At 74.7% G+C, this 57,520-nt stretch carries 50 protein-coding genes and 4 tRNA genes (2 of these 54 only partly in view); 36 read left to right on the forward strand and 18 right to left on the reverse strand.

Going from position 1 to position 57,520, the window contains the following annotated elements; all coding sequences use genetic code 11:
* The 11 genes from ABIE39_RS04810 to ABIE39_RS04860 form a co-directional block, all read left to right on the forward strand.
* A protein-coding gene (locus tag ABIE39_RS04810) for an RDD family protein (RefSeq protein ID WP_354050666.1) crosses the window boundary here: on the forward strand, nt 1–572 show its final stretch. The gene continues 1,045 nt to the left of window position 1, outside the view; the window shows 572 of its 1,617 coding nt (coding positions 1,046–1,617); its start codon lies beyond the left edge, outside the window; it ends in the stop codon at nt 570–572.
* Nucleotides 569–1,426, forward strand: coding sequence for a protein phosphatase 2C domain-containing protein (locus ABIE39_RS04815; protein ID WP_175007813.1), 858 nt, complete (start codon nt 569–571; stop codon nt 1,424–1,426). Before ABIE39_RS04810 ends, ABIE39_RS04815 begins: the two co-directional genes overlap by 4 nt.
* Nucleotides 1,423–3,141, forward strand: coding sequence for an FHA domain-containing protein (locus tag ABIE39_RS04820; protein WP_209827092.1), 1,719 nt, complete (start codon nt 1,423–1,425; stop codon nt 3,139–3,141). Before ABIE39_RS04815 ends, ABIE39_RS04820 begins: the two co-directional genes overlap by 4 nt.
* Nucleotides 3,138–4,931 carry a protein kinase domain-containing protein gene (locus ABIE39_RS04825; protein WP_354050668.1) on the forward strand — a complete coding sequence of 598 codons (1,794 nt, stop codon included), beginning with the start codon at nt 3,138–3,140 and terminating at the stop codon, nt 4,929–4,931. The genes ABIE39_RS04820 and ABIE39_RS04825 overlap by 4 nt, the downstream gene beginning before the upstream one ends.
* Nucleotides 4,928–5,629: a hypothetical protein gene (locus tag ABIE39_RS04830; protein WP_043654136.1), complete on the forward strand. Its 702-nt coding sequence runs from the start codon at nt 4,928–4,930 to the stop codon at nt 5,627–5,629. Before ABIE39_RS04825 ends, ABIE39_RS04830 begins: the two co-directional genes overlap by 4 nt.
* Nucleotides 5,630–5,732: 103 nt before the next feature.
* The gene (locus ABIE39_RS04835) at nt 5,733–10,217 is read left to right on the forward strand and encodes a type VII secretion EssC family protein (RefSeq protein ID WP_209827096.1); all 4,485 of its coding nucleotides are present in this window, start codon (nt 5,733–5,735) and stop codon (nt 10,215–10,217) included.
* Nucleotides 10,218–10,352: 135 nt separating this feature from the next.
* Nucleotides 10,353–10,625 (forward strand): WXG100 family type VII secretion target, encoded by a 273-nt coding sequence (locus ABIE39_RS04840; RefSeq protein ID WP_021482523.1) that lies wholly within the window; start codon nt 10,353–10,355, stop codon nt 10,623–10,625.
* Between the two features lie 130 nt (nt 10,626–10,755).
* On the forward strand, nt 10,756–11,229 hold the full coding sequence (locus tag ABIE39_RS04845; protein WP_354050671.1) for an LpqN/LpqT family lipoprotein: 474 nt from the start codon (nt 10,756–10,758) through the stop codon (nt 11,227–11,229).
* A 217-nt stretch (nt 11,230–11,446) separates the two neighbouring features.
* A complete protein-coding gene (locus ABIE39_RS04850; protein ID WP_209827101.1) occupies nt 11,447–12,856 on the forward strand; it encodes an FAD-dependent oxidoreductase in 1,410 nt (469 codons plus the stop codon).
* 230 nt (nt 12,857–13,086) lie between these two features.
* Entirely contained in the window at nt 13,087–13,971 is an 885-nt protein-coding gene (htpX, locus tag ABIE39_RS04855) for a zinc metalloprotease HtpX (protein WP_074808849.1), read from the forward strand.
* Between the two features lie 287 nt (nt 13,972–14,258).
* Nucleotides 14,259–16,016, forward strand: coding sequence for an L-aspartate oxidase (locus tag ABIE39_RS04860; protein ID WP_354050674.1), 1,758 nt, complete (start codon nt 14,259–14,261; stop codon nt 16,014–16,016).
* Here the strand turns inward: ABIE39_RS04860 and ABIE39_RS04865 are convergent.
* Genes ABIE39_RS04865 through rarD form a run of 3 tightly spaced genes read right to left on the reverse strand, consistent with a single transcriptional unit; the run spans nt 15,969 to nt 18,526 of the window.
* Nucleotides 15,969–16,925, reverse strand: coding sequence for an HAD hydrolase family protein (locus tag ABIE39_RS04865; RefSeq protein WP_175008176.1), 957 nt, complete (start codon nt 16,923–16,925; stop codon nt 15,969–15,971). The genes ABIE39_RS04860 and ABIE39_RS04865 overlap by 48 nt on opposite strands.
* Before the next feature lie 12 nt (nt 16,926–16,937).
* Nucleotides 16,938–17,432 (reverse strand): YajQ family cyclic di-GMP-binding protein, encoded by a 495-nt coding sequence (locus ABIE39_RS04870; protein ID WP_144680650.1) that lies wholly within the window; start codon nt 17,430–17,432, stop codon nt 16,938–16,940.
* Nucleotides 17,433–17,488: 56 nt separating this feature from the next.
* Entirely contained in the window at nt 17,489–18,526 is a 1,038-nt protein-coding gene (gene rarD, locus ABIE39_RS04875; RefSeq protein WP_209827107.1) for an EamA family transporter RarD, read from the reverse strand.
* Nucleotides 18,527–18,654: 128 nt separating this feature from the next.
* On the opposite strand from rarD, the gene ABIE39_RS04880 reads away from it, so the two are divergent.
* The 7 genes from ABIE39_RS04880 to ABIE39_RS04910 all read left to right on the forward strand — a co-directional run bounded on the left by ABIE39_RS04880 (nt 18,655) and on the right by ABIE39_RS04910 (nt 22,077).
* Nucleotides 18,655–18,736: transfer RNA gene (locus ABIE39_RS04880), tRNA-Tyr, on the forward strand.
* 165 nt (nt 18,737–18,901) lie between these two features.
* Nucleotides 18,902–18,974 (forward strand) — tRNA-Thr (locus ABIE39_RS04885).
* Nucleotides 18,975–19,035: 61 nt separating this feature from the next.
* Nucleotides 19,036–19,112 (forward strand) — tRNA-Met (locus ABIE39_RS04890).
* An 86-nt stretch (nt 19,113–19,198) separates the two neighbouring features.
* On the forward strand, nt 19,199–19,369 hold the full coding sequence (gene rpmG / locus ABIE39_RS04895; RefSeq protein ID WP_021482899.1) for a 50S ribosomal protein L33: 171 nt from the start codon (nt 19,199–19,201) through the stop codon (nt 19,367–19,369).
* Nucleotides 19,370–19,397: 28 nt separating this feature from the next.
* Nucleotides 19,398–19,859 (forward strand): FAS1-like dehydratase domain-containing protein, encoded by a 462-nt coding sequence (locus tag ABIE39_RS04900; RefSeq protein ID WP_209827109.1) that lies wholly within the window; start codon nt 19,398–19,400, stop codon nt 19,857–19,859.
* A complete protein-coding gene (locus ABIE39_RS04905) occupies nt 19,856–20,290 on the forward strand; it encodes a MaoC family dehydratase (RefSeq protein ID WP_354050677.1) in 435 nt (144 codons plus the stop codon). The genes ABIE39_RS04900 and ABIE39_RS04905 overlap by 4 nt, the downstream gene beginning before the upstream one ends.
* Nucleotides 20,291–20,547: 257 nt before the next feature.
* Complete coding sequence (locus tag ABIE39_RS04910) at nt 20,548–22,077, forward strand: YyaL domain-containing protein (RefSeq protein WP_354050679.1); 1,530 nt, start codon at nt 20,548–20,550, stop codon at nt 22,075–22,077.
* Nucleotides 22,078–22,086: 9 nt separating this feature from the next.
* Here ABIE39_RS04910 and ABIE39_RS04915 read toward each other — a convergent pair whose 3' ends face one another.
* Nucleotides 22,087–23,229 carry a LacI family DNA-binding transcriptional regulator gene (locus tag ABIE39_RS04915; protein WP_168944725.1) on the reverse strand — a complete coding sequence of 381 codons (1,143 nt, stop codon included), beginning with the start codon at nt 23,227–23,229 and terminating at the stop codon, nt 22,087–22,089.
* A 72-nt stretch (nt 23,230–23,301) separates the two neighbouring features.
* Here ABIE39_RS04915 and ABIE39_RS04920 point away from each other — a divergent pair, with 72 nt between their 5' ends.
* The 3 genes from ABIE39_RS04920 to ABIE39_RS04930 all read left to right on the forward strand — a co-directional run bounded on the left by ABIE39_RS04920 (nt 23,302) and on the right by ABIE39_RS04930 (nt 27,579).
* Nucleotides 23,302–24,903: an MFS transporter gene (locus ABIE39_RS04920; protein ID WP_354050681.1), complete on the forward strand. Its 1,602-nt coding sequence runs from the start codon at nt 23,302–23,304 to the stop codon at nt 24,901–24,903.
* Entirely contained in the window at nt 24,900–26,213 is a 1,314-nt protein-coding gene (locus tag ABIE39_RS04925) for an MFS transporter (protein ID WP_354050683.1), read from the forward strand. Before ABIE39_RS04920 ends, ABIE39_RS04925 begins: the two co-directional genes overlap by 4 nt.
* A gap of 148 nt (nt 26,214–26,361) precedes the next feature.
* Nucleotides 26,362–27,579, forward strand: coding sequence for a UDP-N-acetylmuramate dehydrogenase (locus ABIE39_RS04930; RefSeq protein ID WP_502914835.1), 1,218 nt, complete (start codon nt 26,362–26,364; stop codon nt 27,577–27,579).
* An 18-nt stretch (nt 27,580–27,597) separates the two neighbouring features.
* Here the strand turns inward: ABIE39_RS04930 and ABIE39_RS04935 are convergent, their stop codons facing one another.
* The 3 genes from ABIE39_RS04935 to ABIE39_RS04945 form a co-directional block, all read right to left on the reverse strand.
* Nucleotides 27,598–28,602 (reverse strand): L,D-transpeptidase family protein, encoded by a 1,005-nt coding sequence (locus ABIE39_RS04935; protein ID WP_255436994.1) that lies wholly within the window; start codon nt 28,600–28,602, stop codon nt 27,598–27,600.
* Between the two features lie 145 nt (nt 28,603–28,747).
* Complete coding sequence (locus ABIE39_RS04940) at nt 28,748–29,143, reverse strand: GntR family transcriptional regulator (protein ID WP_074809358.1); 396 nt, start codon at nt 29,141–29,143, stop codon at nt 28,748–28,750.
* A complete protein-coding gene (locus ABIE39_RS04945) occupies nt 29,136–30,089 on the reverse strand; it encodes a hypothetical protein (RefSeq protein WP_209827113.1) in 954 nt (317 codons plus the stop codon). Before ABIE39_RS04945 ends, ABIE39_RS04940 begins: the two co-directional genes overlap by 8 nt.
* A 148-nt stretch (nt 30,090–30,237) precedes the next feature.
* Here ABIE39_RS04945 and ABIE39_RS04950 point away from each other — a divergent pair, with 148 nt between their 5' ends.
* Nucleotides 30,238–31,566 (forward strand): aminoglycoside phosphotransferase family protein, encoded by a 1,329-nt coding sequence (locus ABIE39_RS04950; protein ID WP_354050686.1) that lies wholly within the window; start codon nt 30,238–30,240, stop codon nt 31,564–31,566.
* 64 nt (nt 31,567–31,630) lie between these two features.
* On the forward strand, nt 31,631–32,023 hold the full coding sequence (locus ABIE39_RS04955; protein WP_209827115.1) for a hypothetical protein: 393 nt from the start codon (nt 31,631–31,633) through the stop codon (nt 32,021–32,023).
* Nucleotides 32,024–32,096: 73 nt separating this feature from the next.
* Here the strand turns inward: ABIE39_RS04955 and ABIE39_RS04960 are convergent, their stop codons facing one another.
* The 3 genes from ABIE39_RS04960 to ABIE39_RS04970 are packed head-to-tail and all read right to left on the reverse strand — an operon-like array spanning nt 32,097 to nt 34,761.
* On the reverse strand, nt 32,097–32,771 hold the full coding sequence (locus tag ABIE39_RS04960; protein ID WP_175007829.1) for a winged helix-turn-helix domain-containing protein: 675 nt from the start codon (nt 32,769–32,771) through the stop codon (nt 32,097–32,099).
* The gene (locus tag ABIE39_RS04965; protein WP_354050689.1) at nt 32,768–34,447 is read right to left on the reverse strand and encodes a sensor histidine kinase; all 1,680 of its coding nucleotides are present in this window, start codon (nt 34,445–34,447) and stop codon (nt 32,768–32,770) included. Before ABIE39_RS04965 ends, ABIE39_RS04960 begins: the two co-directional genes overlap by 4 nt.
* Nucleotides 34,444–34,761 carry a hypothetical protein gene (locus ABIE39_RS04970; RefSeq protein ID WP_354050690.1) on the reverse strand — a complete coding sequence of 106 codons (318 nt, stop codon included), beginning with the start codon at nt 34,759–34,761 and terminating at the stop codon, nt 34,444–34,446. Before ABIE39_RS04970 ends, ABIE39_RS04965 begins: the two co-directional genes overlap by 4 nt.
* A 121-nt stretch (nt 34,762–34,882) precedes the next feature.
* Here ABIE39_RS04970 and ABIE39_RS04975 point away from each other — a divergent pair, with 121 nt between their 5' ends.
* Nucleotides 34,883–35,653 carry a methyltransferase domain-containing protein gene (locus ABIE39_RS04975; protein WP_175007831.1) on the forward strand — a complete coding sequence of 257 codons (771 nt, stop codon included), beginning with the start codon at nt 34,883–34,885 and terminating at the stop codon, nt 35,651–35,653.
* A 48-nt stretch (nt 35,654–35,701) separates the two neighbouring features.
* On the opposite strand, the gene ABIE39_RS04980 is transcribed toward ABIE39_RS04975, so the two are convergent.
* The 5 genes from ABIE39_RS04980 to ABIE39_RS05000 all read right to left on the reverse strand — a co-directional run bounded on the left by ABIE39_RS04980 (nt 35,702) and on the right by ABIE39_RS05000 (nt 40,668).
* A complete protein-coding gene (locus ABIE39_RS04980; RefSeq protein WP_108049237.1) occupies nt 35,702–36,721 on the reverse strand; it encodes an adenosine deaminase in 1,020 nt (339 codons plus the stop codon).
* Between the two features lie 114 nt (nt 36,722–36,835).
* A complete protein-coding gene (locus tag ABIE39_RS04985) occupies nt 36,836–37,507 on the reverse strand; it encodes a response regulator (RefSeq protein ID WP_209827117.1) in 672 nt (223 codons plus the stop codon).
* Nucleotides 37,504–38,820 (reverse strand): sensor histidine kinase, encoded by a 1,317-nt coding sequence (locus tag ABIE39_RS04990; protein ID WP_354050692.1) that lies wholly within the window; start codon nt 38,818–38,820, stop codon nt 37,504–37,506. The genes ABIE39_RS04985 and ABIE39_RS04990 overlap by 4 nt, the downstream gene beginning before the upstream one ends.
* Nucleotides 38,807–39,664 carry an ABC transporter permease gene (locus tag ABIE39_RS04995; RefSeq protein ID WP_354050694.1) on the reverse strand — a complete coding sequence of 286 codons (858 nt, stop codon included), beginning with the start codon at nt 39,662–39,664 and terminating at the stop codon, nt 38,807–38,809. Before ABIE39_RS04995 ends, ABIE39_RS04990 begins: the two co-directional genes overlap by 14 nt.
* On the reverse strand, nt 39,661–40,668 hold the full coding sequence (locus tag ABIE39_RS05000; RefSeq protein WP_175007835.1) for an ATP-binding cassette domain-containing protein: 1,008 nt from the start codon (nt 40,666–40,668) through the stop codon (nt 39,661–39,663). Before ABIE39_RS05000 ends, ABIE39_RS04995 begins: the two co-directional genes overlap by 4 nt.
* A gap of 205 nt (nt 40,669–40,873) precedes the next feature.
* Here ABIE39_RS05000 and ABIE39_RS05005 point away from each other — a divergent pair.
* The 5 genes from ABIE39_RS05005 (at nt 40,874) to rplA (ending at nt 43,670) form a co-directional block, all read left to right on the forward strand.
* Nucleotides 40,874–40,946: transfer RNA gene (locus ABIE39_RS05005), tRNA-Trp, on the forward strand.
* A 106-nt stretch (nt 40,947–41,052) separates the two neighbouring features.
* A complete protein-coding gene (secE, locus tag ABIE39_RS05010; protein WP_083385244.1) occupies nt 41,053–41,334 on the forward strand; it encodes a preprotein translocase subunit SecE in 282 nt (93 codons plus the stop codon).
* 114 nt (nt 41,335–41,448) lie between these two features.
* Nucleotides 41,449–42,306: a transcription termination/antitermination protein NusG gene (nusG, locus tag ABIE39_RS05015; protein WP_175007836.1), complete on the forward strand. Its 858-nt coding sequence runs from the start codon at nt 41,449–41,451 to the stop codon at nt 42,304–42,306.
* Between the two features lie 96 nt (nt 42,307–42,402).
* Nucleotides 42,403–42,834 (forward strand): 50S ribosomal protein L11, encoded by a 432-nt coding sequence (gene rplK, locus ABIE39_RS05020; protein ID WP_021482529.1) that lies wholly within the window; start codon nt 42,403–42,405, stop codon nt 42,832–42,834.
* Nucleotides 42,835–42,953: 119 nt separating this feature from the next.
* On the forward strand, nt 42,954–43,670 hold the full coding sequence (gene rplA, locus ABIE39_RS05025) for a 50S ribosomal protein L1 (protein ID WP_034653773.1): 717 nt from the start codon (nt 42,954–42,956) through the stop codon (nt 43,668–43,670).
* 116 nt (nt 43,671–43,786) lie between these two features.
* Here rplA and ABIE39_RS05030 read toward each other — a convergent pair whose 3' ends face one another.
* The 3 genes from ABIE39_RS05030 to ABIE39_RS05040 form a co-directional block, all read right to left on the reverse strand.
* On the reverse strand, nt 43,787–45,094 hold the full coding sequence (locus ABIE39_RS05030) for a glycosyl hydrolase family 18 protein (protein ID WP_354050697.1): 1,308 nt from the start codon (nt 45,092–45,094) through the stop codon (nt 43,787–43,789).
* Nucleotides 45,095–45,303: 209 nt separating this feature from the next.
* Nucleotides 45,304–45,858: a hypothetical protein gene (locus ABIE39_RS05035; protein ID WP_354050699.1), complete on the reverse strand. Its 555-nt coding sequence runs from the start codon at nt 45,856–45,858 to the stop codon at nt 45,304–45,306.
* Nucleotides 45,855–46,262: a DUF4383 domain-containing protein gene (locus ABIE39_RS05040; protein WP_175007838.1), complete on the reverse strand. Its 408-nt coding sequence runs from the start codon at nt 46,260–46,262 to the stop codon at nt 45,855–45,857. Before ABIE39_RS05040 ends, ABIE39_RS05035 begins: the two co-directional genes overlap by 4 nt.
* A gap of 332 nt (nt 46,263–46,594) precedes the next feature.
* On the opposite strand from ABIE39_RS05040, the gene ABIE39_RS05045 reads away from it, so the two are divergent.
* The 7 genes from ABIE39_RS05045 to rpoB all read left to right on the forward strand — a co-directional run.
* Nucleotides 46,595–47,230 carry an RNA polymerase sigma factor gene (locus ABIE39_RS05045; protein WP_167405793.1) on the forward strand — a complete coding sequence of 212 codons (636 nt, stop codon included), beginning with the start codon at nt 46,595–46,597 and terminating at the stop codon, nt 47,228–47,230.
* Nucleotides 47,227–47,724 carry a hypothetical protein gene (locus ABIE39_RS05050; RefSeq protein WP_034653625.1) on the forward strand — a complete coding sequence of 166 codons (498 nt, stop codon included), beginning with the start codon at nt 47,227–47,229 and terminating at the stop codon, nt 47,722–47,724. Before ABIE39_RS05045 ends, ABIE39_RS05050 begins: the two co-directional genes overlap by 4 nt.
* A 145-nt stretch (nt 47,725–47,869) precedes the next feature.
* Nucleotides 47,870–49,660, forward strand: coding sequence for a S8/S53 family peptidase (locus ABIE39_RS05055; RefSeq protein ID WP_354050701.1), 1,791 nt, complete (start codon nt 47,870–47,872; stop codon nt 49,658–49,660).
* A gap of 11 nt (nt 49,661–49,671) precedes the next feature.
* Nucleotides 49,672–52,242: a CHAT domain-containing protein gene (locus ABIE39_RS05060; protein ID WP_354050703.1), complete on the forward strand. Its 2,571-nt coding sequence runs from the start codon at nt 49,672–49,674 to the stop codon at nt 52,240–52,242.
* Between the two features lie 267 nt (nt 52,243–52,509).
* Nucleotides 52,510–53,040 (forward strand): 50S ribosomal protein L10, encoded by a 531-nt coding sequence (rplJ, locus tag ABIE39_RS05065; RefSeq protein WP_024840304.1) that lies wholly within the window; start codon nt 52,510–52,512, stop codon nt 53,038–53,040.
* Nucleotides 53,041–53,153: 113 nt separating this feature from the next.
* Nucleotides 53,154–53,546, forward strand: coding sequence for a 50S ribosomal protein L7/L12 (gene rplL, locus ABIE39_RS05070; protein WP_024840305.1), 393 nt, complete (start codon nt 53,154–53,156; stop codon nt 53,544–53,546).
* Between the two features lie 524 nt (nt 53,547–54,070).
* A protein-coding gene (gene rpoB / locus ABIE39_RS05075) for a DNA-directed RNA polymerase subunit beta (protein WP_175007841.1) crosses the window boundary here: on the forward strand, nt 54,071–57,520 show its 5' portion. 63 nt of this gene lie beyond the right edge of the window; the window shows 3,450 of its 3,513 coding nt (coding positions 1–3,450); it begins with the start codon at nt 54,071–54,073; its stop codon lies beyond the right edge, outside the window.

Genomic DNA, 57,520 nt, shown 5'->3' on the forward strand with positions numbered 1-57,520 from the left:
CGCCCGCGCCCGCCGAGGGCGGCCTCATCACGGGCGTCCCCGGCGTCGGGGGCGGTGCCTCCGCCCCGCCGCCCGCACCCGACGCGCCCCCACCTGCCCCCGCACCGACGCCCGCCCCGGCGCCCGCGCCCGCCCCGGCGGCTGCCGCCGCACCGGCGGCCCCCGAGGCGGCCGAGCCCGAGTGGGACAGCACCCGGATGTCCGCGCGCGACGTGCGCGCGATGGACCCCGCGCCGGACGTGGCCGTCGTCCTCGAGCTCGAGTCGGGGGAGCGGCGCACCGTCGACCGTCCGACCCTCGTCGGCCGCAACCCGCAGGCGCCCGACGACGGCCCGTGGACGCTCGTCGCGGTCGACGACCCGACGCGCTCCGTCTCCAAGACGCACGCCGAGCTGCGCGTCGACCCGAGCGGCCTGTGGCTCACCGACCGCGGCTCGACGAACGGCACCGTCGTCTCGGTGCCCGGATCACCGCCCCGTGTCGCCGAGCCCGGGACACGCGTGCGCGTCCCCGTCGGCGCGACCATCCACGTGGGCGACCGTCGCCTCGTCGTCCACCCGGGAGTCTCGTGACCACCGACCAGCCCGCCGAGGTGCACCTGGCCTGGGGCGCGGCGTCGCACCGTGGCGCCCGCCGCCTCCTCAACGAGGACCGCTTCCTCGCCGCGCGCTCCGTGTTCTTCGTCGCCGACGGCATGGGCGGGCACGAGGCGGGCGAGGTCGCGAGCGCGACGGCCGTCGAGGCCCTGCGCCCGCTCGCCGACCTCGAGGTCGTCACGCCCGAGGAGGTGCGGACCCGGATCGCGGTCGCGCAGGAGAACGTGCAGGCGATCGTCACCGAGCCGGGCCGCGGCGCCGGCACGACCGTCACGGGCGTCGTCGTCTCCGAGCAGGACGGCAACCCGTACTGGCTCGTCGTCAACGTCGGCGACTCGCGGACCTACCACCTGGCGGGCGGTCGGCTGGAGCAGGTGAGCGTGGACCACTCGGAGGTGCAGGAGATGGTCGACGCCGGTCTCCTCACCCCGACCGAGGCGCTCACGCACCCGCGGCGGCACGTCGTCACGCGCGCGCTCGGCTCGCGCAACGCCCCGCAGGCCGACTTCTGGTACCTGCCCATCGAGCGGCACGACCGCGTGCTCGTCTGCTCCGACGGCCTCACCGGCGAGCTGTCCGACGAGCGGATCGCGGAGGTCCTCCTCGCCACGCCGGACCCGCAGGCCGCCGCCGAGCGGCTGGTCCACGAGGCCATCGCCGCCGGTGGCCGGGATAACATCACAGTCGTCGTCGTCGACGCGACGGGCGTGTCCGACGACACGAGCGGCGGGAGCACGACACCGCGGGACCAGGCGGGGGCGCCGGGTCCGGTCGTCGACGAGGACACGCTGCCCAGGGATGTTCGTCTGCAGATCGGGGGTCTGACGTGACGCTGCGCTACGTCACCGGAACGGCACGCACCGTGGTGCGCGGGGGCGCGGTCGTCGTGCTGCCCGCACCGGTGGAGCCCTCGCTCGTCGAGCAGGTGTGGGACCAGCTCGGCACCGACGCGGGCGTCGTCGAGGTCCTCCAGGTCCTCACGGGCGCGTTCGGGTCGAGCCTGCGCACGGTGCCCCCGTTCGTCGTCGCGGTCGTCACCGGCCGCCGCGTCCACGTGGCCGCGCGCGGCCGCCTCTCCGTCACGCTCGAGCTCGACGGCGGCGACCGCGTCCAGGTCGAGGGCGAGGGCGTCACCACCTGGTCGGAGCGGGTCCTGGACGACGTCGTCGAGCTGCTCGTCCAGGCCGACGCGGGCGTCGTGCCCGTCGAGCCCGCCCCGCCCGGCGGGCCGCTCCTCGGGGATGCGCTCTCCGTGCCGCTCGAGTCGGGCGTGGTGCTCGCGGCCGCGGTCGCGTGGCCGCTCGTCGAGCGGCCGGAGCAGCCCGCCGCGACCGGCAGCGAGGACCGGGGCAGCGACGACCTCGGTCCCGACGCCGGAGCCGACGGCCGCCCGCTCGCCGCCCCGGAGACGGATGGGGCCGCCCGCCCCGAGCCGCTCGCGGGACCGGGCGCACACCACTCCGCCGCGGAGACCGCGACGCTCGCCGAGGCGCCCGCGGCGCCGTCGGCGACGACGGTCCTCGGCGGGCTCGGGGCGACGCTCCGGCTCCCGGAGGAGACGATCGCGCCGCAGCCCGACGCCGCCGAGCCGGCGCCCGTCGCGGAGCCGGCAGCGCCGGTCTCCGAGGCGCCGCCGGAGGAGGACGACGACTACGCCCACCTGTGGGGCTCCACCATCCTGCGGACCGTCGAGGACGCCGCGGTCCGCGCCGCGGAGGACGAGGAGACGGACGAGGCCGACGAGCCCGCGTCGTCCGCCCCGGTGCCGCCCGCGCCCCCGGCCGTCCCGGCCCCGCCGGCGGACGAGGCACCCGTGCCCGCCCCGCCGCCCGCGCCGGACGGCCTCATCGCCGGCGTCCCGCGCGAGTGGACGGGCGCGACGCCCGCCGCCGCGCACCGGGCGGCGACCGTCACGCCCGACGACGAGCCCGGGCAGGACGCGCCCGTCGCCGGTCTCGACCACGACGGCCACACCGTGCTCTCCTCGGCGATCGCCGACCTGCGCGCGGCGGCCCAGGAGCCGGTGGCCGACGACGCGCCCGCGCCGCCCCCTGTCCCGTCCTTCAGCCCGCCGCCCGCGCCCGGGCAGCAGCAGATCCTCGCGCGCACGTGCCCCGAGGGCCACGCGAACCCGCCGTCGCGCGACACGTGCGCCGTGTGCGACGCCCCGCTCGACGGCGACGCCGAGCTCGCCGTGCGCCCGCCGCTCGGCCGGGTCGTGGTGTCGACGGGCCAGACGCTCGAGCTCGACCGGCCCGTCGTCGTGGGCCGTCGCCCGCGCTCGCCGCGCACCCAGGCCGCGGAGCTGCCGCGCCTCGTCACGGTGCCGAGCCCGCAGCAGGACATCTCGCGCTCGCACCTGGAGATCACGCTCGAGGGCTGGCACGTCCTCGTCAGCGACATGGCGACGACGAACGGGACCACGCTCCTGCGCGGCGGCCAGCCGCCGCGGCGCCTGCACCCGTCCGAGCCGGTCCTCGTCGTCGACGGCGACGTCGCCGACCTGGGCGACGGCGTGACCCTGCGGTTCGAGGGGATCCGGTGAGCAGCAAGCGCGCACCGTCCCCACCACCGGAGATCCGCGGTTTCGAGTACGTCTCGCTCATCGGCTCGGGCGGGTTCTCGGACGTCTTCCTGTACCAGCAGCAGCGCCCGCGCCGCCGCGTCGCGGTGAAGGTCCTGCTGCACGAGTGGTCGAGCCACTCGCAGCGCGCGGCGTTCGACGCCGAGGCCGACCTCATGGCCACGCTCTCGACGCACCCGTCGATCGTCACGATGTACGAGGCGGACATCGCGGACGACGGCCGCCCGTACCTGGCGATGGAGTACTGCTCGCGGCCCAACCTCGGCGCGCGCTACCGCACCGAGCGGCTCCCCGTCGCGGAGGCGCTGCGCACGGCCGTCCAGATCGCCGGTGCCGTCGAGACGGCGCACCGCGCCGGGATCCTGCACCGCGACATCAAGCCCGCGAACATCCTCGTCACCGAGTACGGGCACCCCGCGCTCACGGACTTCGGCATCTCGTCCACGGTCGACGACGCGGCACGCGCCGAGGGCATGTCGATCCCGTGGTCACCGCCGGAGTCGTTCGCGGAGCCCCCGCGCAGCGGCATCGCGACGGACGTCTGGGCGCTCGCCGCGACGACGTACACGCTGCTCGCCGGGCGCACCCCGTTCGAGGTGCCCGGGGGGTCGAACTCGAGCGCGAACCTCATCTCGCGCATCGAGGGCTCGCCGCTGCCCCCGACGGGCCGCACCGACGTCCCCGCCTCGCTCGAGCGCGTGCTCGCGACGGCGATGGCGAAGAGCCCGGCGTCGCGCTACCCGACGGTCCTCGCGTTCGCGCGCGCCCTCCAGCAGGTGCAGAACGAGCTGTCGTACGCGGTGACGCCGATCGACCTGCTCGACGACTCGGGCCACGTCCAGGAGGAGGAGCCGGACGACGACGCCGGGACGCGCCTGCGCCAGGTCGTCTCGATCGACCCGTCCGGGACCGGGACGTCCGCTGGGCCCGTCGCGCCCGGCCGTCCGACGCAGCCGACGACCCCGCTGCACGCCGCCCCGCCCGGCGCGTGGCCGGGGCAGACCGTCGCCCCGGGCACCGCGCCCGGTCAGCCGGCGCCGTACCGCCCGCAGGTGCCGTACGCGCCCGCCGTGTGGGACCAGGGGCCGGCGGCGGGGACGTCCGGCACCGTGCCGACGACCGCCGTCGGGCAGGGTGGTGCGTCCGTCGCGGAGCTCACGGACCCGTCCCGGATGTACCCGGGAGCGCGGCGTCCCGGCGGTTGGGGGACCCCGCCGGTCGAGGACACCGTGCACCGGACCGCCGGGCCGGAGCAGGGGGCCGACGACGCGTCCCCGCAGGAGCAGCGCTCCGGGCGTGGTGCGCTCTGGGCGACGGTCGCGGGCGTCGTCGGCGTCGCGGTCGCCGTCGGGGGGTTCTTCCTCCTGCGCCCCGACGCGACGCCGGACGACACGGAGACCACCGCGGGCGGCGAGAGCTCGACCGCGCCCGACGACGACTTCGTCCCGTCGGACAACCTCGGCGACCTCGTGCCCCCGGTGAACGACCTCGTCGGCACCTACGACCCGGCGCGCGAGGTCGCGACGTTCACGTGGGCCTACGACTCGGACAAGGCGCTCGAGGACGACTCCTTCTGGTGGCGCAAGATCGACCCGATCGAGGAGACGCCGTTCAAGGAGAACTTCGACAAGACGTCGGTCGAGCTCCGGGCCAAGCCCGGCGAGCAGGTGTGCATCGAGGTCATCGTCGACCGGGACGGCAAGGTCTCGGCCGCGCCGCAGAAGACGTGCGTCACGGGGGAGGCGGCATGAGCGAGCTGGCGGTCGAGTTCTGCGGCGAGTGGTTCCGCCCGTCCACCGACGGCGACCCGTTCGACATCGGGCGCGACGGGGACCTCGCGATCGAGGACAACCCGTACCTGCACCGGCGCTTCCTGCGCATCGCGCACGAGGGGGGCATCTGGTGGCTCGCCAACGTGGGGTCGCTCATCTCCGCGACGGTGTGCGACTCGGGCGGCGGCGTCCAGTCGTGGCTCTCGCCGGGCAACCGCCTGCCCATCGTCTTCCCGACGACGTCGATCGTGTTCACCGCGGGGCCGACGACGTACGAGATCACCGCGCAGCTGCGCGGCGCGCCCTACCAGGAGATCCGCTCGGAGGACCCGGAGGCGGGCGGCGCGACGACGATCGGCATGATCACGTTCACGACGAGCCAGAAGCAGCTCATCGTGGCGCTCGCCGAGCCGATGCTGCGGCGCGACGGCACGGGCCTGTCGGAGATCCCGTCGTCCGCCGCGGCGGCGGCTCGCCTCGGCTGGGCGACGACGCGCTTCAACCGCAAGCTCGACAACGTGTGCGACAAGCTCGACCGGATCGGCGTCAAGGGCCTGCGCGGCGGGCCGGGCGCGCTCGCGACGAACCGCCGGGCGCGGCTCGTCGAGTACGCCGTGGCGTCGCGCCTCGTGACGGCGGCCGACCTGCCCCTGCTCGACCTGACCGACGACGGCTGAGCCCGCCCGCTCCTGCGAGCGCGCGCCGCGCGTTCCGGTCGGTCGCGCCCGTCGACCGCTCGCCGTCCGCCGCTGACCACCCGGACCCGAACGAGGAACTCCCGTGCGAATCAAGCTCACGCTGCACCGCCCCGACGCCAGCACGACGAACGTCGCCGTCACGGCCGACGCGACGGCGTCGGTGCGCGACGTCGCCGAGGCGCTGTTCGCGGGCGACCCGACACGCGCGGGCACCGCCGTCCCGGACCGGCTCACGCTGCAGGTCGGGACGTCGCCGTCGGGCAGCGGCCAGGGTCGCGTGCTGTCGCCGACGAGCGACCTCGTCGAGGCGGGGCTGCGCTCGGGGTCGACCGTCTCGATCGTGCGGGTCTCCGAGCAGTTCGACTCGCCGGGCCAGGACCGCGGGGCCGCCGTCGCCGTGCTGCGCGTGCTCGAGGGCCCGGACGCGGGGCGCGAGTTCTCGCTGCCGGTCGGCACGAGCTACCTCGGGCGCGACCGCAACATGGACATCCGCCTGAGCGACCCCCAGGTGTCGAAGCGGCACGCGCGCATCACGGTCGGCGAGACGATCGAGATCACGGACACGAACTCCGCGAACGGCCTGGTCATGGGCGGCCAGCGGATGCTGCGCTCGACGCTCACGTCCGCGGACACGGTGACGATCGGGACGACCGTGGTCTCGGTCGTCGCGCTGCACCGCACGACGAGCCTCGCGCCCACGAGCCCGGTCGTGGAGTTCAACCGGTCCCCGCGCGTCGTGGCCCGCTTCCCCGAGCGCAAGCTCAAGGCGCCCAAGCCGCCGCAGCCGCCCGAGCCGCAGCGGTTCCCCTACCTGGCGATGGTCGCGCCGCTCCTCATGGGCGTGATCCTCTACTCCGTCACGCGCAACGTCCTGTCGATCGTCTTCATCGGGCTCAGCCCGATCCTCATGCTCGGCAACTACCTCGACCAGAAGGTGCAGGCGCGGCGCAAGCTCAAGGCGCAGCGCGAGCAGTTCGAGGCCGCCGTCGTCGCGATGCGCGACACGATCGACCGCACGCACGCGGTCGAGCGCGCGGTGCGGCTCTCCGAGGCGCCGTCGGTCGCCGACACGGTCGACGCGGTCCGTCGTCTCGGCGGCCTGCTGTGGACGCACCGCCCGGAGCACGACGCGTTCCTCTCCGTCCGGATCGGGCTCGGCTCCGCGCCCGCGCGCACGCAGCTCGAGCAGCCGAGCGAGAACAACACGCTGCCGGAGTTCTGGAACGAGCTCGAGAAGCTGCACACGCAGTGCGCCACGATCTCCGGCGTCCCCGTCGTCGCGCCGCTGCGGACCGTCGGCGCGCTCGGCGTCGCGGGGGCGGGCGCCGCGGTCGACGCCGTCGCGCGCGGTGTGCTGGTCCAGCTCGCGGGCCTGCACTCGCCGTCGGAGCTCGTGCTCGCGGCGGTGACGTCGCAGCGCTCGCGCGCGGACTGGGAGTGGCTCGAGTGGCTCCCGCACACCGGGTCGCCTCACAGCCCGCTCGGCGGCGACCACCTCGCCGACAACCCGGGGGCCGCGCAGTCGCTCCTGTCCCAGCTCGAGGACCTCGTCGAGCTGCGCGGCGCCGACCTCGGCACGCACGCCGAGCTGCGCGGGCCCATCGACCCCGAGGAGGGGGAGGACACCCCCAAGCCGGTCCTGCCGACCGTCGTCGTGCTCGTCGAGGACGACGCCCCGGTGGACCGCTCCCGCCTCACGCGCCTCGTCGAGCGCGGCGCGGACGCCGGCGTGCACGTCGTGTGGGTCGCGCCCTCCGTCGAGCAGCTCCCGGCCGCGTGCCGCACGTTCGTGCTCGTGGACAGCGCCGACACCGCCGACACCGCCGGCCCGGGGGGCACCGCCGGCGCGACGAGCGGCGAGGTCCGCGTCGGCCGCCTGACGTTCCCCGTGGCGTGCGAGACGGTCGACCTCGCGACGGCGCACGAGGTCGCGCGCATCCTGGCCCCCGTGGTCGACGTCGGCGCGCCCGTCGACGACGACTCGGACCTCCCGCGCTCGGTCTCCTACCTCGCGCTCGCGGGCACGGCCCTCGCGGAGGACCCGAGCCGGCTCATCGACGCGTGGCGCGAGAACGGGTCGCTCACGCCGCGCGACGGCTCCCCGCCGGTGCGGCGCTCCGTCCCGACCAACCTCCGCGGGCTCGTCGGCCACTCCGGCACCGAGCCGCTCTACCTCGACCTGCGCACGCAGGGCCCGCACGCGCTCGTGGGCGGGACGACGGGCGCGGGCAAGTCCGAGTTCCTCCAGTCGTGGGTGCTCGGCATGGCCGCGGCGCACAGCCCGGACCGCGTGACGTTCCTCTTCGTCGACTACAAGGGCGGCGCCGCGTTCGCGGACTGCGTGAACCTGCCGCACACGGTCGGGCTCGTCACCGACCTCTCGCCCCACCTCGTGCGCCGGGCGCTCACGTCGCTGCGCGCCGAGCTGCGCTACCGCGAGCACCTGCTCAACCGGAAGAAGGCCAAGGACCTCGCGTCCCTCGAGCGCACGGGCGACCCCGACGCGCCGCCGAGCCTGCTCATCGTCGTCGACGAGTTCGCGGCGCTGGTCAACGAGGTCCCCGAGTTCGTGGACGGCGTCGTGGACGTCGCCCAGCGCGGCCGGTCCCTCGGGCTGCACCTCATCCTCGCCACGCAGCGTCCCGCGGGCGTCATCAAGGACAACCTGCGCGCCAACACGAACCTGCGCGTCGCGCTGCGCATGGCCGACGAGGACGACTCGACGGACATCCTCGGCATCCCCATGGCCGCGCACTTCGACCCGTCGATCCCGGGCCGCGGCGCGGTGAAGACCGGTCCTGGTCGCATCACGCCGTTCCAGACCGGCTATGCGGGCGGCTGGACGACGTCGCGCCCCGAGCGTCCCCGCATCGACGTGCAGGAGATGTCGTTCGGCACCGGCGTGCGCTGGGAGCTCCCGGAACCCGAGGTCGAGGAGGTCACCGACCCGGGCCCCAACGACATCGCGCGCGTCGTCGCGACGATCTCCCGGGCCGCGACCGAGGCCGCGGTCCCGATGCCGCGCAAGCCGTGGCTCGCCGAGCTCGCGCCGACGTACGACCTCGCGCGCCTGCCGAACCCGCGCACGGACACGATGCTGCTGCTCGGCGTGGAGGACGACCCGAAGTCGCAGGCCCAGCCGACGGTGTTCTACGAGCCCGACCGCGACGGCAACATGGCGATCTACGGCACGGGCGGGTCGGGCAAGAGCGCGACGCTGCGGACGATCGCGGTCTCGGCCGCCATCACCGCGCGCGGCGGCCCCGTCCAGGTCTACGCGATCGACGCGGGCGCGAGCGGCCTGCGGATGCTCGAGGACCTGCCGCACGTCGGCGCCGTCATCTCGGGCGACGACGAGGAGCGCGTCCAGCGCCTGCTGCGCACCCTGCGCGACCTCGTCGACGAGCGGTCCGCCCGCTACGCCGCCGTCCGCGCCGGCAGCCTGGACGAGTACCGTCGGCTCGCGAACGCGCCCGACGAGCCGCGCATCCTGCTCCTGGTCGACGGCATCGGTGCGTTCCGCGAGTCGTACGAGTTCCGGCCCGCGCACGCGTTCCCGGTGTGGGGCGCGTTCACGGCCGTCGCGACCGACGGGCGCCAGGTCGGCGTCCACGTCGTCGTCGCGGGCGACCGCGCGGCGTCGGTCCCGACGTCGCTCGGCTCGACGATCCAGAAGCGGCTCGTGCTGCGCCTCGCGAGCGAGGACGACTACCTGACGCTCGGCGTCCCGAAGGACGTGCTGTCGCTGACGTCCCCGCCCGGGCGCGGCGTCCTCGACGAGAACGAGGTCCAGGTCGCGGTGCTCGGCGGCGACCCGAACGTCGCGCTCCAGGCGCGCGAGCTCGGCAAGCTCCGCGACGCGATGACGCGGCTCGGCATCCCGCAGGCGCCGGGTGTGGAGCGGCTGCCGGACGGCTTCGCGCTCGAGTCGCTGCCCGAGGTCACGGGCGGGCGTCCGACGATCGGTCTCGACGACCTCGACATCGCGCCCGTCGGGCTCCCCGCGCGCGGCACGTTCATGCTCTCCGGCCCTCCCGGGGGCGGGCGCACGACGGCGCTCGTCACCATCGCGCAGGCCGTGCGCCGGGCGCGCGCGGGCCGGGTCGTGTACCTCTCGCCGCGCCGCACGAGCATCTCGGCGCTCGACGCGTGGGACACCGTCGCGACGTCGCCCGAGGAGGTCGTGACGCTCCTCGAGACGCTCACGCAGGCGATCGAGAGCGGGTCGCTGCGCCCGGGCACGCTCACCGTGCTCATCGAGTCGGTCACCGAGCTCACCGGCACCCCCGCCGAGCAGCCCCTCGTCGCGTTCGTGCGGGCCGCCACGCGGGCCGAGCAGCTCGTCGTGGGCGAGGCGGAGTCCTCGACGTGGGGCCAGGCGTGGGCGATCGCGCAGCCGTTCAAGGCGGGGCGCACCGGTCTGCTCCTGACGCCCGGCGACCTCGACGGCGACACGCTGCTCGGGACGGGCCTGGGCCGGATCCGCCGCGCGGACTTCCCGCCGGGACGCGGCTTCCTCGTGGTCTCGGGGAGGGCGCGCAAGCTGCACGTCGCGCTCCCGCGGTAGCGACGTGACGACCACGGGCACCTCATGGGGACACCTCCCCATCGACGGCGTTCGTGGGCCGATGGTTGAGTACTGCCATCGACAACGGGACGACGTCCACGCAGGGTGGGGGTCGAGACACAGAAGGAGAACACCATGGCTGGTGGCATGTGGGGCGCGAACGTCGAGGAGCTCCGTGGGCTCGGTCAGACGCTGCAGCAGAAGGCGGACGAGATCCGGACGACGATGCAGAACCTGAACTCCCAGATCCAGAGCGTGCCGTGGGAGGGCCCCGACGCCCAGCAGTTCAAGGGCAGCGACTGGCCGGCCGCGCAGACGCAGCTCAACAACGTCGCGCAGACGCTGACCGACGCGGGCCAGAAGGCCACGCAGAACGCGCAGCAGCAGGAGCAGGCTTCGAACAGCTGATCCGGCTGAGCTCCGCCGAGGGCGCGGGACCCCGAGAGGGTCCCGCGCCCTCGGCGTGTCCGCGACCGGCCCCGGGTGCGAGACTGCTGACGCGCCCCGCGGCGCCCACCCCGACGAGAGGACCTGACGCATGACCGAGCTGCGCTACCCGAGCGACGACTTCCCCGCCCCGGTGGGGGTGCGCGTCGTCGCGCCGGAGCGGTGGGTCCCGCTGCCGCACGTCGGGCTGCCGCTCGCGCTCGGCCGCGAGGTCGACCCGGGGGAGTTCAACCCGAACGTCATCGTCACGGTGTCGCGGATCCGGGCGGAGCAGACGCTCGACGACGCGCACGCCGAGGTGCTCCGCAAGCTCCGGCCGATGCCGCGCCTGCGCGAGCTCGACGGCGGCGAGGTGGACGTCGACGGCCTGCCGGGGCGCTGGCTGGAGGCGTCGTTCAAGGGCGGCGGGGGGACGGTCCTCGTGCAGGCGGTGCGCACGGTCGTGGTCCCGCGCGGCCCCGTGGCCGACCTCGTGCAGACGACGGGGACGTGCACGCTGACGCAGCACCCGTGGGCCGCGGGGGAGATCCGCGCGGTCCAGGGGAGCCTCCGCGTCGACCGCTGACCCCCGGCGTTACATTCGCCCGGACCGCAAGACGGGGTATCCAGCAGGCGAGACCGGTGTCAGGCTGGTCACGGAGGAGAGGGTCCGAGTGAGGCAACCCTCACCCCAGTCGTACAATCGAGAGGTCTCCTGCGGCCGGTACCCACCGGTCGACGCGGAACGGCCCGTCGGCCGCGCGGGAGAGACCCCCGTCCTCGACCGGAAGGCGCCCTGTCCTGTGAGCAGCATCCGTCCACTGCGCGTCGCGATCGTCGGCGCTGGTCCCGCCGGGATCTACGCCGCGGACATCCTGTCCAAGACCGACCTCGACGTGAGCATCGACCTGTTCGAGCGCCTGCCCGCGCCGTTCGGCCTCGTGCGCTACGGCGTCGCGCCGGACCACCCGCGCATCAAGCAGATCATCGTGGCGCTCCACAAGGTGCTGAGCCGCGGCGACATCCGCCTGCTCGCGAACGTGGACTACGGCGTCGACCTCAAGCTGGACGACCTGCGCCAGTACTACGACGCGGTGATCTTCTCGACCGGCTCCATCCGCGACGCGGCGCTCCCGATCGAGGGCATCGACCTCCCGGGTTCGTACGGCGCGGCCGACTTCGTGTCCTGGTACGACGGCCACCCCGACGTCCCGCGCACGTGGCCGCTCGAGGCGCAGCAGGTCGCCGTCCTCGGCGCGGGGAACGTCGCGCTCGACGTCGCGCGCGTCCTGGCGAAGCACGCCGACGACCTGCTCCCGACCGAGGTCCCGCAGAACGTCTACGAGGCGCTCAAGGCCTCGCCGGTCACCGACGTGCACGTCTTCGCCCGCCGCGGTCCGGCGCAGGCCAAGTTCTCGCCGCTCGAGCTGCGCGAGCTCGGCCACGTCCCGGACGTCGACGTGATCGTCTACCCGGAGGACTTCGAGTTCGACGAGGGCTCGATGGCCGCCATCAGCTCCTCGAACCAGACGAAGCAGGTCGTCAAGACCCTCACCGACTGGACGCTCAAGGACCCGAGCCAGAACACGGCGTCGCGCCGCCTGCACCTGCACTTCCTCCACGCGCCGTCGGCCGTCCTCGGCGACGGCAAGGTCGAGGCGCTGCGGACCGAGCGCACGCGTCTCAACGGCGACGGCACGGTCTCCGGCACGGGCGAGTTCCACGAGTGGCCCGTCCAGGCCGTGTACCGCGCGGTCGGCTACTTCGGCTCGCCGCTCCCGGAGATCCCCTTCGACGAGCTCAAGGGCGTCATCCCCAACCGCGAGGGCCGCGTCGTCGACATCGACGGCGAGCACCTCCCCGGCGTCTATGCGACGGGCTGGATCAAGCGCGGACCCGTGGGCCTCATCGGGCACACGAAGTCCGACGCGTCCGAGACCGTCCGGCACCTCGTCGAGGACGTCACGGGCGCGGGCGACGGCGGCGACGCCGCGGCCGACCTCACGGCGGGCCGGGTCGCTCCGCTCGGCGAGCCCGAGGCCGTCCTGGACTTCCTGCGCGAGCGCGGCGTGGACCCGATCGAGTGGTCCGGCTGGGAGCTTCTCGACGCGTACGAGCGCTCGCTCGGCGAGCCGCACGGGCGCGAGCGCATCAAGGTCGTCCCGCGCGAGGACATGATCCGCGTCGCGCGCGGCCAGTCGCAGGCCGGCTGACCGTCCCCCTGCCGCACGCCGACGGCGTCCCACCCGCACCGGGTGGGGCGCCGTCGTCGTCCCGGGGGTGGTGCCGGGCCTTCCTCGCCGCGGGTGCCCGACGCCGTCGGCCGGCCCGGGAACGGGACGGTCGCCTCGGGCGTTCATCCAGGTGGGCGTCGGCAGGGTCGGCGCCCGTCGGGCGCCCGGCACTCCGCGCGGGGCCCCCGGGGCGCGGAAGGGAGCACAGCGTGGGGCGTCAGCACTTCAACGGTCTCAAGACGGCGGGCCTGTTCGGCGTCATGTGGGCCATCGTCCTGGGCCTGTGGGCCCTGTTCGGCGCGCGCGCGAACCTGCTGTGGCTGTTCGTCGGCATCGGCCTCGTCACGACGTTCTACGGCTACTGGAACTCCGACAAGATCGCGATCCGTGCGATGCACGCGCGCCCGGTGAGCGAGCTCGAGCAGCCCGCCATGTACCGGATCGTGCGCGAGCTCTCCACGGAGGCGCGCCAGCCGATGCCGCGCCTGTACGTGTCGCCCACCCAGGCGCCCAACGCGTTCGCGACGGGTCGCAACCCGAAGAACGCGGCCGTGTGCTGCACGGAGGGCATCCTGCGCCTCCTCGACGAGCGTGAGCTGCGCGGCGTCCTCGGCCACGAGCTCATGCACGTGTACAACCGCGACATCCTCACGTCGTCGGTCGCGGGCGCGCTCGCCGGGGTCATCACGTCGCTCGCGCAGTTCCTGCTGATCTTCGGCGGCGACCGGGACCGCGGCGGCAACCCGCTCGCGGCGATCGCCATGGTGGTCCTCGCGCCGATCGCGGCGATGCTCGTGCAGCTCGCGATCTCACGCACGCGGGAGTACGACGCGGACGAGGACGGTGCGAAGCTCACCGGCGACCCCCTCGCGCTCGCGTCGGCGCTGCGCAAGCTCGACGCCGGGACGCAGCGCGCGCCCCTGCCGCAGAACCGCGACCTCGTCGACGTCTCGCACCTGATGATCGCCAACCCCTTCCGCGGTGCGGGCGTCGGCAAGATGTTCGCGACGCACCCGCCGATGGCGGAGCGCATCAAGCGCCTCGAGGCGATGGCCGGCCACGGCCCGGGCTACGGCGGCATCACGTACCACTGAGGCCCCCCGCCGACCCCGGGTGAGAGCGCTGACCCCGGGTCGGGCGCCGGTGCTCCGCGGCGTCGGGTCGACGTGTGACCGAGCAGCGTGACCGGCGTGCGTGACCCAGCGGCGTGACCCAGGAGCGTGACCGGGGAGCGTGACGTACCGGCCGCGTGAGCCACCTCACGACCCGGACCATGGTCGCCGCCGTCGACCTAGCGTGGAGGGCAGGCCTGAGCCCCTCGGGCCCGTCTCCGCGGCCGGAGCGCCGCGAGGACCCGCGGTGCTCCGACGGAGGTCTCCCCATGCAGTCGAGTCATCGGCGTCTCGCCACGAACGTCCTGGTCGTCGGGACGGGGGGCGCGGGGCTGCGCGCCTCGATCGAGCTTGCGGAACGGGGTGTCGACGTCCTCGCGGTGGGCAAGCGCCGCCGTCACGACGCGCACACGAGCCTGGCGGCGGGCGGCATCAACGCCGCTCTGGGGACGATGGACCCCGAGGACTCGTGGCAGCAGCACGCGGCCGACACCCTCACGGAGTCCTACCTCCTCGCCGACCCCGAGGTCGTGCAGGTCGTCACGCGGAACGCGGCGCGAGGGATCGAGGACCTCGTGCGCTGGGGGATGCCGTTCGCGCGCGAGGCGGACGGGCGCATCAGCCAGCGCTTCTTCGGGGCGCACACCTACCGCCGCACGGCGTTCGCCGGCGACTACACGGGCCTGGAGATCCAGCGCACGCTCGTGCGGCGCGCGAACGAGCTGCACGTGCCGGTGCTCGACACGGTCTACGTGACGCGTCTGCTCACGGCGGGCGGGCGCGTCTTCGGCGCCTACGGGTTCGACGTGACGGACGGCACGCGCGTGACCGTCCACGCCGACGCGGTGATCCTCGCGGCGGGCGGCCACACGCGCATCTGGCGCCGGACGTCGTCGCGGCGCGACGAGAACACGGGCGACTCCTGGCGCCTCGCCGTCGACGCGGGAGCGCGCCTGCGCGACGCGGAGCTCGTCCAGTTCCACCCCTCGGGGATCCTCGAGCCCGACGACGCGGCCGGCACCCTCGTCTCCGAGGCCGCACGCGGGGAGGGCGGGATCCTGCGCAACGCGCTCGGCGAACGCTTCATGGAGCGCTACGACCCCGAGCGGCTCGAGCTCTCGACGCGCGACCGCGTCGCGCTCGCGAGCTTCACGGAGATCGCGGAGGGGCGCGGGACGCCGAAGGGCGGCGTGCACCTCGACGTCTCGCACCTGCCCCGCGAGCAGGTGCTCCAGCGGCTGCCGCGCGTCTACCGCATGATGCTCGACCTGCAGATGCTCGACATCACGACGACGCCCATGGAGGTCGCCCCGACGGCGCACTACTCGATGGGTGGGGTCCGGGTCGAGGCCGCCGACCATGCGACCGAGGTCGAGGGCCTCTACGTGATCGGCGAGGCGGCGAGCGGCCTGCACGGTGCCAACCGCCTCGGCGGGAACTCGCTCGTCGAGCTGCTCGTGTACGGGCGGCTCACGGGGGCGGCCGCCGCGGACTTCGCGATCGGGTCCGACGCGCCCCGGCGCGACCGCGACGCGGTCGCGGCCGCTGCCCACGAGGTCGACCTCGCCCTCGGGCTCGGCACCGCCGTCGGCGCCGAGCCGGCGGCGCAGGAGAACGCGCGGCGGCTGCAGCGCGCCGTGCGTGACGTCATGACCGAGCACGCGGGCGTGGTGCGGTCCGCCGACGGGCTCACCGAAGGGCTGCGGCGACTGGACGAGGTGGAGGACCGGGCGCGGGCCGTCGTCGCGCACCCCGACATCGCCGGGTACGACGACCTCGCGCACGTGCTCGACCTGAAAGGGTCCTTGCTCGCCGCGCGTGCGACGCTCGACTCGGCCCTCGCCCGTCGCGAGACGCGCGGGTGCCACAACCGCTCCGACTTTCCCGACACCGACCCGGCGCTGCAGGTGAACCTCGTGTGGTCGCCCCGGGAAGGCGTCACGGCCGAGGAGATCCCGCCCGTGCCCGCCGAGATCGCGTCACTCGTGCGCCACGACGACTCCGTGGTGGGCAAGCTCGTCGAGTAGGACGCGCGCGACGCCGTCGTCGTCGTTCGAGGCCGCGCCGTCGGTCGCCGCCGCGACCACGTCGGGGTGCGCGTTCGCGACGGCGAACGAGCGCCCCGCCCAGCGCAGCATCGGCAGGTCGTTGGGCATGTCGCCGAACGCCCAGACGTCGGCGGCGTCGACGCCGAGGCGTGCGCACCAGCGCGCGAGCGCGGCGTCCTTGGTGACCGTGGGGGCGAGCAGCTCCGCGAGCCCCGCCGCACCGGAGTAGGCGAGGTGGGCGCGGTCCCCGACGGCGTCGCGCACGCGCGCGAAGAACGACTCCTGCGCCGTCGTCTGGCCCTCCGCGACGACGACGGGTTGCGTCGCGGGGGCGTCCTCGACGGGGACGGCGGGGTCGCGCGCGAGGATCTTGCCGACCGGCTGCCGCACCGGGCCGTCGGGCGCGGTGCCGCGGCGGAGCGTGGTCTCGACCGCGGCGACGACGTCGGCGTCGTCGTCCGGGGTGGAGCGGAAGCCCGGGTCGAACGTCGGGCCGTCGACGCGCTCGAACGCGAGCGCGACTCCCGGGACGGTGGCCCGCAGGTCCGCGACGAGCGTCGAGGCCTCGCTGTCCGTGAAGCCGCACACGTCGAGCGGGCTCGCGGTCGCGAGGTCCCAGACGGCGGCCCCGCCGAGGCAGATGACGTGCCCGTGCCCACCCACGACGTCGGCCAGCGCGCCGAGCCAGCGCGGCGGCCGGGCGGTGACGAACACCACCTCGACGCCCGCGCGCTCGGCCGCGAGCAGCGCGGAGCGGGTGCGCGCCGAGACGGTGCCGTCGGAGCGCAGGAGCGTGCCGTCGAGGTCCGTCGCGACGACGCGCGGGAGCCCGCTCGACGACGCGGCGGGACGGCCCGGCGCGACCGGGCGCGGGCCGCCGTCGGGCAGGGTCACGGCGGGCTACCGGTAGTTGACGAACTGCAGCGCGACGTCGAGGTCGGCGCCCTTGAGCAGCGCGATGACGGTCTGGAGGTCGTCGCGCGACTTGCTCGTCACACGCACCTCGTCGCCCGTGATCTGGGTCTTCACGGCCTTGGGGCCCTCGTCGCGGATGATCTTGGTGATCTTCTTCGCGTTCTCGCTCGACAGGCCCTCCTTGAGGGTCGCGACGAGGCGGTACTCCTTGCCCGACGCCTTGGGCTCCTTGTCGCCCGTGTCGAGGGACTTGAGAGAGATGCCGCGCTTGATGAGCTTGGTCTCGAACACGTCGAGGATCGCGAGCACGCGCTCGGCCGAGTTGGCGACCATGACGATGGTCTCGCCGCTCCAGGCGATGGACGCGCCGACGTTGCGGAAGTCGTAGCGCTGCGAGACCTCCTTGGCGGCCTGGTTCAGCGCGTTGTCGACCTCCTGGCGGTCGACCTTGCTGACGATGTCGAACGACGAGTCGGCCATGGGTGGTCCTCTCTCGGGCCGGGAAGGGTGCTGGGTCCCACCGTAGTCGAGCGGGCTCAGGGACGGGCTGCGAGGCGCGTCGCCCGGGCGGTGCGCAGGCCGTCGACCGAGAGGACGACGAGCGCGAGCCAGACGAGCCCGAAGCCCGCCCAGCGCGTCGGCGACATGGGCTCGTGGAACACGAGCAGGCCGAACAGGAACTGCAGCGCCGGGCCCAGGTACTGCAGGAGCCCGACGACGCTGAGCGGCAGCCGCCGGGCGGCCGCGCTGAACAGCAGCAGCGGCAGGGCCGTGACGATCCCCGCGGAGGCGAGCAGCAGCGCGTGGCCCACGCCCTCGGTGCCGAACGTGCCGGCTCCCGTGGCGCCCAGCCACACCAGGTACCCGAGCGCGACGGGTGTGAGCACCGCCGTCTCGACGGCGAGCCCCGGGAGCGCCTCGACGGTGCGGCCCACGCGGTTCTTCACCAGGCCGTAGAGGCCGAACGAGCCCGCGAGGACGAGCGCGATCCACGGCAGTCCGCCGGCGCCGGTGCTGATGACGACGACGGCGGCCCCGCCGACGCCGACCGCGACCCACTGCGCGGGCCGCAGCCGCTCGCGCAGCACGGCGACGGCGAGGAGCACGGTGACGAGCGGGTTGATGAAGTACCCGAGCGCGGCGTCGAGCACGTGCCCGGAGAGGACGCCGTACACGTAGACCGTCCAGTTCGTCACGATGAGGACGGCGGCGACGGCGAGCGTCCCGAGCGTGCGGGGCGACCGGAGGGCGGCGACGAAGCCGCCGAGCTGGCGCGTCGCGGCGAGCAGCACGAGGCAGAAGAGCAGGCTCCACACGACGCGGTGGGCGATGATCTCGAGCGGTGCGGCCGGCTCCAGGAGCGGGAAGTACAGGGGCATCGCGCCCCAGAGGAAGAACGCGCCGGCACCGAGCAGCAGGCCCCAGCGGTCCGTCGGGGCGGGTGCGCCGCGGCCCGTGCTCGACGGCGCGGGTGCCGCGGCGTCGGACGGTGCGGCGGGGACGGACGGGGCGTCGGGGGGTGCGGGCGTCCCGGTGCCGGGGAGGTGGTCCGGCGCGGGGGAGGGGTGGGTCACCGCACCACTGTACGGAGGGGCGCCCACACGCGGATTTCGCACCTGGTCCGGTCGGGCTGTATCGTTGGCTCGCCCGCACGGCAGGGGCTGCACCTGGTGCAGCGTCCTGGCGAGCGACAACTCCACACGGCAGGTTGCCCGAGCGGCCAAAGGGATCTGACTGTAAATCAGACGGCTCAGCCTTCGGGGGTTCGAATCCCTCACCTGCCACCGGAGCGACGGGGCGTCACCCACGGGTGGCGCCCCGTCGTCGTGCCGGTCCGGTGCGTGGGGAGTGCCCGTGAGGGCGTCGTCGGGCACGGTCCGACGGCCCGGAAACGGCGGAACGACGCCGATTTCTCTCGGCGCCGTGTTCCGTGTAGAGTTTTCCGCGCTGCCCCGATAGCTCAGTCGGCAGAGCGTCTCCATGGTAAGGAGAAGGTCAAGGGTTCGATTCCCTTTCGGGGCTCTGTGGTGACGCGGGGTCGTCTTGCTGGAATACTGCAAGGCGACCTCGCGTTCAGTCACGCGGCGGGGTAGCTCAGATGGTTAGAGCGCACGACTCATAATCGTGAGGTCGCGGGTTCGATCCCCGCCTCCGCTACCACTTTCGACAACCTCGCACGGCGGCCGGCGTCGTGCGACCTGCACAGCACATGCGCCCTCCGGAGGCGCGAGAGGTGGCTCACTACCGTGGCAAGCAAGAGCGCTGACGTTCGCCCCAAGATCACGCTGGCCTGCGTGGACTGCAAGGAGCGCAACTACATCACGAAGAAGAACCGTCGCAACGACCCGGACCGCCTGGAGCTCGCGAAGTTCTGCCCGCGCTGCGGCAAGCACACCGCGCACCGCGAGACCCGCTGAGCCTCCGGCTCCGCACCCGCGTCCCGCAGTGAGCGTCAACCTGGCCTACGTCGGCCGCGAGTACCCCGCCAACGCGCCGTACTCGGTGGGGCGCGAGAAGCTGCGCGAGTTCGCGGGCGCCGTCGGCGCCACCCACCCCGTGCACCACGACCTCGTGGCGGCGCGGGGTGCTGGCTATCCGGACCTCGTCGCACCTCCGACCTTCGCGGTCGTCGTCGCCCAGCGGGCGGAGGGGCAGCTCGTCGAGGACCCGGAGGCGGGCATCGACTTCTCGCGCGTCGTCCACGCCGACGAGCGCTTCACGCACCACCGGCCGATCGTCGCGGGCGACGAGCTCGTCACCGTGCTGCACGTGGACTCGATCGTCGAGCGAGCCGGCCTCGCGATGGTCACCACGCGCTGCGAGATCGCCGCGACCCTGGCCGACGGCGGCACCGAGCCGGTCGCGACCGTCACCTCGACGCTCGCCGTCCGCGGGGAGGGCGCATGAGCTCCGACGACACCCGTCCCGTCCTCGCGGACCTGGCCGTCGGCGACGTGGTCGACACGCGCACGGTCGAGGTCGACCGCGCCCGCCTCGTGCGGTACGCCGGGGCGAGCGGCGACTTCAACCCCATCCACTGGAACGACGCGTTCGCGGCCGAGGTCGGCCTGCCGGGCGTCATCGCGCACGGCATGTTCACCATGGGTGCCGCCGTCGCGCTGGTGGAGGACTGGGCCGGGGGCCCGGGTGCGGTCGTCGACTACCAGACCCGGTTCACACGTCCGGTGCCCGTGCCGAACCCCGGTGTCGCGACGCTCGAGGTGACCGCTACCGTCGGCGCCATCGACGCCGAGGCGGGCACCGTCCGCGTCGACCTCACGGTCACGTTCGAGGGCGCGCGCGTGCTCGGCAAGACCCAGGCGGTCGTCCGCCTCTGACCTGCGGTCGCCCCGGGCGACCACGTGCTCCTGACGCCACGAGGGCGCCGCACCCGACCGGGTGCGGCGCCCTCGTCGTCGGCAGCGACTCCCCGAGCGGACCGGGCCGAGGGCCTCGGCACCTTCGGCGCGTGTCGTGGCAGACGACGGGCAGGCGACGGGCTGAGCCTCCACGCCGCCAGCGCGGCACCCCTTCCGTCGTGAGAGCGCTCCCACTAGGGTGGGTCGCGCCACTCACGACGTCGAAGGAGACGCTCATGACCCAGCACGGCGGCCGCTCTGGACGGCCCGACCTCCCCGCGCACGACCCCGGTCCCGCTCGTGGCGTCGACCGACGCACCGTCCTCGCCCTCGGCGGCGCGCTCGCGCTCGCAGGGCTGACGGCCGCCCCGGCCGCGGCGACGAGCACCGGCCCGCTGCCCGCCGCGGGTGCGCTCGAGCGTGGCGGGCGCGGCGGCCCGTCCCGCGACCGGGCGGCGTCGGTCCGGCGCGCGCACGACTTCCTCACGGCGGCGACGGACGCGTACCCGGCCGAGAACCCCGGTCCCCGCCTCGCGCAGTCCTACGCCGACCAGCTCGGGCTGTTCTCGACGGCGTTCGTCTACGACAACGCCCTCGCGATCCTCGCGACGCTCACCGCGGGGCGCCGCTACCTCGACCGCGCCCGGGCGCTCGGCGACGGGCTCGTGTTCGCGCTCGAGCACGACCCCGACCACGACGACGGCCGGCTCCGGCAGGCGTACAACGTCGGGCCCTACACCTTCTACGACGGCACACCGCAGGAGCACGGGCTCGTGCTCCCCGACGGCACGGCGAACGTCGGGTGGCAGTTCGGGTTCCTCGGGACGGCGGTCGGGGACATGGCCTGGCCGGGCATCGCGCTGCTGCACCTGCACGCGGCGACACGTGACCGGCGCTACCTGGACGCCGCCCGGCGGATCGGCGAGTGGATCGTCGCGAACACGTGGTCGCGGGCACCTCTCGGCGGGTTCTCGTTCGGCGTGGACGGCACGAACACCCCGGTCCCCAACGGCTCGACCGAGCACAACGTCGACTGCGTCGCGTTCTTCCGCCAGCTCGGGTCCGTGACGCGCGACCGGCGCTGGAGCCGTGCCGCCGAGCACGCGCGCGCGTTCGTCGACCGCATGTGGGAGCCCGACGGCGGCTACCTCTACACCGGCACGAACGACGGCACGGAGATCAACCGGGACCCGCTCCCGCTGGACCCGCAGACCTGGGGGTGGCTCGCGCTGCGCGAGCGGCGCTACGCCCGCGCGCTGGACTGGGCGGACGACGCGCTGGCCGCGCGCGACGTCGCGGGGGAGGGGGTGTCCCAGCTCCCGGCGGGCACGGTCGTCGAGGGCGTGACGTTCTCGAGCGCGAGCCTCACGTCGACCGCGTCGTACAACGGGCTGCCGGTGCACCAGCAGGGCGTGTGGCTCGAGGGGACGGCGCAGCTCGCGTCGGCGCTCGCGGACCGTGGGGCGCGCGGGCGGGGGAACCGCGACGACCGGCGGCGCGGTCGCCGAGGCTGCGAGCGCGACGACGACCGGGTGCGCGCCGAGGGCCTGCTGCGCGAGGTGCAGGGGGCGCAGGAGGCGGTCGGTGCCGGCCAGACGATGGGGGGCGCTCCGCTGCCCGAGCGTGCGGGCGTGGTCGCGGCGTCGAGCCTCCTCGACTCGGGCTTCGGGTTCGGGTACTTCCAGGTCCAGCACGTCGGGGCGACGTCCTGGTACCTGCTCGCCGCGGCCCGCGCGAACCCGTTGCAGCCGGGCCGCCTGGGCTGACGCGGGGCGTCAGGTGGTGGGGGCGGGGCCCGTCGTCGTCCCCACCACCAGCTCGACGTCGAGCTCGACCGTGGTGGGCGCCTCGCCCGCGAGCTGGCGGATGACGGCCAGCCCCAGCTCCGCGCCCTTGCGGGCGAGCGGCTGGTGCACGCTCGTCAGCACGTCGGGTGCCAGCCAGGGGAGGTCGAGCCCGTCGAAGCCCGCGACCGAGACGTCGTCGGGCACGCGCAGCCCGAGCTCGCGCGCGGCGAGCAGCGCGCCGGCCGCGAGGAGGTCGGAGTGGGCGATGACGGCGGTCGGCCGGGTCGCGGGATCGGCCGGCTCGGTCGTGCCGTCGGCTGCGGGGCGGCCGAGCAGGGCGAGCGTCGCGGAACGGCCGTGCTCGACGAGCGAGGCCTCGGTCTCCCAGCTCGCGACGGGCTCGACGACGTCGCGCACGCCCGCGAGGCGGTTGGCCGTCGGGGTCCGGTCCACCTGGGCCAGCCGCGCGGCGTCGAGCGGTCCGCTGCGGTCCGAGGTGTCGAGGGGGAGCGAGACCTCGGCGATGCGCGTGTGCCCGAGCTCGACCAGGTGCCGCACGGCGTCCGCGGTGCCGACGCGGTCGTGGATGAGGACGAGCGGGGCGCCCTCGACGGGCCGGCCCTCGCCGACGACGACGGGCACGCCGCGCCGCTGGAGCGCGGCGAGCGTCGCGTCGTCCGTGCCGACCCCCCACACGAGCACCGCGACGTCCATGGCGGCGCTCTCGACGAGCGGGTCGACGGCGCGCGCGGGGTCGTCGGACGGGATGCCGGGGATGAGCAGCACGCCGAGGCCGTTCTCGCCCAGGGTCGAGACGAGGCCGTCGAGCACCTGGACGGCGACGGGGTCGCGGAACGCGCGGCGGAGCTGGTCGCCGACGACGACGCCCACGACTCCCGACCGGCCCGAGCGGAGCTGGCGGCCCAGCGGGTTCGGTCCCGTGTACCCGAGCTCCTTCGCCGCGTCGAGGACGCGCGCGCGGGTCTCCGGGGTGATCGGGCCGGCGCCGGAGAACGCGAGCGACGCCGTCGAGACGGAGACCCCCGCGAGCTCGGCGACCTTGGCGAGCGTGGGCCGGTGAGCCGGCGCGGCGGGCGCCGCGGGCTCCCGGTTCCCGGGGGTGTCGCTCATCACGCTCCCTGCCTCCCGCGTGCGCGGGATTCTCGATTGACGCGCGGCCAGCGTACCCGCACACTGGTGACCATGCCTCGAATCGATTCGAAGCGCACTCTCGTCCGTCGGATCGAATCGATTCGAGGAGGTGCTGCGCAGTTCTCGTCCGGCCCCGCGTCCGACGCCCGCGCCCTGGCCAGGGCCCGCTGGGTGCTCCTCGGGGTGTTCGCGCTCAACGGCGTCATGATGTCGAGCTGGCTCGCGCGCCTCCCGTCCGTGCGCGACGCGCTCGGCCTCGGCCCCGCGGACCTCGGCGTCGTGCTCCTCGCGGGCGCCGTCGGTGCGCTCCTCACGGTCACCGCGGCCGGGCCCTTCGTCACGCGGTTCGGCGGCCGGGTCGCGTTCGCCGTCTCGGCGGGCCTGTTCGGCGTCGCGTTCCTCCTGCTGGGGCTCGGCCCCGTGACCGGGTCGGTCGCGCTCCTCGCCGCGGGCATCTTCGTCAACGGCATGGCGTTCTCGCTCGGCAACGTGCCGATGAACGTGGAGAGCGCGGGCATCGAGCGTCGCGTCGGGCGCACGATCCTTCCCCAGTTCCACGCCGCGTTCTCCGTCGGCGCCGTCGTGGGCTCGCTGGTCGGTGCGGCCTGCGCCCACGCCGAGGTGCCTGTCGTCGTGCAGTTCGTCGCGACCGGGGTCGTGGCCACGGTGTGGCGGCTCGCCGCGATCCCCGCCACGGTCCACGACACGCTCCCACTGCGGACCCCCGCGCCCGGCACCGCGGCGCCGGACCCGGTCGACGCGCTCGGCGACGCCGTCGTCGACGTCGAGACGGCGGGCCTGCGCGCGCGCCTCGCCCGGCGCGGTGCCCGGCTCGGCGCCGCGCTGTCGGCGTGGCGCGAGCCCCGCACCCTGCTCATCGGGCTCGTCATCCTCTCGGCCGCGCTCTCCGAGGGCTCCGCCAACGACTGGCTGTCGCTCGCCGTCGTGGACGGGTTCGCGCAGACCGAGGCCGTCGGCGCCGTCGTGTTCGGCACGTTCGTCGCCGCCATGACCGTCATGCGTCTCGCGGGCACGCGTCTCATCGACCGGTTCGGCCGCGTCACCGTGCTCCGCGCGTCGGGCGTCGCGTCGATCGCCGGGCTCGTGCTCTTCGGGTTCGCGCCGACGCTCCAGCTCGCGGGAGTCGGGGTCGTCCTGTGGGGCTTCGGAGCCGCCCTCGCGGTGCCCGTCGGGATCGCCGCGGCGTCCGACGAGCCGCTGCGGGCCGCGAGCCGGGTCTCGGTCGTCTCGGCGTTCTCCTCGATGGCGTCGCTCGCCGCGCCGCCGCTCCTCGGCCTCGCCGCCGAGGCGATGGGCGCGCGCCACGCGCTCGTCCTCATCGTCGCCGCGATGGTCCTCAGCGTCCTGCTGGCCCGCCAGGTCGCGCCCCTGGGCACCGCCGCCGCCCGCGCGGCGCGCCCGGTGCGCGGCACGGACGACGCCGGACCCGTCGCGGTGCAGGATGGTCCGGTGGACGTCCCGACCGGCGGCGCGCACGTCACGTCCGACGAGGGCACGCCCCGTCCTCGGCGGCCCCGCCGACCGTGGCGGAGCGTCAGCGCCGGGACCCCCACCGCCCACCGGGCCGCGCGCGCCGCGTCCCGCCGCCCCCGCAACCGCCCGGCGCACCGCCGCGAGGAGACCTCCGCATGACCACCGCCCGTCCTGACCGCCGTGTCGTCGCCCTCGCGACGTGGGCTGTATTCGCCGTCTTCTTCCTCAACGGCTTCAACTTCGCGACGTGGGCCTCCCGCCTGCCCGCGGTGCGGGACTCGCTCGGCTTCACCGAGGCGCAGATGGGTCTCCTGCTGCTCTTCATGGCCGTCGGGTCGCTGCTCGCGCTGCCCCTGTCCGGTATGGTCGTCCAGCGCCTCGGCGCCTCGAAGGCCGTCACGGTCTTCGCCGTCGCCAACGTCGTCGGGCTCGTCACCGCGGTCACGGGCGTCGCGACGGGGGAGGACGTCGTCGTGCGCGTCGGGCTGTTCCTCGCGGGGATCGGCACGGGCGTGTGGGACGCGGCGATGAACCTCGAGGGCGCCGCCGTCGAGCAGCGGCTCGGCAAGGCGATCATGCCGCGCTTCCACGCCGGGTTCTCGTTCGGCACCATGGCCGGCGCCGGCGTCGGCGCGCTCATGGCCGCTTTCCACGTGCCGGTCCAGGCGCACCTCACCGCCGCCGTCGTGCTGAGCCTCGTCGGCGTCCTGTGGTGCGTGCGGTTCTTCCTCCCGGCGGGCCAGGTGGACCACGCGGTCGCCGACTCCGTCGAGGACGCGACCGGCGCCGACCCCGCCGCCGCGGCCGGGAGCGGGTCGTCGCACGGCAGCGGCAAGGACCCGCGCGGGGCCCTCAGCGCGTGGACCGAGCCGCGCACGCTCCTCATCGGCCTCGTCGTGCTCGCCGCCGCGCTCACCGAGGGCGCGGCGAACGACTGGGTGAGCCTCGCCGTCGTCGACGGCTTCGGCACGTCCGACGCGATGGGCGCCGTCGGCCTCGCCGTCTTCCTCACCGCCATGACCGGGATGCGCCTGCTCGGGACCGGGCTGCTCGACCGCTACGGCCGCGTCGCCGTCCTGCGCCTCGGTGCGGGGCTCGCGCTGCTGGGCCTGCTCGTGTTCACGCTGTCCCCGAACCTCTGGGTCGCGCTCGTCGGCGTCGTGGCGTGGGGCATGGGCGCCGCGCTCGGGTTCCCCGTGGGGATGAGCGCCGCGTCCGACGACCCGGCACGCGCCGCGGTGCGCGTGAGCGTCGTCGCGACCATCGGGTACTCCGCGTTCTTCATGGGCCCGCCGCTCATCGGCTTCCTCGCCGAGCACGTCGGCTACCGCGGCGCGCTCCTCGTGATCGCGGTGCCCGTCGTCGTCGGCCTGCTCGTCGTCGGCGCGACCCGCCCGCTCCCCACGGCCGCGGGCACCGCGGGCCGGCAGGCCACGCAGCGCACCGACCGCGCCGGGCGCGCCGACTGAGGGTCGTCCCGGCCCTCCGGGCGGCGCCCGGTCGACCGCCGTTCTCGCTCGGCGCAGCGGGCGAGCGCGGGAGGCGCGGCCCGGGCCGGGGAACCCGAACTACGCTGGACGCGTGACCTGTGAACCCGCCGCCCCCGTGGACCGTGACCTGCCCGAGATCGTCGGGACCGCTCCGGGGCTGCGCCCCGAGGCCGTCGGGACGCCGTCGCTCGCCGAGCTGACGACGCTGCGCGTGGGCGGCCCGGCGGACCGCTACCTCGAGGCGCACAGCGAGGCCGAGCTGCTGGAGATCGTGCGGGCCGCCGACGAGGCGGGGGAGCCGCTCCTCGTCGTCGGAGGGGGCTCGAACCTGCTCGTGGGCGACGAGGGGTTCGGCGGTGTCGTCGTGCGCGACCTGCGGCGCGGGATCACCGTCGACGCGGAGGACTCGTGCGGTGGCGCGAGCTTCCACGCCCCGGCGGGCCAGGACTGGGACGAGCTCGTGGCACGCGCGGTCGCGGAGGAGTGGGTCGGGGTCGAGGCGCTGTCGGGCATCCCCGGCACCGTGGGCGCGGCGCCGGTCCAGAACATCGGCGCGTACGGGCAGGACGTCGCGGGCGTGATCTCGACGGTCCGGGTCTGGGACCGCGCGCGCTCGCGCGTGCGCACGCTCGCCCTGGGCGAGCTCGCGTTCGGCTACCGGACGTCGCTGCTCAAGCGCAGCATGCACGTGGACGCCGGCGCCGGGTCGGACGACGACGGCCCCTGGTACCCGTCACCGCGCTACGTCGTGCTGGACGTCGGCTTCCAGGCGCGCCTGGGGTCGCTGTCGGCGCCGGTCGCGTACCCGGAGCTCGCCCGCACGCTCGACGTCCAGGTCGGGGACCGCGCACCGAGCGCTGACGTGCGCGCCGCGGTGCTCGCCCTGCGTGCGCGCAAGGGCATGCTGCTCGACGGCGTCGGCCCCGACGGCGACCCCGCGGCGGGGCCCGACCACGACCGCTGGAGCGCGGGGTCGTTCTTCACCAACCCCGTCGTCCCGGCCGAGCAGGCGGACCTGCTCCCGGCCGAGGCCCCGCGGTACCCGGTCCGCACGGCGACCCCGACCCGGACCACCGGCCCGAGCCTGGGCGAGATCGACCCGACGCTCGTGAAGACGTCGGCCGCGTGGCTCATCGAGCACGCGGGCTTCACCAAGGGGTTCGGCGTGCACGGCCCGTCGAGCCTCGCGCGGCTGTCCACGAAGCACACCCTCGCGCTGACGAACCGCGGCGGGGCGAGCGCGGAGGACGTCGTCGAGCTCGCGCGCGCGGTGCGTGACGGCGTCGTCGAGGCGTTCGGCGTCGAGCTCGTGCCGGAGCCGGTGCTCGTGGGCGTCGCGCTCTGACTCAGCGAGGGGCCGGGCTCAGTAGACGAGGACCGTCGTGCCGGGGTCGGCGCGCCAGGTGTCCCAGAGCCAGTTCATCGCCGAGTTCGCGACGCGGACGCACCCGTGCGACGCGGGCCACGGCGGGATCGACCCCGACCCGTGCACCGCGATCCCCCCGGTGAAGAACTTGGGGCGCCACATGTCGCCGAGCTCGAGGCTCGACGAGTGGTTCCCGTCGACCTGCCGGCCCACCTGGAACGTGCCGCGTGGCGTGCTGGCGCGGTAGGTGCGCCCCTTCGCCTCGTACGACTCCCCGTTCCCGGACGACGCGTTGACCACCGTGACGACGCGACCGTCCTCGACGGCGAGCAGGAGCTGGCGGTCGAGGTCGATCTCGACGACCTTGCCCGACCCGCTGCGCGGCTGCGGCGTGACGCCCTCGTCGAGCGCGGCCTGGGTCGCGGGCCCGACGACGCCGTCGCGCGAGAGGCCCGCCGCCTTCTGCAGGGCCCACACGGCCTGCTGGGTGCCGCCGCCGAAGTCGCCGTCGGGTGCGCCGATGAAGTAGCCGAGGTCGGCCAGGCGCTGCTGGAGCGCGACGACACGCTCGCCGGTCGCCCCGCGCGCCAGCTCGACCGGCTCCGGCGGTGCCTCGGGCGTCGGCTCCGGCGCGGGCTCGGCGGCGGGCGGCGGCGTGCTGGGCTCGGGCGTCTCGGTGGGCGTCGGCTCGGGCTCGGGCGTCTCGGTGGGGGTGGGCTCCGGCGTCGTGGTCGGCGCGGACGGGCTCGGGCTCGTCGGCTCCGGCGACGCCGGGCTCTCCGAGGCCGACGGCGTCCGGCCGGGCTCCATGTCGGGCAGGCCCGCCTGGCAGCCCGCGAGGGCCAGCGCGGCGGCGAGCGCGGGCACGACGGCGCGCGCGACCACCCGCCGGACGGGGCCGCGACGGCGTGCTGCCGCCGCCGGCCGCGTCCCGGGCGCGGTCGCCACCGGGGTCGCCGCCGCGGTCGCCACCGCGGTCGAGCGGACGGTTCGCTGCTCCACCTGGTCCCCCTTCGTCTGGCGCGGCGTCGCCGCGGAGTCCATCATGCGCCGTGCACCGCGCCCCGACGGGCGACGGTACCGGTTCGCGGTGGATCGTGACCCGGTCGTGACGCACGGACCGCGGCGCCGGTCGGCCGGGGCCAGGTCAGTGCGGTGCGGCCCGGTCCGTCCCGGGCTCGCCGAGCAGCGCCCCGCGCAGGACGTCGACGATCGCGTCGTCGGACAGCCCGGCCTCGCGGCCGGCGCGCACGAGCTCGTGCGCGGCGTGGCGCGCGGCGACGTCCGTGGGGGAGACGCCGTCGGCCACGACGGTCCCGGCGCGGCGACGCGTCGTGACGACCCCCGCCGCCTCGAGCTCCCGGTACGCGCGGGCCACCGTCCCGGGGGCGAGCCCGAGGTCGGTCGCGAGCGCGCGGATCGTCGGGAGGCGGTCGCCGACGCGCAGGCGCCCGGCGGCGACGTGCGCGACGACCTGGCTCCGGATCTGCTCGTAGGGGGCCAGGCCGGTGCGCAGGTCGATCTCGACGCGGAGCTCACCCATCGCCACGCCCGTGCCCCGCGGACGCCGGGGCGGCGGCCTCCGCGTCGGGGTCGGGGGCGGGCCGCACGCCGACGGCGATCGCCACGAGGGCGATCGCGACGGCGACGGCCACGAGCACGGCCGCCCCGGGGTAGCCCGCCCGGGCTGCGGCGTTCGCGCCGTAGGCGAGCGTTCCGGCCGCGGTGAGCCCGAGCGCGAGCTGGGTGCCGCGCAGGACGCGGTGCGCGGACGCGCGGCGCAACGCGACGTCCCACCCCGGCTCGACGCGCGGGACAGCGGGGCGGCGCGCGACCAGCCGGAGCACCCCCTCCGCGCCGGCCACGAGCAGCACCGCGCCGGCCGCGAGCCAGACCCCGTAGAACCACCCGGGGTAGGGGCTCGTCGTCGAGGTGACGTCGCCGAGCACGCGCGTCACGGACCGCCCGTCCGCCCCGGCGGTGAGGCCGCCGACCGCGGTGAGCACGAGCACGAGGGCACCGAGGGCCCAGGTGAGGCGGCGCAGGCCGCGCGGCGCGACGTCGGCCACGGTGCGGGGCCGCAGCGTGGCCGCCCGGACCGCCGTGCGCTGGCGCGGCCACGTGCGCTCGCCCACGGCGTGCGCCCCGAGGAACGCCAGGCCGACGAGCGCGGGGGAGAGCCCCACGAGCACGCCCTCCGCGAGTCCGCCGACGGCGGTCGTCACGGCCTGCACGAGGACGACCCCGACGAGCGCGGCGGCGGTCGCCGCGGCGACGCTCACGGTCGTCGCGTGCCGTCGCGCGGCGCGACGCACCGGGTCCCCGTCGGCGAGCCCGTGCAGCGCGGGCGCCGGCTCGCGCGTCAGTGCGCGCACGACGAGCACCACGAGAGCTCCGACGCCCGCGAGCGCGGCGAGGGCGACGACGCTCCAGACCAGGTCGTACCCGGCAGGGAGGAACAGCGCGACCCCGCCCGGCTCCTCCGTCACGTTTTGTGTCAACACAACGGTACATTCGCACGCCGGCCGCGCCCGGGTCAAGGGTGTGCCGCTCCGGGCCCGTCCTTCGGCGTTCGGGATGAGAGGACTCTCATCGGGCTCTCACCCCGGGCACACGCGCGCACGATGCCCTGGGCCCATGACGATCGCCCTCGCCGCCCCCGACCAGCGCGCCTGGCTCGACCTGCTCACCGGGCCCGAGGCGGAAGGGCTGCTCGCCGCGGCGCTCGGGGCCGACGGCGCCGGGCTCGGCACGTGGCGCGTCCACCAGGTGCACGCGCGCCCCGGTGCGGAGGTCACCGTCGGGTACGACGTCGTCGCCCGCCGCAGGCTCCCGGCCCGGCCCGGCGGGGCGGTGGCGTCCGTCGACGCGACCGCGTACCTGCTCGCGACGACCGCGCCCCTCCCGCCCGACGCCGTCGGGCCGGGCGTCGCGCGCCTGGACGACGGGCCGCGCGTCGTGCACGTGTGGCGGCACCCGGCCGACCCGTTGCTGCCCGCGCTCGCGGCGGCGTGCGACGCGCCCGGGCTCACGCGCCGCCTGGACGACGCCGGCGTGCTCGCCCCGGGCGAGGTCGTCGAGTCCGTCGCGATGGTCGCCTACCGGCCGCTGCGCCGCGCGGTCCTCCGCGCCCGGACGCCCGTGCGGACGCTCTACGTCAAGGTCGTCCGGCCCGGCCGGGCACGCGCGCTCGCGCGCCGCCACGACCTCTTCGAGGACGGGGCCGTGCGTGCCCCGCGGTGCCTCGCCCGGGACGACGACGGACTCGTGGTCCTCGAGGAGGCGCGCGGCCCGTCGCTCGCGCAGCACCTCGCGGCGTCGGGTCCGGCCGCGCAGCCGGGGGCGATCGACCCGCGCGAGCTGCTCCGCGCGCTCGACGCGCTGCCCGCGCGTGCGACGACGCTGCGCCGCCGGCCCGCGTGGGCGGAGCGCGTGGAGCACTACGCGACGTCGGCGCTCGCGGTCCACGGCCTCGACGCCGAGCGTGTGCGGCGCGTCGCGCGCGCCGTCGGCGACGCGGTCGCGACGCGGGACCCGGGCCCCGTGGTCGCGACGCACGGCGACTTCTACGAGGCGAACGTCCTGCTCGCCGCGGGCTCGGACGCCGACGACGGCCCGGGGACGACGGCCCGGCCGCGCGTGGCCGTGCTGCTCGACGTGGACACGCTCGGGCCGGGCCACCGCGTGGACGACCTCGCGTGCCTCGTCGGGCACCTCGCCGTCCTGCCCGCGCTGGCGCCGGCCGTGTACGGGGGCGTGGGCGATCTCGTCGAGCGGTGCCTCGCGGTGTTCGGCGCCGCCGTCGACCCGGTGGGCCTGCGCGCCCGGGCCGCGGGCGTCGTGCTGTCCCTCGTGCCGGGCGCCGGTTCGCGCGAGCTCGCGGAGGCCTGGCTCGCGGTCGCCGAAGGGCTGCTCCCGCTTCCTGAGAGCACTCTCATGACGGCCTCCTCGGTCTCTCACGCGTGAGCGGGAGGCTCGAGACCTGCACGGCCGAGGGGTCGTGCGCACCATCGGACGAAGGAGAAGCACCATGAAGGCACGCAGCGCATGGATCGTCACCGGGGCGCTCGGCGCGGTCGGTCTCGGGGCGACGATGGCCGCCGCCCACGGCGCGCTCGACGCCCCCGACGGGGCGGTGGTCTCCCCGTCGGTCGAGGTGACGACGTCCGACGTCGCGACGGCAGCCACGACCGCGGCGGCCACCCCGAGCCCGACGGACGTCCAGAACGGGACGTCGATCACGACCGTCACCGCGAACACGTCCGGGTCGCCCGCGACCGCGGCCTCCGCCACCACGGCCCAGACCGCGAACAGCCCGGCGAGCGCGAACACCGCCCCGACGGCGAACACCGCCCCGACCGCGCAGACGGCGAGCACGCCGGCCAGCCCGGTGACGCCGCCGTCGCCGCAGTCCGCGGCCTGACCGGGGTCGGGCCTCGCCGCCCGCACCCGCGCGACGCCCGTCCCGGTCCCCCGGGGCGGGCGTCGTCGTCGGTTCAGGAGCGCCGCGACGCGTCCGCGAGGCGGTAGCCCATCCCGCGCACGGTGACGAAGTGCTCCGCGCCGAGCTTGTTGCGCAGGTACCGCACGTACACGTCCACGACGTTGGAGCCGGGGTCGAAGTCGTAGCCCCACACGCGCGACAGGAGCTGCTCGCGGGAGAGGACCTGCCCGGGGTTGCGCAGGAACGCCTCGGCGAGCGCGAACTCCCGCGCCGAGAGGTCCACCTCGCGGTCGGACGTCCGGGCCCGCCGCGTGCGCAGGTCCAGGCTCAGCGCGCCGTGCGTGAGCACCGTGACCTCGCCCGCCGGCTCGCTGCGCAGCCGGAGCCGGATGCGCGCGAGGAGCTCCTCGAAGCGGAACGGCTTGGCCATGTAGTCGTCGGCGCCGCCCTCGAGACCGGCCACGGTGTCCGTGACGGACGTGCGCGCCGTGAGGATGATGACGGGGATCGCGTTCCCGGTCTCCCGCAGCCGGCGCAGCACGGTGAAGCCGTCCTGGTCCGGCAGGCCGAGGTCGAGCACGAGGAGCGCGAAGTCGCCGCTGCTCGCGAGGTCGAACGCCTCGCGGCCCGTCGCGACCGTGGTGCTCGCGTAGCCCGCGGCGCGCAGCCCCTTGGCCACGAACGAGGCGATGCGGGTCTCGTCCTCGGCGACGAGGATCTGGCTCACCGGGTGGTCCTTCCGTCGGGGTCCGTGCCGGTCTCGGTGCCGGTCTCTGTTCTCGTCTGAGCGCCGTTCCCGGCGGGGGTGCCGTTCTCGGAGCCCGCCGCCGCGCTGGTCGGCTGCGCGCCCGGGGCGTCCGGGGGCAGCTCGGGGGTCGCGGCGGACGGCGCGGTGGGCGCGGTCGGCGCGGTGGCCCCGTAGGGGGTCGCGGCGTCGGCGGCCGTCGTGGGGTCCGCCCCGGGGACCGGGACGAGCGGCAGGTCGAGCGTGAACGTCGACCCGACGCCGGGCGTCGAGTCCACGTGGACGCGGCCGCCGTGGCCGTCGGCGATCGCGGCGACGATCGCGAGTCCCAGCCCGGCGCCCTCGGGGTGCGCCGCCCCCGGCGTCGTCGCCTGTGCGAACCGCTCGAAGACGCGGTCCTGCTGCTCGGGAGCGATCCCCACGCCCTCGTCGCGGACCCAGACGCGCACGCGCGCGCCGTCGTCGGACACGGCCGAGCCGAGCGCGACGGCCGAGCCGGGCGCCGAGAACTTCACCGCGTTGGCCGCGAGCTGGAGCAGCGCCTGCGTGAGGCGCTGCGCGTCCGCCCGGACCGTGACGTCGGCGCGCGCGTCGACGAGCCAGCGCCGGTCGCCGAGCGTGCGGACCTTGTCGTGCACGTCGTCGAGCAGGCGCCCGAGGTCCGTGTCGAGCGGGCGCACGAAGTCCGGGCGGCCGGCGGTCGCGAGCGTCACGAGGTCGTCCACGAGGCGGTTCATGCGGTCGAGCTCGTCGAGCGCGAGGTCGCGCGTCTCGGTGGTGTCGGTCGGGTCGTGCGGGTCCATGAGCTCGAGATGGCCCCGCACCACGGTGAGGGGCGTGCGCAGCTCGTGCCCGACGTCGTCGATGAGCCGGCGCTGCGAGTCGAACGCGCCCTCGAGCCGGTCGAGCATGCCGTTCACGGTGCGGGACAGGTCGGAGAGGTCGTCGTTGCCCGTGACCGGGATCCGCGCGGAGAGGTCGGTCTCGCCGATGCGCTGCGCGGTGCGCGAGAGCGTGCGGATCGGGAGCAGGAGCCGGCCGGCCACGACCCAGCCCACGACGCCGATGAGCACGAGCGCGCCGAGCGCGACGACGGCGTACGTGCGGAAGACCTGGGCGAACTCGGCGTGCTCCGCCGAGCGGTCGTAGGCGAGCACGAGCGCCGCGGGAGACCCGGCGTCCGCCCCGGTCGCGCGCACGGGCGCGACGAGCGCGCGGTAGTCCGCCGTCGCCGTCCGGACCGAGCGCAGCACCACGTGGTCGCCCGTCACGAGGGGCGACAGCGCGGCGACGAGCTCGGCGTCCTCCTCCAGGCGCAGGCGCACGTCCTGCTGCGACACGAGCGGCGCCCGACCCTCGCGGAGCCCGAGCACGCCCTCGTTGTGGGCGGGCACGGTGAGCTGGATCGACGCGACCACGACGTCGTCGGCGGACCGGAACGGCTCGCCCGTCACGGGGTTCACGCCGGAGCCCGCGACCCGCCGGAGCTCGTTCGCGCTCCGGGTGAGGCTCTCGTCGATGCGCGCGTCGAGCTGGCCGCGCTGCAGGAACCACGCGGCGCCGCCCGCGAGGAGCAGCGCCAGGGCGGACAGGCCGAGGAACGCCGCGAGCATGCGGGTGCGGACCGTCAGTCCCGCGCCGCGCGTCCGGCGCCTCACCCGTCGTCCTGGTCGTCGGTCGCGTCGTCGTCCGGGTCGTCGTCCGAGTCGGACGGGTCGTCGTCCGGGTCGTCGTCGCTCGACGGCGGGGCGGGCGTGACGCGGTCGTCGTCGTCCGCGTCGTCGTCACCGTCGTCCGTCGGGCCGGGCGCCGGGTCGGGCGTCGTCGGGGTCGTGGCCGGGGGAGCGGGCGTCACGACGACGGCGACGCCGACGTCGCGGTCCTGCGGGCGCGCGGCGAGCGCGCCGACGGCGGCGCCGGCGAGGACGACGACGAGCGCCCCCACGAGCCACGCGACGGTCCGGCGAGTCATGGACCCAGTATCGGAGAGCCGGATGAGACGCACATGAGAAGCCCGCGCGACGCACCGTGATCCCATGTATCTTGATGTCAAGATTGTTGACGTCTAGACACTACGACCGGACGGAGCCGTGATGCCCCGCGACTGGGACCCTGCCCTCTACCTCCGCCACGCCGACGAGCGCACGCGCCCGATGGCCGACCTCGTGGCGCGCGTCGCCGTCGACGCGCGCACGGTCGTCGACCTCGGGTCCGGCCCCGGCCACCTGACCCCGCTGCTGCACGCGCGCTGGCCCGAGGCCTCGATCACCGGGATCGACGCCTCGCCGGCCATGGTCGACACGGCCCGGCGCGACGCGTCCGCCCCGTGGGTGCGGTACGAGCTCGCGGACGTGCGCTCGTGGTCGCCGCCCGCGCCCGCCGACGTCCTCGTGAGCAACGCGACGCTCCAGTGGGTGCCCGACCACCTCGGCCTGCTCTCCCGGCTCGCCGACCACGTCGCCCCGGACGGCGCGCTCGCGTTCTCCGTCCCCGGCAACCACGACGCGCCGAGCCACCGGCTCCTGCGCGAGCTCGCCGCCCGGCCCCCGTTCGCCGCGCACACCGCGGGCGTCGAGCGCCCCGCGGCCCACGACCCCGAGGTCTACCTCGACGCGCTCGCGGCTCTCGGCTGGACCGTCGACGCGTGGGAGACGACGTACCTCCACGTGCTCCACGGACCGGACCCCGTGCTGCGCTGGGTCTCCGCGACGGGCGCTCGCCCCGTGCTCCAGGCGCTCCCCGACGACCTGCGGGAGGCGTTCGTCGCGCAGTACGGCGCTGCGCTGCGGGACGCGTACCCGGAGCGCGGCGCGGGCACGCTGCTGCCGTTCCGTCGCGTCTTCGTCGTCGCGACGCGCGCGTGACCCCCGCGGCGCGCCCCCGCCCTCCGGCGGCCGGCGCGCCCGCCGGCGTCAGCCCGCCGCGAGCCAGTCGTCCACGCCCGCGAGGAGCCGCCGCTTGGTGCCCGACGACGCCCGGCTCGCCCGGATCGACGACCGCGCGAGGTCGGCGAGCTCCGCGTCCGAGAATCCGTGCTCGCGCCGCGCGGTCTCGTACTGCCCGACGAGCCGGGACCCGAACAGCAGCGGGTCGTCGGCGCCGAGCGCGACCTGCGCGCCCGCGTCGACGAGCGCGCCGAGCGGCACCTGCCCCGCCTCCTCGTAGACGCCGAGCGAGACGTTCGACGCCGGGCACACCTCGAGCGCGATCCCGCGGTCCACGACGTCGTCGAGGACGCGCCGGTCCTCCGCCGACCGCACCCCGTGGCCCAGGCGGTCCGGGACCAGCTCGCGCACGACCTCGTGCACGTGGCCCGGTCCCAGGAGCTCGCCGCCGTGCGGCACCGATGCGAGCCCCGCCCGGCGCGCGATCGCGAACGCGCGCGCGAACTCGGCGGTGTCCCCGCGCCGCTCGTCGTTGCTCAGGCCGAACCCCACGACCTCGCCCGCGCCCTCGCCCGCGTACTGCGCCGCGAGCCGCGCGAGGGTCCGCGCGTCGAGCGGGTGCCGCGTGCGCGACGCCGCGACGACCACCGCGACCTCGGTCCCCGTCGCGGCGCTCGCGGACCGGGCGGCGTCGAGCACGATCTCCACGGCCGGGGTGATGCCCCCGACGAACGGCGCGTACGACGTCGGGTCCACCTGGATCTCGAGCCGCCCCGACCCCTCCGCGGCGTCGTCCTGCGCCGCCTCGAGCACGATGCGCCGCATGTCGGCCTCCGACCGCACGCACGCGCGCGCCGCGTCGTACAGCCGCTGGAACCGGAACCAGCCGCGCTCGGTCGGCGGCAGGCGCAGCGGGTCGCCGTCGACGAGCGCGTGGGGGAGCCGCACGTCGTACTGCGCGGCGAGGTCGCGCAGCGTGTCGGGTCGCATGGACCCCGTGAAGTGCAGGTGCAGGTGGGCCTTGGGGAGCGTCGCGAGGTCTCGCACAGCGGGAGTCTGTCACGGGCGCCCGGCGCCCGCCGTCGGACACCGCCCGGTCCCGCCGCAGGTCGCGCCGCAGGTCTGGGCCGCAGGTCCGGGCGTCGGTGACGCCCCCGCGCGTCACACGCCGGGGAGGAATCCGCGCTGCATCGCGACCGTCACGGCGGCGGTGCGGTCGTCCACGCCGAGCTTGGCGAAGGCCCGCAGCAGGTGCGTCTTCACGGTCGCCTCGGCGATGAACAGCTCGCGCCCGACGGCCGCGTTCGACAGCCCGCGGGCCACGAGCCGCAGCACCTCGACCTCGCGGTCCGTGAGCCGCTCCGTCCCGCGCACCGAGGTCACGAGGCGCGTCGCGACGCTCGGCGCCAGCACGGTCTGACCCCGCGCCGCGGCCCGCACGCCCGCCACGAGCTCGTCGCGCGGCGTGTCCTTGAGCAGGTAGCCCGTGGCGCCCGCCTCGACGGCCCGCAGGATGTCGGCGTCGGTCTCGTACGTCGTGAGCACGACGACGCGCGGCCCCTCGCCACCGCGCGCGTGCCCGCGGCCCGGGGCGCCGAGGATCGCCGCGGTCGCGCCGACGCCGTCGAGCACGGGCATCCGCAGGTCCATGAGCACGACGTCGGGCGCCAGCTCGCGCGCGAGCTCCACCGCCTGCGCGCCGTCGCCCGCCTCCCCGACCACCGCGAGGTCGGGCTCCGCGGCGAGCATCCCCACGATGCCCGAGCGCACGACCGGGTGGTCGTCCACCACGAGCACGCGCACCGCGCCGGCCCCGCCCGTCGTCCCCGTCACCGCACCGCTCCTCGCCTCGTCGGGGCCGCCCGGCCCGCGCCCGCGACCGCCGCGGGCAGCCGTACCGCGACGCGCGTGCCCCTGCCCGGCGCCGGGCCCACCTCGAGGCTGCCGCCCTCCGCGGCGACGCGCTCGCGCATGCCCCGCAGACCGTAGCCCTCGGCCGCGTCGCCGGGCAGCCCGCGGCCGTCGTCGCACACCTCGAGGAGGGTCCCGTCCGCGTCGTGGCGCAGCCCGACCCGCACCGCGCCCGCCCCGGCGTGGCGCCGCACGTTCGTCAGCGCCTCCTGCGCCGAGCGCAGCAGGACGACCTCCTCGGCGCTCGACAGCCCCGGGGCGTCGTCGGCCGCGAGGTCCACGGGCGTCCCCGTCTCCTCGGCGAACCGCACCGCGAGGCGGCGCAGCGCCTCCCCGAGCGTGCTGCCCTGCAACGGGGCCGGCGCGGAGGCCGCGACGAGCGCCCGGGCCTCGGCGAGGTTGTCGCGTGCCGTCGACTCGACGAGCGCGAGACGTTCGCGTGCTGCGTCCGGGGCGCCCCGGTCGAGGTCGGCGCTCGCGGCCTGCGCGAGCATGACGACGCTCGTGAACCCTTGGGCGAGCGTGTCGTGGATCTCCTGGGCGACCCGTTCACGCTCCGCGAGCACGCCCGCCTCGTGGTGCGAGCGCGCGAGCTCGGCCTGCGTCGCGCGCAGCGCGTCGACGAGGCGCGCGTGCCGCTCGGACTGGCGCATCGTGTGCGCCGTCCACAGCCCGAGGCTCAGCGCGAACGCGAGCGCGACGCCCATCTGCGGCGCGGCGCTCGCCAGCTCGTCGGGCTCGACGCGCCCCGTCGTCGGGTCGAACGCGAGCGCGAGCGCGGTGCCGGCCGCGAGCGCGACGCACAGCACGACCTGCGCCCCGAGGTGCTCCGAAAGCATCCAGATCTGCGTGAAGACGGCGAACAGCAGGAGCGTGCCGAGCGCGTCCTGCCCGACGACGACCAGCGTGCCCGCGATCGCGACGAGGAGGTAGAGGTGCGCCGGCACCTGCGCGCGCGTGCGCGCCGCGCGCCGCCCCCACGCGAGGTAGGCCAGGAGGATCGTCCCGAGCGCCGCGAGCGACACGAGCAGGGCCGTGCCGTCGACGCCCGCCGTGAGCAGCGCGAGCGCGCTGAGCACGACGATGACGTAGAACGCCACGTCCCACCAGCGCACGTCGCGCGCCCACGTGCCGTCGAGCTGGTCCGTGGCCGTGCCGTCCTCGTCTCGGGCCCCGGCCCCGGCCCCGGGCGCCGGGAGCCCGCCCGCGGGCGACGGCGGGTCAGCCGTCGTCACGGCGCCGCCACCGGAACGTCCGCGCGCCCACCACGAGCCCCACGACCAGCCATGCGACCAGTACAGCAGCGGTCGCCCCGTGCTGCCACGACCCGGACGGCTCGAGCGCCGCGGCCTGCTCGGGGAGGAAGACCGAGCGCATGCCCTGCGCCATCCACTTGAGCGGGAACACGGACGCGACGGTCTGCATCCACGTCGGCAGCGCGAAGAACGCGAAGAACACCCCAGAGATGAACTGCAGCACGAGCACGACGGGCGTGACGACCGCCGTCGCGGAGCGGCCCGACCGCGGCAGCGACGAGAACGCGACCCCGCACACGGCGCCCGCGGCGCACCCGAGCACGAACACCCAGGCGAACGTCGTGAGCCGGGTCGCGGCGTCGGGCATGTCCCACGGCATGGGGACGTCGTACACGACGGCCGCGAGGAGCAGCAGGAGCGCGGTCTGCACGAGCGAGGTCGCGAGGACCAGGCCCACCTTGCCGTAGAAGTACGCCGACGCCGGCAGCGGGGTCGCGCGCAGGCGCTTGAGCGTGCCGTCGTCACGCTCGACCGCGATCGAGATCGCGAGCGACTGGAAGCTCGTGAGCATGACGCCCGTGGCGATCATGCCCGGCAGGAAGTACTGCGCGAAGGGCACGGAGTAGCCCGCGGCGCCCTGGTCCTGGCCGTCGAAGACGGTCGCGAAGATCGCCAGCATGATGAGCGGGTAGGTGAAGATGAACACGACCGCGTCGCGCTCGCGGAAGAACCCGCGCAGCTCGGCGCGCGTGCGCTCGATGCCGAGACGGCCGGGGCCGGGCAGGGTGGCGCGCGGGGCGCGCGCGGTCGGGGCAGCGGTCACGGTCGGGCCTCCTCGGGGACGACGACGGTCGCGTCGTCGGGCGTGCGGGCAGCGGCGGGTGCGCTCGGGTCGGGTGCGGGCGACGGGTCGCCCGGAACGGCCGGCTCGCCGATGAGCTCGAGGTAGACGTCCTCGAGGCTCGGGCGCGTCACCTCGAGCCCGGGCACCTCGCCGTCCGCGTACCGCGCGGCGAGCGCCGCGACGACCGCGGTGGGGGAGTCGGTGCGCTCGGAGCGCCGGGTGCCGCCGTCGAGCCACCGCACGACCGGGCGGCGCGCCTCCGCGCCCCCGAGGCGGTCGGGCGCGTCGAGCGCGACGACCCGGCCCGCGCGCACGACCGCGGCGCGGTCGGCGAGGTGCGCCGCCTCGTCGAGGTAGTGCGTGGTGAGCAGGATCGTGGTGCCGTCCTCGCGCAGCGACCGGACGAGCGCCCAGAACGCGCGGCGGGCCTGGGGGTCGAACCCCGTCGTGGGCTCGTCGAGGAACAGCAGCTCCGGCCGCCCGACGATCCCCAGCGCGACGTCGAGCCGTCGGCGCTGCCCGCCGGACAGCTGGCGCGTGCGCGTGCGCGCCTTCTCCCGCAGCCCGACGGCGTCGATCACCTCGTCGGGGTCTCGCGACGTCGGGTAGAACGTCGCGAAGTGCCGGACGAGCTCGGTGACCGTGAGCTCGGCCTGGTCCCGCGAGTCCTGGAGGACGACGCCGATGCGCGAGCGCCAGGCGCGGCCTGCGATCTGGGGGTCCTCGCCGAGCACACGGACCTCGCCCGCGTCCCGGCGGCGGAAGCCCTCGAGGATCTCGACCGTGGTGGTCTTCCCGGCGCCGTTGGGGCCGAGGACCGCGAAGATCTCGCCGCGCTCGACGCGCAGGTCGATGCCGTCCACGGCCTGCTTGGGGCCGTAGCGCTTGCGCAGGCCGCGCACGTCCACGGCCGGTCCGTCCTGACCGGCGCCGGGGCCGGAGGCGGCCCCGCGGGGGCCTGCGGGGAGGGGTGTCGTCGTCATGGGACCAGCCTGTCGGCGCGGGGCCTCGGGCCGCGACGCCCGTTCGTCCGGACCTCGCGTCCACCGATCGGTGGACGGTGGTTCGACCAGGGGCGCCGCGTCGCGTACAGTGATCCCTCGGTGGTTGACGCCCGCCACGCTGGTCCGCGCCCGTGAGACGACTTTCGTCCGGGGAGCGAGGCCGTGCGGGGCGCCGTCGGCTCGAAGGGTAGTGGCGCAATTGGTAGCGCAGCGGTCTCCAAAACCGCAGGTTGCAGGTTCGAGTCCTGTCTACCCTGCACGGCGTGGCTCTCGTGGGACCTTCCCGGGATCCGCGCGCGGCCCGGCACCGGGTCGCACCGAGGGTTCGAGCAAGTCCCGTACGTGAGCGATGGGGAAGATCGAGTGAGCGAATCGCCGTCAGAGGCCGTGGGTGCAGGCGGTGCCCGCGCCGACGAGGTGAAGAAGAAGGGCGGTCCGTCCGCGGACAAGAAGCCCAACCTCTTCGCGCGCATCGCCCTGTTCGTGCGCCAGGTGGTGGCCGAGCTCCGCAAGGTCGTGACGCCGACGCGCTCCGAGCTCATCACCTACACGACGGTGGTCCTCGTCTTCGTCGTCGTGGTCATGGCGTTCGTGACCGTCCTCGACCTGGGGATCGGCCAGGCCGTCCGGTGGGTCTTCGGCTAGCGCACGACCTTCCCCGGCCAGGCCGGGTCAGCACGGCAGCCGGCGCCTCTCGGGGCGCCGTCGGCGCTTCCAGAAGAAGTCTTCGAGCAGTTCGTTGAGAAAGCAGGTTCGTTCGTGTCCCAGGAGTCGCTGGACCAGACGGAGAACGTCGACCCGACGCAGCCCGAGGGTGCCCAGGACGACGTCGACGAGACCACGGACGTCCCGGCGGTCGACGGAGCCGACGAGGCCCTCGACGCCGCTGACGAGACCGACGACGACGCGACGGACGGGGCCGACGACGCGACCGCCGACGACGCGACCGCCGACGACGCGGCGGGCGACGACGAGACGGACGAGGTCCGCCCGGCCGACGAGGACGGCGACGTCATCGAGGACCCGGTCGCGGAGTTCAAGCGCACGCTGCGCTCGCAGCCGGGCGACTGGTACGTCATCCACTCCTACGCGGGCTACGAGAACCGTGTGAAGGCCAACCTGGAGAACCGCATCCAGAGCCTGAACATGGAGGACTACATCTTCCAGATCGAGGTCCCCATGGAGGAGGTGGCCGAGATCAAGAACGCGCAGAAGAAGATCGTCCGACGCGTGCGCATCCCCGGCTACGTCCTCGTCCGGATGGACCTCACCGACGAGTCGTGGGGCGCCGTGCGCCACACGCCCGGTGTCACCGGCTTCGTCGGCCACACCCACCAGCCGGTGCCGCTGACGCTCGACGAGGTCTTCTCGATGCTCGCGCCGATGCTCACCCCCGCCCCGGAGGCCGGCAAGCCCGCGCAGGCCGCGGCGAAGGCTCCCGTCGAGGTCGACTTCACGGTCGGCGAGTCGGTCACCGTCACGGACGGCCCGTTCGACACGCTGCCCGCCACGATCTCCGAGATCAACGTCGAGAACCAGAAGCTCAAGGTGCTCGTCTCCATCTTCGGCCGGGAGACCCCGGTCGAGCTGTCGTTCAACCAGGTCGCGAAGATCTGACGCGCGGGCGGCCCGAGCCGCCCCGCGTGAGCGCAGTACTGCAACCGGGTCATCGCCCACGGCGTCGGCCCACGAGAAGAAAGCCAGGGAAGAGTCATGCCTCCCAAGAAGAAGGTCTCCGGCCTCATCAAGCTCCAGATCCAGGCCGGTGCGGCGACGCCCGCGCCGCCGATCGGCCCCGCGCTCGGTCAGCACGGTGTGAACATCATGGAGTTCTGCAAGGCCTACAACGCGGCGACCGAGTCGCAGCGCGGCAACGTCATCCCCGTCGAGATCACGGTCTACGAGGACCGCTCGTTCACCTTCGTGACGAAGACCCCGCCGGCGGCGGAGCTCATCAAGAAGGCCGCGGGCGTCCAGAAGGGCTCGGCGACGCCGCACACCACCAAGGTCGCGAAGATCACCGCCGACCAGGTGCGCGAGATCGCCCAGACCAAGCTCGAGGACCTCAACGCGAACGACCTCGACGCCGCGTCGAAGATCATCGCCGGCACGGCCCGCTCGATGGGTATCACCGTCGAGGGCTGACGAATGACCGAGGCCTGACCTGTGTGACGGCCTCGTCCACGACGTCGCTCCGCACCCCGCGGGCGACGGTGGCAGGGTCCGCGCGGACCCGCTGACCACGACTGCAGAAGGAGAAGCAGATGGCAACGCGCAGCAAGGCGTACCGCAACGCCGAGGAGAAGATCGACCGCGAGCGTCTCTACGCGCCGCTCGAGGCGATCCGTCTCGCCAAGGAGACGTCGACCGTGAAGTACGACGCGACCGTCGAGGTCGCGTTCCGCCTCGGTGTCGACCCGCGCAAGGCGGACCAGATGGTCCGTGGCACGGTCAACCTCCCGCACGGCACGGGCAAGACCGCCCGCGTCATCGTCTTCGCGAACGCGGCGAAGGCGGAGGAGGCCCGTGCGGCCGGTGCCGACGAGGTCGGCGGCGACGACCTCATCGAGAAGGTCGCCGGTGGGTACACCGACTTCGACGCCGCTGTGGCGACGCCGGACCTCATGGGCAAGGTCGGTCGTCTGGGCAAGGTGCTGGGCCCCCGCGGTCTCATGCCGAACCCGAAGACCGGCACCGTGACGATGGACGTGGCGAAGGCCGTGTCCGACATCAAGGGCGGCAAGATCGAGTTCCGTGTCGACAAGCACGGCAACCTGCACTTCATCATCGGCAAGGTCTCGTTCGACGAGAAGGCGCTCGTGGAGAACTACGCGGCGGCCCTCGAAGAGGTCCTGCGTCTCAAGCCGTCGTCCTCGAAGGGCCGGTACATCACCAAGGCCACGCTGACGACGACGATGGGCCCCGGCATCCCGCTGGACCAGTCCAAGACGACGAAGCTGCTCGAGGACGACGCCGCCTGACGGCTGTCCTCCCCGCGGACGGTCCTCCGTCCGCACCACGTACGACGGCGCGGCACCCGACCAGGGTGCCGCGCCGTCGTCGTCTCAGCAGGTCGCCCGAGGGCGTGCCGACCGGGTCAGCAGGCGCCGAGGTCCTTCCAGACGCCCCACTGCCCGCTCTGGGCGGGGTTCTCGTTGGTGGTCCACCACTTGGCCTCGTAGGTGCGGCCCTGGTACGAGACGCGGGCGCCCCCGGTGTAGACGGCGGAGGCCGACCACGCGGTCGCGGTGCAGGTGCCGGGGTTGGTGGGGTTGGTGGGGTTGGTCGGGTTCGTGGGGTTCGTGGGGTTCGTGGGGTTGGTCGGCTCGGTGGGCGTGGTCGGCCCGCTCGCGAGACGGCCGCCGATCACGGACGCGACCTGGTAGCCGTTGGTCTTGTCCCAGTTGATCGACCAGGTCATGACGCCGCCGATCTTGCCGTACGGCTTCGCCGGCTTGAAGGCGCCGCACCCGGTGCCGACCTCGAGGCAGTCGACGGCCTTGACGACGTTCGCGAGCGGCTGGTAGCCGCCGCCAGCTGCGCGCGGCACGGCCGGGACGCCGATGCCGACCTGGTCGGGGCGCAGGCCCATCTCGAGCTGGATGCAGGTGAGCGCGGTGAGGAAGTCGACCGTGCCCTGCGAGTAGACCTGCTGGTTGCAGCCCATCATCGAGCCCGAGTTGTAGTACTGGGTGTTGACGATCGTGAGGATGTCCTTGATCGCGAGGGTCAGCTGGTAGTACCCCATGCTCGTCGCCTGGTAGTCGATCGTCTGCGGCGCCATGGTGAGGATCAGGCTCGGACCGACCTTCGCCGCGAGCTGGTGGAGGGCGCTCGACATGTACGTGGCGTTGATGCCGTGCTCGAGGTCGATGTCGACGCCGTCGAACCCGTACTTCTGCATGAGGGCGTACGTGGTGTCGGCGAAGTTCTTCGCCTCGGTCGCGTTCGAGACGATGACGTTCCCCTTCTCGCCGCCCACGGAGATCACGACCTTGCGGCCCTGCGCCCGGATGGCCGCGACGTCGGCCGTGAACTGGGCCTCGGTGTAGCCGCCGAGCTCCGCGCTCGCGAGGTTGAACGTGATGCCGCCGGGGGTGCCGGCGAGGTTGTCCGCGAACGCGACGGCGACGAGGTTGTAGGCCTGGGGGATCTCGGACAGGCGCATCGTCACGGAGCCGTTGTCGAAGTTGTGCCAGTAGCCGGTGAGCCACTGCGTGCTGCCCGACGGCGCGGCGGCGCTCAGGGGAGCGGCGGCCGGTGCCGTGGTCGGTGCCGCGGCGGTCGCGGGGGCGGCGGCGAGCGCGCCGCCCGCGACGACGGTCGCCGCGGCGACCGCGGACGCGAGGGCGCGCAGCGCGCGCCCGGTGAGGCCGCGCGTGCGGCCGGTGAGGACTGTTCTCACGGAGGTGCTCCTCGTGCTCGGGCGGGGCGCGTCGTCGCGCCTCGCCGGTCCGCACCCGCGGTGTGGGTGCAGGGGTCGTTCCCGACGCTAGGCCTGGTGCCCGCCGTGCGGCATGAGGGATTCCCCGGAACTTCACGACCGTGGGTTACGGGAGAACGCGTACCCGCCAGGGGCGCCACGGCGGGTCCCCGGCCCCGCCGTCGGCGCGCTCACGGCTGGTCGAGGGAGCCACCGGCGTGCCCTGGGCCGTGACCCGGCAGGTCCCCCAGGGCGGGCAGGTGCGACCCGTGCGGCACGGCGCGCTGCGCGGCGTCGGTCCCGCCGAGGCCGAACGTCGCGACGGCGGCGACCACGACGGACACCGAGAACAGCGCGACGAGCCGCGCCCCGGCGCGCGCCGGCGGGCCGTCGGCGGGGACGCGCGCCGGGCGGGCGAGGACGCACGCCGTCGCGACCCGCAGGGCAGCCGCTGCGGTCGCACCCGCCGAGAGCGGCACGCCGGACGTGACGGGCACGACCACCCCGGCGACGGTCGCGACGAGGAGCAGGGCGATCCCGACGCGCGGCACCGCCGTCGGGCGCCCGGGCCGCGGCCCGCGGGCGAGGAGCACGAGCGCGGCGGAGAGCTCCGCGGCACCGGTGGCCAGCGCGAGCAGGCCCGCCGGCGCCGGGAACGCGCCCCGGACCAGCCCGAGGTCGACGATCCCGGCACCGAGCAGCGCGAGCGCGGCGCCGGCGCGCCGGGTGGGGACGGGGGCGGTCATGCCGTGACGGTGCGGCCCGCGTCCTCGCGGTCCGCGGCGAGCCCGACGCCGAGGAGCAGCAGCGCGCTGGCGAGGTGCAGCACGTTGTCGGCACCGTTGAGCGCGATGATGTTGGCGCCGGTGTCGACGAGGAACAGCCCCACCACGCCGACGAGGAGGTACACCGCGCCGATCGCGACGTTCGTGCCGCGCGCTGCCCGGACGCTGCGCGACGCGAGCAGGAGCGCTGCGCCGATGCCGAGGTGGACGATGTTGTGCAGGGGGTTCACCTCGAACAGCAGGAGGTCGCGGCCCTCGGTGGCGGCGAAGCCGACTCCCGACGTCACGACGAAGCCGGCGAGGCCGACCAGCAGGTAGACGGCGCCGAAGACGGCCGCGAGGAGGCGGTTCGGGGACGAGGTCATGGTGGTCTCCGCTCTGTGGTCGCGCGGGCTGTCCGCGCGTCGACCCTGGTTCGGAGCGGTGCGTGGCCCGGACGGGTCGCCCGGGACAGAACACGCGTGGACGGGATGTATCAGACGGGCGGTCCGCCCCTCTCGTCCGGGTGGAGGAGCGCCGACCAGACGCTCCCGCCCGTGTGCCGGAGGGACGAGATGGGACGCAACCGCACGAGCCGGGAGGGGTGTGACCAGTGACGATGGTTGTCGACCCCACCGGCCCGGCCGTAGAATCAGGCGCTTCCGGGGACCCCCCGCTGATGCCTGACCGGACGAGTGTGCCGAGGACAGTGCGCCCCATGACCAGAACGACCGACGAGGTGGCCGACACCGGCGAACCGGGCCTCAGCCTGGGGGACCGGGGCGCGTTCGCGCTCCTGGAGTATCGCGACGGCCGTCCGGAGGCTCTCGGGGACTTCGTCCGCGAGGCGTCGCCCCTCCTGTGGCACACGGTGCGCGCGCAAGGCGTGGAGCGCGAGCAGGCCGACGACATCGTCCAGACGGTGTGGGTCGCGCTCGTGCGCAACGCCATGACCATCAAGGAGCCGCACGCCGTCCTGAAGTGGCTGCTCATCACGGCCAAGCGCGCGGCCTGGGAGGCCGTGCGCAAGCACCGCGACGAGGCCCGACGGCGCACCGAGCTCCCGGACGACACCGACGAGGGCATCCCCGAGCTCCCGTCGGGCGACCCGACGCCGGACGTCGAGGTGCTCCGCAACGAACGTGACCGCTCCCTCTGGGCCGCGCTCGACCGGCTGCCGGAACGCTGCCGCCGGCTCCTGCACCTCGTGTCGCTCGCCGACCGTCCGGACTACAAGGCCATCTCGGCCGCCATCGGCATGCCCGTCGGGAGCATCGGCTCCACGCGGGGCCGCTGCCTCGCCAAGCTGCGCGACATCATCGACGACCAGGGGGAACCGTGGGAAGCATCATGAGCACCGAGCCGACGCACAGCCCCGACGAGCCGCTCGACGCCGTCGACCTCGCCCTCCTGGCCGACCTCGCGCGGATCGCGGAGGAGATCGACCCCGTCCCCGACGGCCTCGTCGAGCGGTCGCTCTTCGCGATCACGCTCGCCGGGCTCGAGGCCGAGGTCATGGAGCTGGAGTACGTCCAGGCCCCCGCGACGTCCGTGCGCGGCGACGCGCCGCCCGTCGAGGCGCGCACGATCACGTTCACGTCCGAGTCCGTCACGGTGATGATCTCGCTGTCCCCGACGGACGACGGCCGCATCCGCATCGACGGCTGGGCGGCGCCGGCGACAGCGCTGCGCGTCGAGCTCCACCGCCCCGGCGTGGTGAGCGAGACGACGAGCGACGACGACGGCCGCTTCGTCTTCGAGGCCGTCGACCGCGGCCCGGCGAGCCTCGTGGTCCGCCGCGCCGACGGCGCCGGCGGCGCCGTGAGCACGCCGGTCGTCGAGCTCTAGCGCCCGGGGGGCCGCGGGCGACGCCCGCGGCCCACCGACCGCACCACCACCAGCAACCCTTCCCCGCGCAGCGGTGCGCGGGCGGCCGCCCGTCGACGACGACGCGTGCGGCACCGGACGAACGTCATCTCCCGAGGAGGAGCACGTGAGCGAGACCCCTGAACCCCCCGTCGGAGCCGCAGACCTCGGTTTCTTCGGCGACCGGCCGAGCCGGCTCCAGTGGCGCACCCGCACGATCGACCCGGTCGCCGCGCAGCGTCGCGCCGGGCAGCAGTCCCCGCACCCCACCTGGTACGTGGGCGACCGCATCCTCATCCCCGAGTCGCCGTTCGACCGTGAGGGGAACCGCTCGCTGCGGTGGCTCGAACGCGCGGCCGAGCGTCTCGGGCTCCGCGTGGAGGTGCAGCAGGAGAGCATCGAAGACGCCGAGCTGGTGCGCGAGGCCGACCTCGACCCGGAGACGACGACCGACCTGCTCCGCACGTTCGGCTACTCCGTGCGCCTGCGCTACCGCGACGACGAGCAGGGGCAGCTTCCCGACGCCTGGCACCTCGTCGAGGAGCTGCGCGGACGGCTGTGCCCGGACGACCGGCACAGCCCGCGGCTCGCGCTCGACCACATGGTCGCGCCGACCCCGTTCATCGGCGGCCAGCCGTACACGCAGCCGTTCCCGTACACGCAGCCGCACCCGTACACCCAGCCGCACCCCTACACGCAGCCGCACCCGTACACCCAGCCGCACCCCTACACGCAGCCGCACCCCTTCGCGGGCACCGCGGAGTACTCCCTGCCGGGCTCGGGCGGCCGCACGCCCGTGAGCTGGATCGGCCCCGTGCCGCGCCGCGCGCTGCCCGCGGGGGAGACGCCGTGGATCGCGGGCGACGGCGTCCGTCGCCCCGTCGTCGCCGTGCTCGACACCGGTGTCGGCGAGCACCCGTGGTTCGACGACGACCTCGAGACGCGCGGGACGATCGTCGTGCGCGACCCCGAGCTGCTCGGTCAGCCGCTGTCGACCCTGCCGCCGACGGAGTACCCGTACGAGGACCCGGAGATCGGCGGCGTCTCCGTCTCGCCCCTGACGGGTCCGCTCGACCCGGTCGCGGGCCACGGGACCTTCATCGCGGGCCTCGTGCACCAGCTGTGCCCGGACGCCGTCATCCTCGCCCCGCGCCTCTACGGCGGGTCGGGCATCGTGCCGGAGCGCGACCTGCTGCGGACCCTGCGTCGCGTGCTCCTGTGGCACGTGCTCGGCCTGGCCGGGCGCGACGGCTACGCGCCGATCGACGTCCTCGTGCTCTCGCTCGGCTACTACCACGAGCGCCCGGAGGACGCGGACTTCGACGCCCCGTTCGGGGCGCTGATCCGCGCCCTGCGCCGGTACGGCGTCGTCGTCGTCGTGTCGTCGGGCAACGACGGCCAGACGCGCCCGACCTACCCCGCGGCGTTCGCTCCGCGGATCAACCGGAAGACGGAGCCCCCTGTCCCGCTGGAGGGGGTGACGCTGCTCCTCGAGGAGCCGCCGGTCCTCACGGTCGGCGCGGAGAACCCCGACGGGACGGTCTCGCTCTTCAGCAACGACGGCCCGTGGATCACGTGCACCCGCCCGGGCGCGGCGCTCGTGTCGACGATCCCGCGCACGATCGACGGCGCCGTCGCGCCCTCGCGTCACGTCCCGGAGCTCTGGGGACCGGGCTTCCGCGCCACGATCGACCCCGAGGGTTTCCAGGGCGGTTTCGCGACGTGGAGCGGGACGTCGTTCGCGGCGCCCGTCCTCGCGGGCGAGCTCGCAGCGTCCCTGCTCGAGCGGATCGGCGACGACCCGACGGACCCGGGCGTCCTGGAGCCCGGCCAGGGCGCGCCGGACCGCTGCGCCTGGCTGTGGCCGTCCATTACCCTGGCGACGGGTCTGGTCCCGACCCCGGGTGACGACGCATGAGGTGATGAGCGGTGGTGCGCAGCAGCCGGGAGGTGCTCGAGGCCCGGCTGGCTGCTGCGCAGGCCGTGAACGCCCGCGGCCAGCACCGCCGCGCGAGCCGCGCGTTCGCGCAGATCGTCCACGACGTCGATGCCGCCGGCGAGGGCGCGAGCCGGGACGACGCCTACCTCGCGGCGCGCGCGCTGCTGGGGCTCGCGCTCGCGGAGTTCGAGCTGACGGGGGACGTGGACGGCGCGTACGAACGGCTCGCCGAGGTCGAGGCGCGCGGCACCGCGCTGGCCATGCGCGACCTCGCCCTCGTCGTGCGGTCCCAGCGCGGGCTCCTGCGGCTGCGGACCGGCGACGTCTCGGCCGCGCTGGACGAGATGGAGACGGCGGCCGAGGTCATCGACGACGCACGCCCCCTCGACGCCGCCGTCCTGCTGCTCAACCTCGGGTCGCTGCGCCTCGAGCTGGGTGACGCCGAGAGGGCGAGCCGCGACCTCGACGACGCCGTCCGCCGGGCCACCGCGCTCGGGGACGAGCTCCTCGTCTCCAAGGCACGGCACAACCTCGGGTACGCCGAGTACCTGCGTGGCGACCTCCCGGTCGCCCTGCGCGCCATGGACGAGGCCGCGGCGCAGGCACCGGACCGGCACGCGGCCGTCGGGCTCATCGACCGCGCGCAGGTGCTGCTCGACGCCGGGCTGCTGACCGAGGCCGACGAGGCGCTGAGCGAGGCGCGCGAGCACCTCTCCCGCTACCGCATGCTGCGCGACCTCGCGGAGGTCGAGCTGGTCCGGTCGCGCGTCGTGCTCGGCCTGCGGCGGTACGCCGAGGCGCGACGGCTCGCCCGCTCGGCGTCGCGCCGGTTCGACCGCCTCGGGAACACGCCGTGGATGCTGCGCGCTCGCGTCGCGGAGCTCCAGGCGGCTCTCACCGAGCACCGGGCGACGCCGGTCGGCCCGGCGCGCGCCCGTCGCCACGCGACCTGGGCGCTCGACCTCGCGCGCGACGGCGAGTCGCTGGATGGCCTCGCCGGGCTCGGGGTCACGGTCCCCGCGCGGCTGCTCGCCGTCGAGTGGCTCGTGTCCGCGGGCGACGTGCGCGGGGCGCAGGAGGTCCTCCGGGCGGTGCCCCCGCGCCTCGGCCGCGCACCGCTGCCCGTCCGGCTCCAGCACGAGGCGGTCCTCGCGCAGCTCGCGTTCGTGGCGGGGGACCGGCGTGCCGGCGTCCGCGCCGTGCGGCGCGGCCAGGCGGCGCTCGCGGACCACCGCGCGCGGCTCGGGTCCGTGGACGCCGTGACGGCGTCCGCGGTGCACGGGGTGCGCCTCGGCAACGTCGACGTCGAGGCGGCGCTGCGCACCCGGCGTCCCGGCACGATCTTCGACGCCGTCGAGCGCGGCCGCGCGGCGTTCGCCGGGACGGGCCGCGTGCGCCCGCCCACCGACCCGGTCCTCGCGGACCTCCTCGCCTCGGCGCGGCGCGAGGTCGAGGCCGCCCGCGCGCTGGGGGCGCCCTCGGACGCGGCCAGCCTCGCGCGCCGGCAGGACCACCTGCAGGCGGCGCGGCGCCTCCAGGACGACGCGCGGCGACGCTCCTGGCAGCACGGCGGTGGGGCCGCGGCCCCGGTCCCCGCGTCGGAGCGGCGGCTGCGCGCCACGCTGGCCGACGCCGGCTCCGACGCCGTCGTGGCCGACCTCATGCTCGACGGCGACGACGTGCTCGCCGTCCGCCTCAGCGCGGAGGGCTCCCGGCTCGTGCGCCTCGCGTCGCGTGCGGCGGTCGCCGAGCAGGTGCGCCGTGCGCGCGCCGACTTCGCGGTCCTGTCGAACGTGCTCATCCCGGTCCCCATGCGCGAGGCCGCGGTCGGCTCGCTGTCCCGGACGCTGGCCGCGCTCGACGACGCGCTCGTCGCCCCGCTCGAGGCGGACGGCGACCTCCACGTCGCGGCGCGCGACCTGCTCCTCGCGCTGCCCTGGGCCTCGTTGCCCTCGCGGCGCGGGCTGCGCACGTGGGCGAACTCGTGGGTGGACCTGCGCGTCGGCGAGCCGGTGCGCCGCGCGGACGAGGCGCTCGTCGTCGCCGGGCCCGGCCTGCGCTTCTCCGGCGCCGAGGCGAAGCTCGTCGCGTCCGTCTGGGAAGGGGCGGAGGCGCTCGCGGGGGAGGAGGCGACGTGCGAGGCCGTGGTCGACGGGCTGCGCACCGCGGGGGTCGTGCACCTGGCCGCGCACGGGACGCACGAGACCGACAACCCGTTGTTCTCGTCGCTGCGCCTCGCCGACGGCCCGCTGTTCGCGCACGAGCTCGACGGGACCGACCTGCACGGCGTGGTCGTCGTGCTGTCGGCGTGCGAGGTGGGGCTGTCGACGCCGCGGATCGGCGGCGAGTCGCTCGGCCTGACGAGCGTCCTGCTGCGGCTCGGTGCCCGTGCGGTGATCGCGAGCGTGGCCCCGCTGCGCGACGACGTCGCGGCGCGCGTCATGCCGTCGCTCCACGCCGAGCTGCGCGACGGCGCGATGCCGGGGACGGCGCTCGCCCGGGCCGTGGCCGACGAGCCCGAGCCGGTGCCGCTGGTCTGCTTCGGTCCGCTGGCGCTCTGACGGCACGGGCCGCGGTTTGGAGCACCCGCCGTCGTCCCGTACGATGAGCGTGTACCCAAGACCGCCGGTCGTCCGACGCTGCCCGCAGACTCCGTCTGCAGGACGCGACGGACCGAAGTCCCACCCACGAGGTGGAGGCCAGCGCAGGTAGCGAATCGACGACGTCCGCCCGGCCCCGCCGCGCGTGCGACTGCGAGCCCCGCGCCTGCGCGGGGCTCTTCTCGTTCCGGGACGGACGCCGGTGGTACCACCACCGGAAGGATTGCCATGGCGAGGCCGGACAAGGCAGCCGCAGTCGCCGAGATCTCGGAGAAGTTCCGCGACTCGAACGCTGCCGTGCTGACCGAGTACCGCGGGCTCACCGTCGCGCAGCTCAAGCAGCTGCGTCGGTCGCTCAGCGGCAACGCAACCTACGCCGTGGTGAAGAACACGCTGACCGCCATCGCGGCCAAGGAGGCCGGTGTCGAGGGACTCGACGCCGACCTGCAGGGTCCTTCGGCCATCGCCTTCGTCACCGGGGACCCGGTCGAGGCAGCCAAGGGTCTGCGTGACTTCGCCAAGGCGAACCCCGCGCTGGTCATCAAGGGCGGTGTCCTCGACGGGCGCCCCCTGACCGCTGCGGAGGTCACGAAGCTCGCGGACCTCGAGTCCCGCGAGGTCCTGCTGGCCAAGGCGGCCGGCGCGATGAAGGCCAAGCTCTTCCAGGCTGCCTACGTCTTCACCGCGAACACCGCCCAGGCCGCCCGCGTCATCGATGCCCTGCGTCAGAAGCAGGAATCGGAGGGCGCTGCCGCCTGATCCCGTGACCGGGCCCGCCCGGTCTCGCGATCGACGCAGCGCAAGCACAACACCCCGCTTCTGGCAGGCCCGCACCGGGCCGCTGCCGAGCACCGACCGAAAGGAACGCCATCATGGCGAAGCTCAGCACCGACGAGCTCATCGAGCAGTTCAAGGGCCTCACCCTCATCGAGCTCAACGAGTTCGTGAAGGCCTTCGAGGAGACCTTCGAGGTCACCGCCGCCGCCCCCGCCGCCGTCGCGGTGGCCGCCCCCGCGGGTGGCGCCGGTGGCGACGCCCCGGCCGAGGAGGAGAAGGACGAGTTCGACGTCATCCTCGAGGCTGCCGGCGACAAGAAGATCCAGGTCATCAAGGAGGTGCGCGCGCTCACGTCCCTCGGCCTGAAGGAGGCCAAGGACCTCGTGGACGGTGCCCCGAAGCCGGTCCTGGAGGGCGCGAACAAGGAGACGGCCGAGAAGGCGAAGGCTGCCCTCGAGGGCGCCGGCGCCACGGTCACCCTCAAGTGATCGCACCGGTCCCGTCCTGACGGGACCGGTCGCACGCCGCACGAGGCCCGCACCCCGCCCGGGGTGCGGGCCTCGTCGTCGTCCGGGCCGGTCGGGTCCCGGGCCGGCGGCCTTCCGAGCGGCCCGGAGGCTCCCGGGCACCCCGCGGCGCCGTCGGGTCGGCGCACCGGCTTCACGGAACGGCCACGAGTGTGCCACCATGTGCGGGTCGACGACGCAGGACAGCGAGGTCGACAGCAGCAGGTTCGAGGCCCGCACGGCGGGCCGGAGGGCGGGCGACGAGGCCCGTGCGAGTACCGGCGAGGCGCCCAGCGCCCAGGCCGGGCGGGGGAGTGTGCCCCGGGGTTGTGTAGCGACGCCTTCTTGGGGTATGCTCACGCTTTGCGCTGTCCTGTGCCCCCGATCTCATATACCCCCGACCCCCTCGCCGACGTACGTGCGCGTCCGCGAGGTGTCGTGGCGGCGGTGATCGTGTCCAGCCCGGCCGGTGCAGCGTTCTTTCGATCTGCAGGGAAGGACCCCTCTTGGCTGCCTCGCGCACCCCTTCTGCTCCGTCCGCCGACGCCATCGCGAACCGCACCGCATCGCGTCGCCTCTCCTTCGCCAAGATCTTCGAGCCGCTCGAGGTCCCCGACCTGCTGGGCCTCCAGACCGAGAGCTTCGACTGGCTGCTCGGCAACGAGGCGTGGCAGGCGCGCGTCGCCGCCGCGGCCGAGGCCGGGCGCCAGGACGTGCCCTCGACGTCGGGCCTCGAGGAGATCTTCGAGGAGATCTCCCCGATCGAGGACTTCGGGTCCTCGATGTCGCTGTCGTTCTCCAACCACCGCTTCGAGCCGCCGAAGTACACGGCCGACGAGTGCAAGGAGAAGGACTTCACGTACGCCGCGCCGCTGTTCGTCACCGCGGAGTTCGTCAACTACAACACCGGTGAGATCAAGAGCCAGACGGTCTTCATGGGCGACTTCCCGCTCATGACCGAGCGCGGCACGTTCATCATCAACGGCACCGAGCGCGTCGTCGTCTCGCAGCTCGTCCGCTCGCCCGGCGTCTACTTCGAGCGCGCTGCCGACAAGACGAGCGACAAGGACATCTTCTCCGCGAAGATCATCCCGTCGCGCGGTGCCTGGCTCGAGTTCGAGATCGACAAGCGCGACGCCGTCGGCGTGCGCGTCGACCGCAAGCGCAAGCAGTCCGTGACCGTGCTGCTCAAGGCGCTCGGCCTCACGGAGTCCGAGATCCGCGAGCAGTTCGCGGACTTCCCGTCCGTGCTCGACACGCTCGAGAAGGACCACGTCCACACGCAGGACGAGGCGCTCGTCGACCTCTACCGCAAGATCCGCCCGGGCGAGCCGCCGACGGTCGAGGCCGGCCGCGCGCTCCTCGAGAACTTCTACTTCAACCCGAAGCGCTACGACCTCGCCAAGGTCGGCCGCTACAAGGCGAACAAGAAGCTCGGCATCGACGCGCCGCTCAGCGACTCCACGCTGTCGGTCTCGGACGTCGTCGCGACGATCAAGTACCTCGCGGCGCTGCACGCGGACCACGCGAGCATCCCGGGCACGCGCAACGGTGAGGCCGTCGAGGTGCGCGTCGAGACGGACGACATCGACCACTTCGGCAACCGCCGCATCCGCGCCGTCGGCGAGCTCATCCAGAACCAGGTCCGCACGGGCCTGTCCCGGATGGAGCGCGTCGTGCGCGAGCGCATGACGACGCAGGACGTCGAGGCGATCACGCCGCAGACGCTCATCAACATCCGCCCGGTCGTGGCGTCCATCCGCGAGTTCTTCGGCACGTCGCAGCTCTCGCAGTTCATGGACCAGAACAACCCGCTCGCGGGCCTGACGCACAAGCGTCGTCTCTCGGCCCTCGGCCCGGGTGGTCTCTCGCGCGACCGCGCCGGCATGGAGGTCCGTGACGTCCACCCGTCGCACTACGGCCGCATGTGCCCGATCGAGACCCCTGAGGGTCCGAACATCGGTCTGATCGGCTCGCTCGCGTCGTACGGGCGCATCAACCCGTTCGGCTTCATCGAGACGCCGTACCGCAAGGTGACCGCGGGCAAGGTGACCGACGAGGTCGTCTACCTCACGGCCGACGACGAGGACCGCCACGTCATCGCGCAGGCGAACCAGACGCTCAACGCCGACGGCTCCTTCGCGGACGAGCGCGTGCTCGTGCGCACCAAGGGCGGCGAGGTCGAGATCGTCCCCGGCGCGCAGGTCGACTACATGGACGTCTCGCCGCGCCAGATGGTCTCGGTCGCGACGGCGCTCATCCCGTTCCTCGAGCACGACGACGCGAACCGCGCCCTCATGGGTGCGAACATGCAGCGCCAGGCCGTGCCGCTGGTCCGCTCCGAGGCCCCGCTCGTCGGGACCGGCATGGAGTGGCGCGCGGCCGTCGACGCGGGCGACGTCGTCGTCGCGACGAAGCCCGGTGTCGTCACCGAGGTCTCGGCCGACCTCGTGCTCGTCGCGAACGACGACGGCACGACCGGCAGCTACCGCATCGCGAAGTTCCGCCGCTCGAACCAGGGCACGAGCTACAACCAGCGCGTGCTCGTCGACGAGGGTCAGCGCGTCGAGCCCGGCTCCGTCCTCGCGGACGGCCCGGCGACCGACGAGGGCGAGCTCGCGCTCGGCCGCAACCTCCTCGTGGCGTTCATGTCCTGGGAGGGCCACAACTACGAGGACGCGATCATCCTCAGCCAGCGTCTCGTGCAGGACGACGTGCTCTCCTCGATCCACATCGAGGAGCACGAGGTCGACGCGCGCGACACCAAGCTCGGCCCCGAGGAGATCACGCGGGACATCCCGAACGTCTCCGAGGACGTCCTCGCGGACCTCGACGAGCGCGGCATCATCCGCATCGGTGCCGAGGTCGGCGCGGGCGACGTCCTGGTCGGCAAGGTCACGCCGAAGGGCGAGACCGAGCTGACCCCGGAGGAGCGCCTCCTGCGCGCGATCTTCGGCGAGAAGGCGCGCGAGGTGCGCGACACGTCGCTCAAGGTGCCTCACGGCGAGTCCGGCACGGTCATCGGCGTGCGCGAGTTCAACCGCGAGGACGGCGACGAGCTGCCCGCGGGCGTGAACCAGCTCGTGCGCGTCTACATCGCGCAGCGCCGCAAGATCACGGACGGCGACAAGCTCGCCGGCCGTCACGGCAACAAGGGCGTCATCTCCAAGATCCTGCCCGTCGAGGACATGCCGTTCCTCGAGGACGGGACGCCGGTCGACGTCGTCCTCAACCCGCTGGGCGTCCCCGGCCGTATGAACGTGGGCCAGGTCCTCGAGACGCACCTCGGGTGGGTCGCGAAGCAGGGCTGGGACATCACGCTCGCCGAGGGCAAGGACCTCTCCTGGAAGGAGAACGTCCCCGAGATCGCCGCGACGTCCGAGCCGGGCCGTCCCGTCGCCACCCCGGTGTTCGACGGCGTCCACGAGGACGCGCTCACGGGCCTGCTCTCGACGACGATCCCGAACCGCGACGGCGACCGCATGGTCGGCGCCGACGGCAAGGCGCGCCTCTTCGACGGCCGCTCCGGCGAGCCGTTCCCCGAGGCCGTGTCGGTGGGCTACATGTACATCCTCAAGCTCCACCACCTGGTCGACGACAAGATCCACGCGCGCTCGACCGGCCCGTACTCGATGATCACCCAGCAGCCGCTCGGTGGTAAGGCGCAGTTCGGCGGCCAGCGCTTCGGCGAGATGGAGGTGTGGGCCCTCGAGGCGTACGGCGCGGCCTACACGCTGCAGGAGCTCCTCACGATCAAGTCGGACGACGTGCCCGGTCGCGTCAAGGTCTACGAGGCGATCGTCAAGGGCGAGAACATCCCCGACTCGGGCATCCCGGAGTCCTTCAAGGTCCTCCTCAAGGAGATGCAGTCGCTGTGCCTGAACGTCGAGGTGCTCTCGAGCGACGGCGTGTCCATCGAGATGCGGGAGTCGGACGACGACGTGTACCGCGCAGCC

Source organism: Cellulosimicrobium sp. 4261, from assembly GCF_040546915.1.
GTDB lineage: Bacteria > Actinomycetota > Actinomycetes > Actinomycetales > Cellulomonadaceae > Cellulosimicrobium > Cellulosimicrobium cinnabarinum.

Coding starts and splice junctions, on each gene's coding strand:
- ABIE39_RS05000 (WP_175007835.1), bottom strand. CDS start 40,668: ATGACGACGACACCCCTCCCCGCAGGCCCCCGCGGGGCCGCCTCCGGC.
- ABIE39_RS05040 (WP_175007838.1), bottom strand. CDS start 46,262: ATGACCTCGTCCCCGAACCGCCTCCTCGCGGCCGTCTTCGGCGCCGTC.
- ABIE39_RS04915 (WP_168944725.1), bottom strand. CDS start 23,229: ATGAGCGACACCCCCGGGAACCGGGAGCCCGCGGCGCCCGCCGCGCCG.
- ABIE39_RS04910 (WP_354050679.1), top strand. CDS start 20,548: ATGACCCAGCACGGCGGCCGCTCTGGACGGCCCGACCTCCCCGCGCAC.
- ABIE39_RS04950 (WP_354050686.1), top strand. CDS start 30,238: ATGACGATCGCCCTCGCCGCCCCCGACCAGCGCGCCTGGCTCGACCTG.
- ABIE39_RS04860 (WP_354050674.1), top strand. CDS start 14,259: ATGCAGTCGAGTCATCGGCGTCTCGCCACGAACGTCCTGGTCGTCGGG.
- ABIE39_RS04840 (WP_021482523.1), top strand. CDS start 10,353: ATGGCTGGTGGCATGTGGGGCGCGAACGTCGAGGAGCTCCGTGGGCTC.
- ABIE39_RS04920 (WP_354050681.1), top strand. CDS start 23,302: ATGCCTCGAATCGATTCGAAGCGCACTCTCGTCCGTCGGATCGAATCG.
- ABIE39_RS04870 (WP_144680650.1), bottom strand. CDS start 17,432: ATGGCCGACTCGTCGTTCGACATCGTCAGCAAGGTCGACCGCCAGGAG.
- rplK (WP_021482529.1), top strand. CDS start 42,403: ATGCCTCCCAAGAAGAAGGTCTCCGGCCTCATCAAGCTCCAGATCCAG.
- ABIE39_RS04955 (WP_209827115.1), top strand. CDS start 31,631: ATGAAGGCACGCAGCGCATGGATCGTCACCGGGGCGCTCGGCGCGGTC.
- rplJ (WP_024840304.1), top strand. CDS start 52,510: ATGGCGAGGCCGGACAAGGCAGCCGCAGTCGCCGAGATCTCGGAGAAG.
- ABIE39_RS04830 (WP_043654136.1), top strand. CDS start 4,928: ATGAGCGAGCTGGCGGTCGAGTTCTGCGGCGAGTGGTTCCGCCCGTCC.
- rplA (WP_034653773.1), top strand. CDS start 42,954: ATGGCAACGCGCAGCAAGGCGTACCGCAACGCCGAGGAGAAGATCGAC.
- ABIE39_RS04925 (WP_354050683.1), top strand. CDS start 24,900: ATGACCACCGCCCGTCCTGACCGCCGTGTCGTCGCCCTCGCGACGTGG.
- ABIE39_RS05050 (WP_034653625.1), top strand. CDS start 47,227: ATGAGCACCGAGCCGACGCACAGCCCCGACGAGCCGCTCGACGCCGTC.
- rplL (WP_024840305.1), top strand. CDS start 53,154: ATGGCGAAGCTCAGCACCGACGAGCTCATCGAGCAGTTCAAGGGCCTC.
- ABIE39_RS05045 (WP_167405793.1), top strand. CDS start 46,595: ATGACCAGAACGACCGACGAGGTGGCCGACACCGGCGAACCGGGCCTC.
- ABIE39_RS04970 (WP_354050690.1), bottom strand. CDS start 34,761: ATGACTCGCCGGACCGTCGCGTGGCTCGTGGGGGCGCTCGTCGTCGTC.
- ABIE39_RS05035 (WP_354050699.1), bottom strand. CDS start 45,858: ATGACCGCCCCCGTCCCCACCCGGCGCGCCGGCGCCGCGCTCGCGCTG.
- ABIE39_RS04905 (WP_354050677.1), top strand. CDS start 19,856: ATGAGCTCCGACGACACCCGTCCCGTCCTCGCGGACCTGGCCGTCGGC.
- ABIE39_RS04940 (WP_074809358.1), bottom strand. CDS start 29,143: ATGGGTGAGCTCCGCGTCGAGATCGACCTGCGCACCGGCCTGGCCCCC.
- ABIE39_RS04975 (WP_175007831.1), top strand. CDS start 34,883: ATGCCCCGCGACTGGGACCCTGCCCTCTACCTCCGCCACGCCGACGAG.
- ABIE39_RS04845 (WP_354050671.1), top strand. CDS start 10,756: ATGACCGAGCTGCGCTACCCGAGCGACGACTTCCCCGCCCCGGTGGGG.